This window comes from Dictyobacter formicarum, assembly GCF_016587435.1.
In genome coordinates, this window is the sequence record NZ_BNJJ01000037.1 from 1 (window position 1) to 57,671 (window position 57,671).

Consider the following 57,671-nt stretch of genomic DNA (forward strand, 5'->3'; position numbering starts at 1 on the left):
ATCGTGGAGTCCATCGTTGACTTTGGCTGCAAAGGTTTCCAGGCGTTCGAGAATGGCCTGCAGTTCTTCTTCCCCCGCGGCTTCTTCTTTGAGGCGTTGCAGTTGCTCTTCCAGATGGTGAAGTCGTTCACGCATACGTGTCACTCGCGGTTCAAATTCCTGCTTGTCAATAAATCCTTCCGCATAGCTGTCGATCAATCGGGCGATTCCTCGGCGGAGCTTGCCCATTTGTGCATCTAACCCTTCCGGTTCGTGCGACTGCTTTGGGGCTTGCAAGCGTCGGCGATATTCCTGCGCCAGTCGCTCTGGTTCTGCCAGCAGATGGCACACTTCTTGCCAGACCGCGGCATCGGTCTGGTCCATGCGTAGTTCTCTGTTCCAGCAGCGCCTTTTGCCCCCGAAACGAGTCAGGCTCATCGAGCCACTACAGCGATAGTAGGCATTGCGCTCGTTATTGGTGCAACCATGATAAGCATACCCACACTGGGCGCAAACCAGCAACCCCTGCAACAGATAGCGGCTGCCCTTCTGTGGGATGCGTGCCCGTCGCCGATTCTCCTCGAGCTGTTCTTGCACCGCATCGAAGAGAGCCGGATCAACCAGAGCCGGAACGGGAATGGTAATCCATTCTTCTTTCGGGGCGTCTTTGCCCCAGAACGGTCGGCGCGGTTGCGCGGGTTTGCCTCGCGGCACGCGCAGGCGTGGACCATTGGGTACCCAACGGGTTTTGCCCCAGGCGGCTTCGCCTTTGTAGGCCGGGTTCTTCAACATATCCCAGACAGTCTTGTGATCCCAATACTCTTTGCCTGTCCGTGTGCGAAGCCCAGCCTGATGCAGACGACGGCAGACCTCGTTGATGGAACAACGATCCTGGCCGACCCAGGTGTATACCTGCCGCACGACACGGGCTTCATCCCACACAATTTCATAGCGTGCTTCACCACCACCCTCCTGTTTGCTCACGTAGCGATACCCATAGGGAGAGTGGCAGAGAATCCCAACACGACCCTCTTGGGCTGCATGGCGTTTGCCTCGCCGACTGCGTTCGAGAAATTTCGCTCGCTCGTATTCGGCAATCACTCCCTGGACCTGCAACAGTAACTGATCCTCTGGGGTCCGCCCCAGGGGCCGGTTGAGAAAGATGACGTCGACCCCTTGGTGCGCGAGTTCCTCAACCAGTAAGACTTGATAGGCATAGTTGCGGGCGAAGCGATCAGGACACTGGACATAGAGCCTATCCATCCCTCCGGCTGCTGCGACATCACGTAACCGCTCCAATGCTGGTCGCACCAGCGTCGAGCCACTGTACCCATCATCAACGAACTCCAAAATGCTGGTGAGATCAATGCCATCTGCAGTGATTTGCTCGCGAATCTCATCCAGTTGACTCTCAATGGTTTTGGCTTCGGCTTGTTGTTCGGAAGAAACCCGAGCATACAAGGCCACGTGTTGTTCAGTCATCGCGCGCTCCTTTCTGCGTGCGCACCAGGCTTCGGTCTCTGTTCCTGGGAACAGAGACCTGCTGGGGAACGGTGGTCAGGTGTCTGCAGGGCATTGGAACCACCAGGGCATAGGCGGCCTGGAGGAACTGCTGGTGGAAGCGGTGCGGCTCATACATGGTCAGCACCTCCAGGGATCGGCTGGACCAATGACGTTGTTGGAACATGAGCAGCTCCTGGACCCTGAGGAATAGGGCCTTCGTGGGACAAGCTTGAGCTGTGAGGCAGGATGCGATGCTGGTCTCCAGCACGAGCGCGAAGGTCGCTCTGCAGGATCTCTCTCGTATACTCCCAGTCTAGCACCCTTTTTGTAACATTGGGGGAGGCGTGTATTGGCACCCGGTGTGGAATGTGCTGGAAGAAGGACGGACCACCATCCTGGTGAACCCACAGCATATGAAAGCAGTTCCTGGCAGGAAGACGGACATAAAGGACAGCGAATGGCTTGCTGATCTCCTTCGCCATGGACTGCTGCAAGCAAGTTTCATTCCACCTCAACCTATCCGAGAACTGCGCGAGCTTACCCGCTATCGCAAAGGGCTCGTGAAAGAGCGCACGCAAGAGGTCAACCGCCTGGAGAAGACGCTGGAAGGAGCCAACGTCAAACTCGCCTCGGTCGTCACCGATGTGCTTGGGGTCAGTGGACGAGCCATGCTGCAAGCGATGGCTGCCGGCTGCGAGGATGCTGCGGTTTTGGCAGAGTTGGCTCGGGCAGCTTGTGTAAGAAGAAAGCCGCTCTCAGTCGCGCTCTTGAAGGTTTTGTTCAACCGCATCATCGCTTTCTCATCAGCCAGATCCTGGTGCATATTGATTTTCTCGATGACGCTCTAGAGCAAGTACAGACCGAGATCGATCAACGCTTAGGAACATACGCAGAGGAAGTACAACTGTTGCAAAGTATTCCTTCGGTGAAAGCGAACGCCGCTGCCACCATCATTGCCGAGATCGGTACCGATATGTCGCGTTTTCCATCCGCCAAGCATCTCGCCTCCTGGGCAGGCGTTGCCCCGGGCAACAAACAGAGCGCTGGCAAGCGTTTGGGCAATAAGATCACCAAAGGCAATCCCTATCTGCGCGCGGTATTGGCCGAGGTGGTCTGGAGTATTACCCGCACCAAGACCTATCTGGCGGCACAATATCATCGGTTCGCCCGACGGAAAGGGAAACGACGAGCCGTGATGGCCGTCGCTCATAGCATTCTGACGATCATCTATCATGTATTGAAAGAGAAGAAGCCCTATGAGGAACTGGGTGAGGACTATTTTGATCGTTTGGATACTGAGCAAGTCCAACGCTATCATGTACGCCGTCTGGAGCAACTCGGCTACACCGTTTCTCTTGCCGCTGCAGGGTGATTTTCCGAGGAAAGCGCTGGGTGTCTTCTCGCGCAGCCAACTCTGACCTTTCCCTTCATTGCTGAGTATGCTGAGCAGTACCCGATCACGCTGCTCTGCAAGACGTTGGAGGTCTCAGAGAGTGGCTATTATGCCTGGAAAAACCGCGAGCCCAGTCAGCATTGCCGAGAAGATGCCTGTTTATCCGCGCTGATCCAGCAGATTTTCCTGGAGCATCGCCACCTCTATGGCAGTCCGCGGATTTATGCAGTGCTCAGGGAGCGGGGCATCGCCTGTTCCCGCAAACGCGTGGCACGGCTGATGCAGCAATTGGGCTTGTCGGCACAAACGAAGCCCTCGCGCAAGCCAACAACCACCAGCGATCCGCATGCACGCTTCGTGCCCAATCTCCTCAACCGGCAGTTTCACGCCGAGGAGCCCAATACCACCTGGATCACCGATACCAAGGCCGTCGCCACAGCAGAGGGTTGGCTCTATCTGGCTGTGATTCTCGATGTCTTCTCACGGATGGTGGTTGGCTAGGCCATGGCTGCCACCGAAGATAGCCATCTCACTGAACTGGCGCTGCGCATGGCGGTGGCAAGAAGGCATCCAGCAAGAGGCTTGTTGCATCATTCTGATCGTGGGTCTGAATTTACCGCCGAGCGCTATTAGGCGCTGCTGGCCGAGTTGGGATGCCAGGTCAGTATGAGTCGGGCCGCCAACTGTTGGGACAATGCGGCGATGGAGGCATTTTTTGCCACGCTCGCGAAGGAATGTACGAATCGGGTTCGTTTCCAAACGAGGCAGCAGGCCCGTTCCGCCATCTTCGAATACCTCGAATGCTTCTATAACCCGGTTCGTTTGCATTCTACCTTACAATATCAAAGTCCGCGTACTTTTGAGCAGGCAAAAGCGTCAGAGATCAGATAATTTTCAATCTTTCCGACTCCTTTTTTCTGGGACAATTCTAGGAACAGAGAGACAGCGAGTTGTTGATTTTGTCATCTATAATGAATCTTTGAAGGAAGAGGAGTGATGTTGATAATCCCTACATCTCTGCCGAGTTTGGAGGTGTGGTTGAGCACATGGAAGAAGATCCTACAGGTGCTTTTTTATGATACGTTGACCAGCCACTATGGCGCGTCCTGGCGCTATAGTGGTGATCCATGTGTGATCTTATACAAGAAATTTCATCATGTCGTGGGTCGGAATCTCTATATTATTGGGCAATATGTGTACTCAGGCCAATTTGAAATCATCGAGAGCAGACGGATAGCTGAACATGACCAGAACGGAGCAGCCATTCTGCGTCGTATGCGGACCGTGAGGCACCATCGGCTTGACATTGAGTTCCGTGCCCGCCGGATATGAGGTGCCTTCGTCTATGAAATCACCATCAAGGATATACAGCGTTTCCGTTACTCGCTCCTGTAGATGTCTTGGAATCTCGCTCCCCGGCTCCATTCTCAGTAAAGCCATTGCTGGACCTAAGGACTGATCACTGTTCAAAATCTTGAGCGTGATAGTCCCTTTGGTGTTGGGAAATGGTGCCGGTATAGCCTGGACCTTCGAGGTTTCAACCGTCTGGTTCCAACTCATGAATCTGCACCTTCTTTCTGTATCTTTTTTTCCTTTCTTTGTCTCAGCCAGGACAGGTGTGTTTGGCCTGCTTCTAGTGTAGGGCGAAATGCGCGAGAAGTCATCGACCAAAAGGACGATGTTGGAGAGCAACATACACGGCTGTGTTGCAAAAAAACGAAGGCAGAAACACATTTATGGTCGCATGTGTGCCATCTGCCGACAGGATTGGGCACAGCGCCGACACTGATCAGCGCAGGCTCTCAATTGGGCATCAGTGCCTTTTCCCACCTGATCACAGGACACGGCGCACCGATCGCACACATCAGCGCAAACCTCGCAAATGGCCGGAGAGAAAGGGGAACTACGCAGCATGAGATCTTCGCTGAGCTGGCAGATCTGAGCACAGTCCTCTAAGAGCCGCAGATGATCAGGCGCTACGTGGGGACCACCGTGCTGGATATCATGCTGGATCGTTTGGACGCAGATCGCATGACACTCTTTACAGTCATCAATAGCCTGTTGAACAGCTTGATTCGTTGCTTGCATACGTCATCCTCCTGTGTCGAGAGTAAACAGAGTAATCGAGATCGTTCAGGGAAAACACTTCACTGCTTGTCTCTCAGAGAACAAAGGACCACTTCTCGGCGGTCACCCTTGTTAGCATACCACCCTGTTCCAAACTGATGTATCCAACCGTCCGAGACAGGTGTCAAAGCAGGTTGATGATAAGAGCTTACCGCTGATCTGCTCCAACATCGCCGAAGACAGGGAAAGGACGGTCTCGATTGTCGGTTGGCAAGGAAATCGCAGCATGGGGCGCGGCGCGTGTGCGACCTTTACGGCTCTCCAAGATGGTTGTTTCCTCCTCTGTTGATACCAGATCATCGAGGAGAACCAGGATGCGAAACACGGTCAAATGATGCTTGTCTCTGGTAGGAAGGAAGGGTTGTGTTGCACGAAGTAAACGGATCTGCTAAGGTTGAGAGAAAAAAACAAAGAGGATCAAACATGACCGAGCAGAATCCGTTCAAATGGCGTCATTTCCAGGCCGACATCATTGTGCTCTGCGTGCGCTGGTATCTGCGGTATGCTTTGAGCTATCGCGACCTGGAGGAAATGATGCTCGAACGGGGTCTGCACGTCGATCATACCACGATCTACCGCTGGGTGCAGCAGTATGCCCCCGAACTGGAGAAGCGCTGCCGAGCACATCTCAAAGCCTGCAACGACTTCTGGAAAGTGGATGAGACGTACATCAAAATCAGGAACGTCTGGTTCTATCTCTACCGAGCCGTCGACTCCGAGGGGAACACACTCGAGTTTCTCTTGAGTCCGACGCGCGATGCCGCGGCGGCCGCATGTTTCTTCCTCAAAGCACTCCATTCCACCGCTGATGAACCTCCTCAATCTCATCTCGTCGAGGAACAGATGGCTCAGCCAGCGATTGCGGCCAACCCTGCCACATCAGCTCCTCGAGTGATCAGCGTCGATAAGAACGCGGCCTATCCCAAGGCCGTTGCTGATCTCAAAGCTGCAGGAGCCTTGCCTGAACATGTGGAATTGAGGCAGGTGAAATACCTCAACAATCTCATTGAACAGGACCATCGGTTCATCAAATGGTTGGCCAAACCTGGCATGGGCTTTTTCTCGTTCGAGACAGCGTGGCGAACCTTACAAGGCTTCGAGGTGATGAACATGATACGCAAAGGGCAACTGCAAAGCGTGGCAAAAGGGGATGTGAGAGGGCAGGTTGCGCTCGTCACCAAGCTCTTTGGAGTGGCAGCCTAAGAACGTTTGATCGGGCCACTCACGCTCCATTTCTTTTCCTCCTATTTTTTGCAACACAACCCGGGCACCGGTGGTATACCGCTGGCGCAGTTCCCTGGCTAGTACCCACCCTTCATACGAACCACTGCTATCGGTGGGCAGTTCGCCACAGAGCCAGAGACGCACCTGGTTCATATCGCCCAACTGCGGCACCGCCTCCAGCACTTCTTGTAACGAGGCCTGCGCCCCGAAGGGGAAGCTGTTCTCCAACAAAGAGAACATGAAGCTATGTAACAGCAGGCCGTCAAGCGCCTTCAGAAGCTCGGCTACAAAGTCTCGCTCGAAGAGGACGTGGCTTGATAGCCAGCGAGACGTTTCCCCTTTTCAGGAGAATGCGGCAGCGACAGCCATAAAGGCACAAAAATTCGGTTATGCAATAATCACCGCTGGGAAACAATCAAGCACTATTCCCACTCTCTGATATAATGCAATGTCACCTATCGTGAAACGTTTTTAGTTGAGGAGAATGTGATGTCCAACTACCTGGCATTGTATGATTACCGATCTCAAGTGGCTGCCTCTTATCGTGAGCGTAACAGGGCATTATGCGCCGGAGAAGATGCTGCTGTCGTTCTACGGCGTTTTCGGGAGAGCAAAGATCACCTTTTCTTGACGCATTCCCAATCCGCTCTTGACGAGGAACAGCGTCGTCATTTTCATGGCCTGCGCTACTTTCCCTATAATCCTGCCATGTGTTTTGCAGTGACTATTGATACTCATGTTGAGCCGAAGCAGCAACACATCGCGATGGATGCTCGTGAATCGATGACAATGACCACCATCGGATTGGTTCGCTTTACGGTTGGTGAGATACCTGTGGAGTTATCTGTATACTGGCTCAACATATATGGTGGTGGTATGTTTCTCCCTTTTCGTGATGCAACATATACATCGGAAACGTATGGCTCTGGGCGCTACCTCTTCGATACGATTAAAGGCAGTGATCCCGTTCCCTTCACGAATGCCCAGGATGAAAAACAGATCATTCTCGATTTCAATTATGCGTATAATCCTTCCTGTTCTTATAATGATCGCTGGGTCTGTCCTCTGGCCCCTGCCGAGAACCGCCTTGATGTACCTATTCCAGCGGGCGAGAAAAACTATAAGGAAGAAAGGTCATGATCGTATATTCGCTATAAACTGCGCTACAGGTGCAGCTAGAAGCAAACAGATTGTGATACTGAGCAATGAAATGCTCAGAAGTCGTGCCAGGACCGAGAGTGGTGCTGGCGCGAGTAGCGCAAGAAAATAGGTGCATTGTGCCAGTCTGGCAGCTTTGCCCCATAGGGTTGAGCCGAAGCGTACAGGATGCGCAAATGCCAGATAGCTTAACACGGCAGCCATCGGCGGAAGCAAGGAGCGTAGGGGCATGATCATCCCGACCCAGAGTGGTAACCTACCGTTCTGGATTAGGATGATCGTGAGTGGTAGGTAGAGGCAAAAATCTGTTTCGCCATCGGCAATCTGACCCGGTTCGCTTTGCGTCCCTGTGCGCCGGGCGATGCGCCCGTCGAGGATGCCACATAGGAAGATTGCCAGAGCCAACCAGCCTGCCCATGAGCTTACCAAATAGATATGATGCGCCTAATCCACGTAACCAGGTGAGGATGTAAAGTACCCAGTAAAAGGGCTCTTCCGTAAAAATAGTGCTCAACATATGCCAGTCCAGATGTCACATGGCATGGCATCTCACCGGAACTCGTTTGAACATATTGAAAGGCACCTTTGCGCTGCCACTACCGTTCATTGCTCTTGCGCCTTTGTCTCTCGCCCAACAAGTTGAACTGCTCAGCACTATTTGTGCGCAAGGCTGAAGCAACCGTGCACTCCGAGACACACATGGCGTTGGGCCTTCGTCCCACTACCTTCGCTGAGTTTGCGCGTCGCCATGCCATCCTCTCAGCAGCCCAAATGGCTAGAGATGCCTTTTATTGGCCTTTACTAAGGACGTAGGTTGGCGGGCTTCCCTTTTTTAAAATAAGAGTCACTGCTTGACTCTGACGTAACGTGAGACGGTATGATTTTCGGGAGTGTTGCAAAAAATTTTGAACTGAGAAAATGAAACAAGTAATTACGGCATAAGAATCATTTTCTCAGAGGAAAGGGTGAGTGCTCTATGTCTTTTCCTCGTGAACTCTGCTCATATATGCTCTCGATTTGCTGAGCTTTAATTTTTTGCAACACTACCCCAGAGGATGCGGAGAGCACGTGCAGAGACCTCATCTCCGCAGGTGTTCCAAGAAGGAGAGACGATATGAACCATGACATCAAACCATTAGGCTTTTTACGAACTGTATCGATAGACGCTTTGTAGAAGCCAGCCGCAGGAAATTTGAGGAGGCGACTGGCCTCTTGCCCGTCGCTTACTGGCATGAAGCCTACGCTGGTGGCTCGGCCAGAGATCCCTCTCTGGTTGCCAATGATGCCAAGATGGGGAACAACATCTATGCAGACCAGTATGCCGCCGAGCATGGTGCGACCATTTTCGGCTGGCAGGCCCATATCGACACGTGTGGGGGTCTGCCTGATGCCAACAAGGTATTGTCAACTTGACGGTGTGGCGAAACATGGTGCAAAAATAACCTCATGAAAACAAACGTCGTTGCCCCCACATAGAAAGGCTTTCGTTACCCTCCGGAAATTATCAACCACGCCATCTGGCTGTATTTTCGCTTTTCTCTCAGTTTTCGTGATGTCGAAGAACTGCTGGCACAGCGAGGGATCGTCGTGACCTCTGAAACCGTGCGGCAGTGGTGTTTGAAGTTTGGGCAGATCTATGCCAATGAGTTACGTCGCCGCCGCCCTCGTTGTGGCGACACATGGCACCTGGATGAGGTCTATCTGAAGATCAGCGGGAAAACGCACTCTCTCTGGAGGGCTGTAGATCAGGATGGCAACGTGCTGGACATCCTGGTGCAGAGCCAACGCAACAAGCAAGCGGCAAAACGCTTTTTTTCGCAAGCTCCTCAAAGGGCTTCAATACGCGCCACGGGTGATTATCACCGATAAACTGAAAAGTTACGAAGCGGCAAAACGTGAGATCTTACCAGGGGTGGAGCATCGGCCACACAAAGGGTTGAACAATCGTGCGGAAAATTCGCATCAACCCACGCGACTGCGCGAAAAGAAGATGCGGCGATTCAAGTCTGCCAAACACGCGCAGCGCTTTCTTTCCGCCTTCGGTCCCATCACTAGACATTTCCAACCATGGAGGCATCATTTGTGTGCCAGGGAGTACCGTGCCATTTTGCAGGACCGCTTCCAGCAATGGAATGAGGTAACTGGCGTCAAGCAAGTCGCATAACCACCCAGACCTCTCACTTCCCACAGCCTTTTCAAAGCTTTTCTCCTTATAACTCATCAGTATCTTTCATTTTTACAAATAAGTTGACAATATCTCCTCACACGAGTACTCTACCTCCGTAGAGTATTCCGACGCTCCAGCACAACAGAATGGATGGGTTCGTCATGATTCAGCATCCCTGCTTCACCTCGACGTTCTGGCGCAGACCGAGTCCATTTTTGCCCTTGCCAACGGCCATCTCGGGCTTCGAGGCAACCTCGATGCGGGGGAACCGTTCGGGCTACCCGGCACCTACCTGAACTCCTTTTATGAACAGCGCCCTCTCCCCTATGCAGAGACCGCCTATGGCTATCCCGAGTTGGGACAGACGGTGATCAATGTCACCAATGGCAAAATCATGCGCCTTCTCGTTGACGACGAGCCCTTTGACGTCCGCTATGGCCAGGTTCAGCGTCACGAGCGCGTGCTCGATCTCCGCAACGGCGTGCTGCGCCGCACCGTGTGCTGGACCTCGCCTGTGGGACGCACGGTGAACATCTCATCCGTGCGTCTGGTGTCTTTCACGCAGCGAGCCATCGCAGCGATCAGCTACGAGGTCGAGCCACTCGATGCTCCCGTGCGTGTCGTGGTGCAGTCGGAGCTGGTCGCGAACGAGACGATCCCGGTGATGGGCAAAGATCCGCGCGGAGGGACCGTGCTTCCTTCTTCGCTCGAATGCGAAGAGCACCAGGCACAGGGCACGTGTGGGCTCTTGATTCATCACACCCGATTCAGCGGTCTCCGGGTCGGTGCTGCGATGGACCATCAGATTGAGGGGCCACCCGAGACCTTTGTCGAGTCTCAGCACTCTCCCGATGTCGTCCGCATCGTCATCACAGCCCCTTTGCAGCCGGGCCAACGGCTTCGGGTTGTCAAGTTCCTGGCCTATGGCTGGTCGAGCCAACGCTCACGGCCCGCGATGCACGACCAGGTCAGTGCTGCCCTCTCGCTCGCCCGCTTCACTGGTTGGGAAGGGCTCCTGGCTGAACAGCGTGCCTATCTGGACACGTTCTGGGGGCATGGAGATGTCGAAATCGAGGGTGATCCGCACATCCAGCAGGCGGTGCGCTTCGCGCTCTTTCATGTTCTGCAGGCAGGGTGCCGAGGGGAGCAGCGCCCCATCCCGGCAAAAGGGCTGACGGGTCCTGGCTACGATGGCCACACTTTCTGGGATACCGAAACGTTTGTCCTCCCACTGGTGACCTTGACCTTTCCTCACGCCACCGCCGATGCGCTTCGCTGGCGCCACGCGATTCTCGATCAAGCCAGGGAGCGCGCGCGCCTGCTTGGACGGCGCGGTGCTGCCTTCCCGTGGAGAACGATCCACGGGAAAGAAAGCTCAGGGTACTGGCCCGCGAGTACTGCCGCCTTCCACCTGAACGCGGACATCGCCTACGCGGTTACACAGTATATCGAGGCCACCGAAGATCGAGCGTTCGAAGAGGAGGTGGGCCTGGAGCTCCTCGTCGAGACGGCACGGCTGTGGAATTCACTTGGCTACGAGAACGCTGATGGGCAATTCCGCATCGATGGCGTCACCGGGCCCGACGAATATAGCGCCCTCGTCGACAATAACGTCTACACCAACCTCATGGCACAGCACAACCTTTCCGCCGCTGCCGAAACAGCGAAACGCTATCCCGAAGTCGCATCCGCCCTGGGCGTAGATGCCGCTGAGAGAGACAGCTGGCAACACGCGGCCGAGAGGATGTTCATCCCCTACGACCAGCGTCTTGGCGTCACCCCACAGGATGACACCTTTACCCAGCATAAGGTGTGGAACTTCGCGACGACCACGCCTGAGCAGTACCCGCTGTTCCGGAATTTCCCCTACTATGATCTCTATTGCAAGCAGGTCATCAAGCAGGCGGATCTCATCCTTGCCATGCATCTGCGTGGGGATGCCTTCACCCCCGAGCAGAAGGCACGCAACTTTGCCTACTATGAACCGCTCACTGTGCGCGATTCCTCACTCTCAGCAGCCACGCAAGCAGTCATTGCCGCCGAGGTGGGTCAACTCCAACTTGCCTACGACTACCTCGGCGAGGCAGCGTTCATGGATCTCTCTGATCTGGAACACAATGTGCGCGACGGCATTCACATCGCCTCGCTCGCGGGAGCCTGGACCGCGCTGGTCATGGGATTCGGTGGCGTGCGTCTCCAGGGCGGCATGCTCTCCTTCGCCCCGCGGTTGCCAGAACAGATCACACGGCTCGCTTTCCAGTTGGTGTTCCGGAACCGGTGTCTGCGGGTCGATGTCTGCGCGAATGAAGTTAGCTATCGCCTGCTCAGCGGTGCGCCGCTCACCGTCCGCCACTACGGCGACGAACTATCCTTGACCAGGACTTCCGCAGTCACTCGGCCCATCCCACCCATCCAGGCAGGGCCGCGGCCCACCCAGCCTCCAGGACGCGCTCCAGTTGCGATGAGCTTTATTTGCACAGAAGCAGGGGGTCGCTACTTTGGACAAAATTTAGGTCCAAAGAAAGCGCGATAGATAGGCCATTTTTGTTGCCTAACAGGGCAAGCTGTGCTATATTTGTTGGGTTACAACTGTTAGGCAACAACGATATGCCCCTTCTTCATCTAGTAACAAGGAATGTCTATGCCCAGGTATGCCCACACTCAGTTACGCTGGTCGGAACATGATCAGAGCTACCTCCTTTTTATTGGTGACCAGGCCAGCGAGCAAGCGCTCACGAGTGAGTGGCTTGAGCAAAACACCTCCTTTGCCTTTCACAGTCGTTCAGGTAGCCGCTATACCGTTCGAAAGCAGCGGGTGCAGCGTGGGAGCATATACTGGTATGCGTATCAGCGCCAGCATCAGCGCGTCGTCAAGCGCTATCTCGGCAAAACGACGGACCTTACATATGCGCGTTTAGAGGAAATCGCTCGCTTGCTAGAAGGTACGCCGAATACGCATCAATATGCTTTAGAAGAGCCAGGTCAAGCGCCGCTCTCGCTCCAACTGGCTCCCGTTGAGGCATCTCCGCTCCTCTTATCCAAACTGTCTCCGCCGGGCCTGCATACCTCTCTTCTCGACCGTTCACGCTTATTGACACTGCTCGATGCTGGTTGTGAAGTCCCTTTCACTCTGCTCTCAGCGCCTGCCGGGTTTGGCAAGACAACCCTCGTCTCTCAATGGCTGGCGGCACGACGCGCTAGCTTGCCACCTACGGAGATTGGCTGGGTTGCTCTTGAGGCTTCTGACAATGATCTGCTACGCTTCTGGCGCTACCTGATCGCGGCCTGCCAGGCATTTCAGGTGGATCTGCAAGAGGTGCGTACGGCCCTGGCATCCCTGGCTCCACAGCCGCCTTTTCTCCCCTCGTCTCTGGAAGCTATGCTGACCACTTTGCTCAACGTGCTGGCTCAAGCGCCCACGCAAGGCATTCTGGTGCTGGAGGATTACCATGTCATTACCAATCCACTGATCCACGAGACGCTCGCCTTTTTCCTTGAGCATCTTCCAGCCACGCTCCATCTGATCATGATCACGCGTAGCGATCCTCCATTCTCTCTGGCGCGCCTTCGCGCCCGCAATGCATTGTATGAAATTCGCGCGGCGGACCTGCGTTTCTCGCAGGAAGAGAGCACGCTTCTGTTACAACAAGCGCTCTCGTTCCCGCTGGAGACCTCGACGCTTCAGCGCCTGCATGCACAACTGGAAGGCTGGGGGGCGGGACTCCACCTGGTAAAGCTCGCGCTCCAACGAACAAGCACACCCGCCGAGGGCGAGCAAGCGCTGGCTCGCTTTCCTCTTGGGAATGCCTCTCTCCAGGAGTACTTTGTCTCCGAAGTCCTTGCCTTGCAACCAGAACCGGTACAGCAGTTTCTACTCCAGACCACTATCCTCACACGCCTGACTGCCTCCTTGTGTGACGCGATAACCACGCAAGACAACAGCCAGAACATGCTCACACAACTGGAACGCCTGGACCTGTTTCTGGCACCGCTTCACAACGACGGACAATGGTATCGGTATCACGCGCTTTTCGCCGAGGCCGTGCGCCATGAGGCCCGGCGCCGCCTCGATGAAGAGCAATTGCGCAAGCTCGCTGCTCGTGCCTCCCACTGGTATGAGGCCCATGGCTATCCTGGCGAGGCCATAGATACGGCCCTGAATGCCCAGGATTACGTACGAGCCGCGAGCTTAATCGAGCGTTCCATCGAGGGGCAGATCTTCCCAGGCGAAATTCAGGAGCCTCATACTCTGTATAGCTGGTTGAAACAACTCCCGGACACGCTTCTGGGGCAGCAACCCGTTCTCTGCTTGAGTTATGCTACGACGCTATTGTTTCGGAGTCCATCATGGCTCCCCGATACTGCAACCCAGCGCTCGGTTGAGAAACTCTTACATAATGCAGAACATGGTTTCCGCATAGTGAACCAGCAAACGAAGCTTGGAGAACTGTATGCCTTTCGCGCCCTGCTTGCCTTGAGGCAGGGAGACATGCCAGCCGTAACACAATATGCGAAACAGGCCCTGGATTGGCTGCCTCAGATGCAAGGAAGACAACCCGGTATGCAGGGAACCCACGCTATCTGGCGTGGCCTGAGCCTGAGCATCGTGGCGGAAGAATGGATAGAGGCGGGGCACTTCCCAGAGGCCCGCGCGGCCTTGCTTGAATCCCAGGCTCTGTGTGCGGCCGTGGAGAATCACTATTTCCAGCGCGTCGCTATGATCAAACTTGCCCAGGTCTTCTTTGAGCAGGGGGAGAACCAGCAGGCCACCGCCCTGCATCGCCAGGTCCTCACTTCATCCAGGGAGGATGGACCCGTCTATGCGCTTTGCAGCGCCTTGTCTGGCCTAGCGGCCCTCTGCTACGAGAATAATGAACTGCAAAGCGCCTCTCAATATGCACAGGAGGCCATAACCGTCAGTCAGTCTCAGCACCTGGTGTATCATGAGGTACGGGCGGCGCTCATCCTCGCCCGTGCGCAACAGGCACAGGGCCAGACCCTTGTTGCCCAACAACAACTCGCGGCCCTCCTCGACAAGATACCTCTCTCCTTACCTCTCCTCTCACAGGAGATCCAGATGGCCCAGGCGCGTTTAGCGCTCTTCGTTGGCGATCAGATAACCATCCATCGTTGGGCGACTGGCCGCAAGCCTCAGCATAATTTCTCACAGGAAATAGAGGAAGAGTTGCTTGTTGCCCGCTGGCTGCGCAGCCAGGGCAAACTGGAAGAGGCATCTCGTCAGCTTGAGCGCTTGCTTCTTGCGACGCAGGAGGCAGAGTACACGCGCCGCATGCTTGAGATTCAGGTGGAGATGGTGTTGGTCGCTACCGCAAGCAAACGCAAGACAGAGGCCCTACACCTGCTACGCGAAGTCCTTACGCGGGCTTTTGCCGGGAACTCGCAGCGCCTATTCCTAGATGCCGGGGAGCAGATGGCGATCCTTTTGCGCTCCCTCCTGCCCCAGGTTCACGGGCAACCCTTGCTCACATATATGCGCGCCCTTCTGAGCGCCTTTCCTGCCCAGGAACAAAGCGATACTCAGACACTAGCATCATCCCTGATTGAGCCGCTCTCCCCGCAAGAAAGGCGCGTCTTGCGTCTCCTTGTCCAGCAGCGTTCAAACGCGGATATCGCCAATGAACTGGTTGTCTCGGTCAATACTGTTCGCACTCAGGTCCAGAGCATTTATTACAAACTGGGCGTCCATACACGCGCCGCCGCCAGTGAAGTCGCACGCGAGCTTCACCTGGTTTAGCAATCCCTCTGGCTCCCTCGTTTTGTGCTGTGCGAATCATGCATGCAATCATCCTCGCGCATGAAGCCAACTCATCCATCTGAAAGCTATGATGTGCACATCAAGCAAACAGGTGCTTTCAGAAAGGAAGAGAGAACAGCATGATAAGCGCAGCATTTCCCTATCAAAAAAAGCGGCAGCAGGTTTTAGGATTAGAGATGGCATACATAGAGGAGGGTCGGGGAGATCCCATTGTCTTCCTTCATGGCAACCCCACCTCTTCCTACGCCTGGCGTAATATTATTCCCCATGTGCAGGGGTTGGGGCGCGTTATCGCTCCAGACCTCATCGGCATGGGCGATTCGCAGAAGCTGCCCGAGAGCGGCCCCGCTTCCTATACCTTCGTCGAGCATCGCCGCTACCTCGATGCCCTGCTTGAAGCGCTGGATGTACGCGAACGCGTCACCCTGGTTGGACATGACTGGGGCGCGGCCCTGGCCTTTGACTGGGCGCGTCGCCACCCGGAGGCCGTGCGCGGCATCGCCTATATGGAAGCGGTTATCGGGACCTCCACATGGAGTCAGACGCCAGAGATCGTCCGCCCCCGCTTCCAGGCTTTACGAGGTTCAGCAGGCGAGCAGATGGTGCTGGAGCAGAACTCCTTCATCGAGTTCAACCTGCCTGCGACCGTCCTGCGCAAGCTGTCAGAGGAAGAGATGAACGAGTATCGCCGTCCCTTTGTGGAGCCGGGCGAGGCGCGCCGCCCCACGCTCACCTGGCCTCGCCAGCTTCCAATTGAGGGCGAGCCAGCCGATGTCGCCGAGATCGTCACCGCCTCTGGCGAGTGGCTCTCCCAAAGCCTCGTTCCCAAACTACTTATTCAGTCCGTTCCAGGCACGCAAGATCCGGACCAGGCCGCGTTCAACCGCACCTGGCCCGCTCAAAGCGAGGTGCGCGTGCGCGGGCACCACACTCCCCAGGAGGACTCGCCCGATGAGATCGGGCAGGCCATCGCCTCCTGGCTACAAAAGCTGAACTAAACTTACATATATGGAATATAGGAGATTTTTCATGAAAACCATTCTTTGGGCAACTTTGACCGCTAACGGAAACTATGCCCAGTCCAGTCCTGAGCATCCACCCAAAGAGGAGGCCCTGGGCGATTTTGCAACTCAGGCGAAGGCTGTGGGTAACTTCATCGTTGGACGCCGCACCTTCGAGGGTATGCAGGCAAGCGGGGGAAATCCTTTTGGTGAAGTTGACATTGTCGTCGTTTCTCAGAGCGTCAAAGACATTCCCGGCGTCAAGGTCGCAGGATCACCCCAGGAGGCCCTCAACTATCTGCAAGAGAAAGGCCATACCACAGCCCTGCTTTCAGGAGGAGCCGACCTGCACAATGCTTTTCTCGGTCAGGGACTTGTTGACGAAGTCATCTTCAACGTCGCCCCTGTAATGGAGGGGAAAGGTCTCAATCTCTTGCTAGACACAGGTGACTATCAGTACCAGGATGTGCAGTTGTTGGATTGCCCACGAGTTGCGCAATGAGCCTGTAGAAGAGTTTATCACTCGTAGATGAGATAAAAGCCGAGAGGAGATGACGCTTCCTGGCAGAAAAATGACCGAAAAGAAGTGTGAAAGCGGGGAAACCAGGAAAAAAGGCCACAGGAATTCCACACGGAATGCTTGGCCGTTCCGCCGAGAACGCACAGCATCGTGGTGACAGAGATCGAACGTTACATGCTCTCAAGACCGAGAAACGCAGCAAAGGCCTCGGGAATGCCGAAGAGCGTGATCCTCACCAGTGCCGCAGTTGGGGTCCGTTCATTGCGAGCCCGCCGTTCGTGAAAGGTCAGCCGCATATGCGCCCGTTGGGCGCGAGAAAGCACACCCGACGATGCGTCGCAGGGAGGCACAAGCGCAGGATGAACCGCCACATCCAGGCGTTGATAACGGACCAACTGGATGCAGGCTCGACGCGAGCGCCTGCGACTCCAATCCCGCCACAGCAGCGGCTCTTCGCCGATCGCCCGGGGATGCAACAGGAGACTCACCTGGCGCGGCTTCGCGGTGGCATGTCCCTCCCACTGACACTGCTCTCGCAACGGGCAGGGACGACAATTGCGAATACTGGCTCCATAGACCAGGCGCAGACTCCCATTGGCCTCCGGGCGCCGTTCTTGCAGCACCAGTGACGCTCCCGCAGGACAACGTAAGGTCCCATCGGGCTGGCGCGCAAAGTCCTTGCCTGAGAAACGACCCGCTTTCCAGGACGAGGCGGCGGTGGCGGGAGCATAGCCGGAAGCAGAACCAGGCGCCTGCTCCTGGTGGGCTGGCGCAAACTCCGTGGTGCGGACCGGCTCGGCAAGCAACTGCTGACCCAGTTCCAGACGCAGATTCCAGATCCATTGACTGATGATTTGCCAGGCTTCTTGCCCCCAGGGGGCATGGCTACACCAACGATCAGGGTCCTGCTCGAGATCTTCATCCCACAGGGCTGGCTCAAAGGAACCACGATGCAGATAGAGCGCCATGACATCTGCCGCCGTGAAAGCTGTCGGTGCCAGATTGGTGAAGAAGAGCTCGTAGACCACGCCATCACGGGTGATGCCAATCCGACTTTTCGTGGTGCCTGCCGGGTGGGTGGCCACAATGATCCGGTAGCGCTTCCCGCCGCCGTCCAGGGGCAGATTTGGGCAATCGTAGAGCGTGCGCACCATCCCGCTTTCTGGCAGCGTGAACGGCTGATCGGGGGGCAGGCAAAGGCGTGCCTGGATCTCGGCTTGATCCAGGAGGTGATAGTCTTTGCCACGTGTGACGTAGCGCATCTCTCCCAGATCAGTGAGGACCGCTCTGGTGCCATATTGACCGTCAAGGCGCACGAGCAGGCGTGAAGGAGGCAGATGGATCGCCTGAGCATAGGTCTCGATGGCCGTCAGCGCCCGACGCAACTCGAGACGGTACTGGCCATTGCCCGGGTTGCCAAAGCTGGCCAACCAGTGATGGGTATGGGCTTGCAGGATGGTCGTTCGGCTGCGGACCACTTCCCCCCGCTTGCGTCCCGTGTAGCCTGGTGCACAGAGCTGCTGGAGTCGTCGGACTGGGGCGGGCCGATCCGCCGTCTGCGGCAAGGCTCGTTGGCGAGCCGCCTCTCGGGTGCCATCCACATCAAAGACCAGCAGATGGTCCCCTTGCCGGTCCCACAACCCACCTGGCAGTTCTTCGCTGGTCAGAGGGCGAGCCAGCAGATCAGCGAGGAACTGGGTGCGCAAAGCTTCAACGGGAGCCTGGTCGAGGGAGGCGAGAAAGCGACTCAGGGTCGAACGAGCAGGCAGGCGATCGCGCCCGAAGAGCGCCATGAAGGGGCTGGCCCAGGGAGTCATCTGTTCGTAAAAGGCTTCGAGGGTGCGCTCACCGCTGATGGCGTAGCCAAAGAGCACGGCGACAAAATCAATCACGTCGTAGTGGCCGAAACGCCGACGCGCAAAGCGCACCTGCTCTTCAATGGCGGCAAGCACGCCGTGACGCTGCATGTGATGCACGATCACGGTGAGTTCGCCGAACCAACAGGGCTGCGCTGGAGCCGATTGAGCACAGGACTGGATGTTGATCGAAGAATACGCGATACTGGTCATGAGTCCTCCTTACGGAAAGGCGAGTTGTTTTTTCCATTTCCTTTCGTAGGGAGGCACATTTTTCGGGGTGAGCGCTACTTGGGCTTAGCTCGTTGCGCAACTCGTGGGATTGCAAGCCCCTCGGTGGTGGCGTCATCCAACTACGCTACGCATTATAAAGCCAGTTGATGTTAATGCAGTCCCCAAGGCTTCGCGAGATGCGACCTTGGGGACTGCCTATTGTGTTTGCGCAAGATTGGAGTAGTTTTATGGGCCTTTGGTAGGCTATGATGGTGGAGAGGCTCTATATTCCCACGAGTTGCGCAACGAGATTGTAGAAGAGCTATCCGTTGGGGAAGGGATGCCACTCGCTTGAAACTGGACCATATGCACACGAGAACCGGTCGTCACCGAGGAATATGGGTCAAAGAGAAACGCCACGAGAGACCAGCGAGAGCAAACAGGCAGCAAGAAGTGCTCGGAGCAACAGGTGTTCCGAGAAGCAAGCCAAACGATATGGCACGGAAGCGGGGTTACAGCGTCGCCAGACCCAACCAGGTCGCAAAGGATGCAGGAACGCCAAAGAGGGTGAGGGACACGCGACCAGAGGTCAAGGTCTTCTCATTGCGTGCGAGCCTGTCTTCCCACGAGAGCCGAGTATGGGCTCGCTCTGCCCGAGAAAGGATCGGGATCGGCTCCGACAAGGCCGAACCAGGTGATCGAGCCACTTCCACCAGCACCTCCACCCGTTGATGGCGCAGGAGGTCTCTGCACGCTCGCCGATGACGTCTGCGACTCCAATCACGCCAGAGGAGCGGGGCCGATCCAACGACCAGAGGATGCAGGAGCACGCTGACCTGGCGCGGCTTCGTGGTAGCTCTGCCCAACCATTGACACTGCTCTCGCAGAGGACAAGGGCGACAACTGCGAATGCTGGCGGCATAGACCACACGCAAGCTTCCATCGGCTTCGCGACGTCGCTCGTTTGCCAGCAACGTATGGTGAGCAGGGCAACGAAGTGTCCCATCGGGTTGGAGGAGAAAGTCTGCTCCCCAGAAATGGCCCGTTTTCCAAAACGAGCCCACTTGAGGGGGAGCAGACCCAGAGGAGGAAGGCATCTGTGGAAGAGCAGGTACCATGGCAGGAGCAAACTCAGTGGTGCGTAGCGGCTCAGGCTGAAGGTGATGGCCCAACTCCAGGCGCACGTTCCAGACCCATTGTGAAAGAATCTGCCAGCATTCCTGACCAGCAGCCGTATGACTCCACCAGCGATCAGGATCTTGCTCAGCATCTTCATCAGCCAGAGCATTCTCGAAGGCTCCGCGATGGAGGTAAAGTGCCACGACATCCGCACCGGTGAAGGCGGTTTGTGGCAAATTCGTCAGGAACCGTTCATAGACCACGCCCTGGCGTTCAACCCCGACTCCAGGCTCGCGCTGGCTTGCGGGATGGGTAGCCACCACGATCTGGCAGCCCTGTTGCGCTGGTCCCACTGCGACGTTGGGGCAGTCGTAGAGGGTACGCACCAGGTGGCTTTCGGGGCGAGAAAACGGCTGATCGGGGGGCAAATGCAGGCGGATCTGAACGTCGTCTCGATCCAGTAAGTGATAGTCTTGGCCTCGCATCACGTAGGAGAAGCCACCCAGATCAGCGAGCACTGCCCCCGTACCATATTGGCCATCAAGTCGCAGAAACATGTGTTCCTCGGTAAGATCATGGGCACGGCAGAAGCATTCAATGCTCGCCACAGCTCGGCGCAGTTCGCCTCGATACTCTCCATTGCCTGGGTTTCCAAACGTCGCGAGCCATTGATGGGTGTGGGCTTGCAGCACGGTGGTACGGCTGCGTGCGACTTCTCCTCGTTTGCGTCCCGTGTATCCTGGAGCACACAGTGGACGCAATCGGCGATGAGCGAGAGGCGAGTTCTGAGTCCTGGGTAAGGCTCGTTGACGGGCCGCTTCCCGCGTGCCAGCAATATCGAAGACGATCCAGCGGGTTGCTTGCCGATCCCATAAGCCGGCCAGATGCTCCTGTGTATCCAGCGGACGAGCCAATTGATCCGAGAGGAAGAGTGTGCGCAGAGCGTCGACAGGCTCAGGGGAGAGTGCAGCCAAAAAGTGCGAGAGCGTTAAACGTGCAGAGAGCCGTTCACGCCCGAAGAGCGCCATGAAAGGACCAGCCCAGGGTGAAAGCCGTGCGTAAAAGGTTTCAAGGGTGCGCTCCCCACTTATCGCATCCCCCCCAAGCACGGCGAGAAAGTCGATCACGTCGTAGCGGCCGAAGCAGCGACGGGCAAAGTGCACCTGCTCAGCTATGGCTGAGCCATCAGGCTGGTTGAGCCGTTTTTAGCGCTTGCGGCCTTTTTTCTTGTGTTGCACTGGCGTGTTGAGGACCGGGGGAACATAGTTCTCCATCAGCGTGATCTGTCCATTCTCCAGTTGCAGTCGCACATCTGCAACGCCAGCAACACTGGAGTCGTGTGTCACAACGATCACCGTTCTTCCTTGCTCAGCCAACTGCTTCAATAACCGGATGATCATCCTGCCGGTGTGTGCGTCGACGTTGCCGGTTGGTTCGTCGGCCAGGATGACACGGGGATCGTTCGCAATGGCACGCGCAATCGCGACGCGTTGCTGCTGTCCACCAGAAAGCCTGCCTGGCTTATGGTGATGCCGATTCTCGTTCAGCCCTACCTGCTTGAGAAGATCACTGGCTCGTTCGTGGCGAGCACTGCTCGTCATGCCTCCTTTCAACTCCATAGGAAGCATGACATTTTCGAGCGCGGTCAGCCTGGGGATCAGGTGGAACGCTTGAAACACAAAGCCCAGCTTTTGCCTTCTAAAGCGGTGTTCCTGGTTGCCTCCAAGCCGTGTCACATCCACCCCGTCCATGTTCAACGCTCCCGAGCTCGGCTTATCCAGGCCTCCCAATAGATAGAGCAGCGTAGATTTCCCGCTCCCGCTGGGGCCCAGAATGGCCACAAACTGACCTTCGGTAAAAGCAAAGCTGACATGATCAACTGCGCGGATGACCTCGCCGCCCAGGAGGAAGGTTTTACTCAGGTTCAACGCTTCCACTGTCACCGCTGGGCGAACTGGGTTGGTCTGTTCTCCTGCCATTTCGGGTGACAACAGGGAGCCCGCCCGCTCTGGTGCTTGCTCCAGAGGAAAAAGTTCTGCATCCATATCAGAGATCAACTACCTTTCTTTCAAAACTGTTTGTTGCGCCTGGTCTACCCTTTTCTCAAGACAATCGCCGGTTTGATATGGGAGACCGACCAGGTTGGAATCAGGCTTGTGAGCAGCGCTAGTCCCATGCCCACTCCGATAATGACTGACAAGGACTGAGCATTGAGGGTCGCCGCCTCCAGGTGGACGCTGCTGAGCGGATTGGCTGCCGTTGTCACGCCCGGACCGCCAACCGTCTGCATAAAAATTGCCCCGGCCGGTTGCGTACTACTCGCCGCCAGTGAAGAGGCGTCAATATCGAACAGGTGTGTGACAAAAGGCCCAAGCAGCAGCAGGAGCAGCACGGCCAGGAACGCCGCCAGCGTACTCATGACCAGAATCTCTATCCAGAACTGCCTGACCACTTGCCAGTGTGAAGCGCCAATCGTTTTCAGGACGGCGATTTCTGCCGTGCGTTCACGCACCAGCATCAGCACCGCGAAAACGATCACAGCTGCAGCAATAATGAATGAAGCGATCAGCGTTACACGAATACTCTGCTGAGCCAGACGAAGCGCATCAAAAACAGTGCGGTATTGCGCGGTTTCGGTGACTATCGTGAAGGACTGACCCAGTGTGCTACGTAACCGTGCTGCTACATCATCGGCCTGCTCATAGCTCGCAGCGGTCGCTGTGAGCGAGTCAACGCCGCCGACATGGAAGACCCGCTGCATTGTTTCCAGTGGAAGCACCATCGAGCTATCCGCCAGTTCATTCGACGTCGTATATAAACCGATCAGCGTCAGCGTGGTTCCGTTGAGGGTGAACGTGGACCCAATATGAAGCTGGTTGGTCTGGGCCAGCGCCTGACTCATCATGGCTACTGCGCCACCGGCATCGCTGTTCCGAAAATGACGCCCCCCAACCAGCGTCGGGGTAATGCCTTGCATGATGGTGAAGGTGGTGGCGTCGCTCGCGATACCTGTCACCGAGACGGGGGCGTTGATCCGTTGTCCATTTGGAGCCGTGATAAGAGTGCCTTGGACGTTCGCGTCTGTGTCAGAACGTACCAGGCTCTGCTGCACATCCACAACTCCCTGTGTGTGTTTGACTGTTGTAACAATCGTGTTCGGAATCGGTTTGGGAGGGTTGCCAAAGGAGCCTGGCCCATTTGGGCCCGTATTGCTTTGCTGAGCGGAACCGGCATCAGGTGTGGCATAGCTAATGGTGATCTTTGTGCCAACCTGTTTATGCACCAGGGCAAGTTCCTGCTGCGAATTGTTGCTTAAACTCAACATAGCCGCGACAAACATCAGGCTCATTCCCAGCAGCGTCACGAGCAGAATGAACCTACCCGAACTCGGTAAGATATTTTTCATACTCGGGGGAACAATATGCATATGTACTCCTTTTACCTTTTATAAATTTTGGATTAAAAATCGTTTATTACTTCTTGCATCCCTCATTCCTGGCTGAGCAGGCCTACAAACTCCTGCCAGTCCCTTTCGAGATGCTGGCGTAGCTGTTCCAGTCCTTTACGAGCAGCCTCACCTTCGAGGAGGACAACCAGCCTCCAGCCTGCACCATAAGTCGGGATGGGAGGATTGGTCGGTTCGCGCGCAATTCCTGTTTTAGAGGGTCGCTGCGTTGGATAGAACGTCGAGAAAAACTTCTGCTCGTGCGTTCCTGTCTCTTCCTTTTGCCTCGTAAATTCCTTCCTGCTCTTGGAAGAGGGCCGCAAGTTCTCCAGCGTCTCTGCTCCTTTCCAGGCAGCAACTGCTCCGGTTGGATTGAACAGGGCCGCGGCTCGCACTTCAGGAACTGCGGCGAGCTGGGTAAGCATAGTAGTTGCTCCCAGATCGGAGCCACAAGGGTTATGGATTGGCTCTGCTACTTTGATAATTTTTAAGATAGTTCGTTGATTTTTCTTTTAATAAATCCTGACGATCCAGAGGTGTTCCCATCGTCAACATATGCCTGCGGTTCAATTCATTAAAATAGCTATTATCTTTATATAACTCAGGCGATGGCTGAGTTATAGTAAAAGATGCGACAGGCCCGAGATATAAATAACCATCTATATCCGCCTCCTTCTTTCTACCAGAGAGTGGATTTGCAGACTTGCCACCTGTTCCAAACATGGCACTGCTCAACGAGTCATAACTACTATCCAACTCACCTATCCAGGTTCCCTTTATAGACATAATTGAGGGCACTGTCCATGATTTGAGTTTCGGTTCCAGTTCGTTATTCTTGCTGCCAAATCCAGTATGAACTAATACGACATACGTGGTGCCCGAGTGCTTCTCCTCGACGATTTGTAGCATCGTTTTCATATTGGCCTGTATCGGTTGCGGTGTTTTGGGGTCTGAATTGCTCGGGGTCGTACCAACAGGCCCTTCCTGCTTACCGGGCATCGGTGCTCTGACATTGTTAATTGGAGCTTCTTTCATAGCCGAACTCACTCCGGTACTGCGTCGCAAATGCTCACTACCAGCAATTATCAGGCCTTTGACTCCCTTTGCATAAATCTGCTTTTCGACAACACCGGCAAAATAACTATCTCTTTGCGATAACAATTTATCTATATCTGCTTTTGTCCGCACATCATTCCAATCAACCGGGGGATCACCAAGATAGATATGGAGTCTTTTTGCCGGTACTAGTTTCTGGTTCACTAACCGTACGGTTTCAAACAATTCTTCATCTGACATGGTATCCGTGGGCCCCATGCCTGAAACCGTCAGGTCACGCCAGACCTTACTTAGCTCTTCCTTATTGGCGTCTTTGCCATTAATATAGTCATCAACCAGGGCTTGATATTTTGCGTTCCCAGTCTCAATAACAATGGTCTGCACAATATCAGTAAATTGAGGATTTTTTATGAGCGAGATAATAAATGCTCGTTCCTGGTCAAGTCCATGAACATCACCAAGAGCAACAAGCTGATGCTTGTCAAAAGCTTTCAATATCGCTTCCGTCGCAGTTATAGGCCGTGCCCCGTCCTGCCCGATAACCCTGTTAGGCTCAACAGACATATTACTGTTGACGATGAATACAGTGACTATTACGGTAATTATGGCAAAACTAATTACGCATAATAAAATTTTTCTGCCTTTTTTTGCATATGGCATCTCTTTTGCTTTTTGTAGGATATACATGTATGTTTTCTCCCGATTTCATTTACACTGGTTTTGAACCATCTAGTTCGATCATAGAATAGCAGAGCAATCTAACCTGTATCTGACCAGAGGAAAATAAAAAATAAGAAAGACCAGTGTGAGATATTCTTTTTTGGTCTTTCTTGTCCAGCGAAGTAAGATTAATTTTTCGCAAGAGGTAAATGGAGCCAGAACAACACACCGGCATCAGTATTTTCTAGTGAAAATGGAATCCCCATGCGATCTAACGTTTTTTTTACAATGGTTAGTCCCAACCCACTGCGCCCTTGATTTTTGCTGCGAGCGCGATCCATACGATAAAAAGGTTCAAATAACTTTGATATAAGCTCTCCGTCAATATGCGCATCCGTATTTAAAATGCAAAGTCGGGTAGTATTTTCATCCTGTACCTCACTCCATATATGGATCTCGCCATGTTTGGGAGTGTTCTGGACAGCGTTCATAAATATATTTGAAAGGATACGGTTTAGTACATGAATATCGACGCGGCACAATAATCCATTGGGGATAGTAACAATAATGTTCTGTTCATCCGCTTCAATCAGTGCCTGAAAACTGGTTAATACAGATGCAACAACGCTATTGAGTCGGACATCCTCATAATGTACCTGTATTTTGCCGTCAGTTAAGCGAACTATCTCCAATATCTCTGATATAAGCTTATTGTGCATAGCCATCATTTTCAGGCATTGACGGAGATAGTGCGGATATTCATGATAATCGACAACATTCTCTAACATTCCCTCTAACATGGCTGTGACGGCGGCCATAGGCGTTTTTAATTCATGGGAAGCGGCTGAAAAGAAATAGCGTTGATTTTCTTCCATCTCCTTTTCATGTTCTATTTCGATTTCTAGCTTGGAGATCGTTGTCTTTAGCGCTTCATACATTTTATAAATGTTGCCTGACAATTCCCCGATTTCATCACTGCGGGTAAAAGGCACAGATGTAAATTTGGCATTGAATTCTAAATTGGACATCTTTCTGGCATCTAAGGCCAATCGCTTAATTGGATTTACTATTCGGCTGGCAAATATAGCGGTTGCAATTATACTCACAATCAGCAATATAAAAAGGGCGATTGCGGCTTTTGTAAAAAGCCCTGTATACAGGGCGAAACTTGAAGATGGATTAGCCATGTAAAGAATCATATTATGAGGTAAAGGCACAACAAAATTAAAAAATTTATCAGATGTACCATTGACCATTGAGGCTGACGAAAAGGCCGAAGTTTCGTATATTATTTCTCCTTTATTTGTTTGTACAGAAAATTCAAAAGAAGCATTCTTCTCATGAAAGTCCCTGGCAATCTCTTTGATCTCATATGTGGATTTACCCTCGATTTCATGTGTCAGAGGCAGATAACTATCTATCAATTGTTGTTTTTGATCCGTTTCATATGCCGTCATAAATTGACCGGCAAAAAAAACGGCAGTAATAGTAGTAGAGATAGTAAGAAAAAGCAATGTATAGAGGAAAACCTTTCCAAATATTCCAAGACCTCTCTTTTTCAAATCTCATTCTCCTCCAGACAATAACCCACGCCTTTAATTGTCTTGATGATATTAACAGGGAGCTTATTGCGTAGCTTTTTTATGTTGGCATGGACGATGCCCTCATTGCCGGCAAAATCATAGCCCCAGATTTTTGTAAGCAAGACTTCATGAGAAATGACTCTCCCCTTGTTTTGTGCTAAAAGCAATAAGACATCCAACTCTTTAGGGGCCAGTTGTATGCTCTCACCATCGTAATCAACTTTATAAGCATCTGGATACAGCGTGAGTTTCCCTGCACGAATTTCTTTTTTTAACACTCCACTGCGACGGAGTAACGCTTCTACACGTTTCATCAAGATCGGCATGGAAAAGGGTTTTGTAACATAGTCGTCGGTTTCATTGGAAAATGCCAGAAGCTGGTTAGCGTCGTCATCTAAAGCTGTCATCATCAAGACTGGAGTATCATGAATTTTACGAAGTTCTTTCAATATCTCCTGACCACTTATCCCTGGTAACATAATGTCCAGGATGATAAGATGATAATGCTTATCATATATCTGTTCCAGAGCCTTATTTCCATCGGAACAGGTATCAACCAGATAGTTTTTCCTTAATAAAAACTTCTTCACCATATTGCAGATATTTTCGTCATCTTCAACCACCAAAAATTGTATATCCATAGCATCACCACAGGGTCCATAAATATGATAGATTGCTGCTCTATCTTTTTTGATAACATCAAGCGATCAGATCTATATCAGACAATATTAACATGTCAATCTAACCTATTTCTAACCTCGCTCCCATTGCGTATGCTTCCATCAAGCAGTATTGTCTCTCATACAGAGCTTTGGTATTGTCAACTTGGTACACAAATGAACAGTGTGCGACCGTTAAACGGATCTGGCGCACCCATAGTGAGGGGCTCACCCGTTTCTCTCGATTGCCGTCAGCCGCCTGGAGCTGGTCGTGAGCAAACGTCAGGGCAAGATCACCCTGACGGTGCGGGGACCTGAGACCAAAACCACCCCGGTTGGAGACTGTCCCGCCGAGGGGAGTGGCGTGGCATCTTGTTAAAGCCAAGCGTGTTCCTGCCTCATCTGCCTCTACACTCGCTGGCAGATACACGGTGAACCTGGAAGCCGCTTCCACTACCACCTTCTGGCTGGATGGTTTGACCTGGCAATTTCCGACCTATGAGAATGTTGAGACCTTTGTTGACCAGCTGGTGCATACCGGAAAGTCCGCATACACGAGAAGATGCTCGCCTTACCACTCATATTCAACAGGTATTTGTCTCATTCCGTGGTGTCTATGGGAGTCCACGGATTCATGCCGAACTGCAAGATCAGGGATGTGTCAACACCACAAACGCTTGTCTCTTTTCCAGAAATCAAATATACTGCTTGTTAGGTAACAAGCACGTTAGGTAACATCATTAAGTAGGGTAAGGAGATGCCGAAAACAGCCCCATATATTCTGGCTTGGTCCGCCGTGTATCAGACATATACATTGTCTGATCGTCAGGCAAAGTTAGACCTCATGCTTGACCTGGATTCACCAACATGGTACACATGGCTGGAGCAAACGGACTCGTTTGCCTTTCATGGCCAGAATGGTGCCTATACTGCACGAAGAGAGCAGGTCAAGCAAGGCGACTGGTACTGGTATGCTTATCAGCGCACGCAAAAGCATGTGCGAAAGAGGTATCTGGGTAAAAGCGAAGCTCTGACGCTGCAGAGGCTCGAGGAGATAGCGAAGCAATTTAATGGTGGACAAACGATCAAAAAAAAGGCTGCCACCAGCCCCCAGCCAGGGCTGACTCGCAGTGTGGCAGAGGAGCAGATACTGGCAGCAAAATTGCGTATGCCGTTTGTGCCGCCGTATCTCATTGAGCGCACTTGCCTGTTTGCACAGTTGCAAAAGGCAATTGAGAGGTCGGTTACGTTGATCTGTGCCTCAGCTGGATCTGGCAAAAGTACGCTCGTGAGTAGCTGGCTACGACAGAACTCCCTATCCTCAGCTTGGCTCTCGCTCGACCAGACTGATAACGACCTCACTCGCTTCTGGTCATATCTCTTTACCACTCTAGATACCCTGTATCCCGGCATTGGCGAGCACGCACAGCTCGCTCTTCGCTCACTCCAAACGCCCGATATCAAGCCAGTGCTGACATTGCTGATTAATCTACTTGGCGCTAGCGAACCTGTAAGACAGGAAGAAACAGGGCAGGCAGTGCTGGTACTCGATGATTATCATGTGATCTCCTCAAAAGACATCCATAAAGGCATGACTTTCCTATTGGAACATTTGCCGCCGCATCTACATCTGATCATCTCCACGCGCAACGATCCACCATTGCCGCTTGCACGTCTACGCGTCCAAGATCGCTTGCTAGAGTTACGAACCATTGATCTGCGTTTTCGCAATGAGGAGATAGTCGCTTTCTTCGCCCGTCATGAAGGTATTTCGCTTTCATCCGACGAGGTTGCCCTTTTAGAAGAACGCACTGCGGGTTGGGCTGCGGGGCTGCAACTGGTGGCGCTTGTGCTGCGTGACCAGCGCGAGCACCCCGACGTTTTGCGCAGTATTAATGGTAGTCGAGGCTATATCGCAGAGTATCTTGGACAGGAGGTGCTCGCACAGTTGCCGGAGGAGGTGCAGCAATTTCTCGTGCGTACCTCCATTCTGGAACAACTGGAAGGAAAACTCTGCGAAGCCGTCAGTGGTCAACCAGACAGTGAGGGAATCCTGGACCGGCTCCATCAGGCAAACCTCTTTCTCGTGCCCCTCGACGAGTCTCACCGCTGGTATCGATATCACCAGATCTTCGCCGATGTGCTGCGCCAACGCTTACAGCAGAGCGACGCCACGCTGGTGCCAGTACTGCATCGGCGCGCCTCCCTCTGGTATCGAGAGCAAGGAATGCTGGTCGAGGCGGTCACTCATGCTCGCTCCGCTGGCGATTGGGAGTGTATCGCCAGTATCGCAGAAGAGGCTGGAGTGGAGCTTATCAGTCGCGGAAACGTTCAGATGGTAATGAATTGGGTGGCAATGCTACCTCGCCCCATAGTTTTTTCACGCCTGCGCCTCTTTCTCTATGAGTGCTGGAGGCACTGGTACGCTGGTCATGCCGCTGTCGTCGCTGAGATGATGCGCGAGTATATCCAGCAGCATGCATTACCCGACCTGGAGATAGGGGATGCCGCCATCTTGGAGCAGGCAATCAGCGCACATGTTGATGTGCTCTATCCTTGCTCGCGTTGGGGCGAGGAACAGCGAGCCAACTGGATCGCCGAGATGCTGGCTCTCTATGGAGTGTTGAATATGGAGCGCCCCGATGGAGCGGCTTTTAGCCAAGCGGCGTGCCGTCGTGCGGTCGTTCGTGTGGCTGGCCTAGCACATCGCGCACGCATCGCACAACACCTGAGCACGGTTTCTATTCTGCGCGGCGACCTGGTCGAAGCTACTGCTACCCTGGAAGATGCGCTGGCCTCTGCCATCGCTGATGGCAGCGTTACCTGGATCACCAGCACCGGGTATCGCCTCGTGATGCTCTATGAGATGATGGGCCAGTTGCAAGATGTGGCGCGCATTTCCCAGGATATTCTTGAATTAGCGAAAGGGAAGGCATTCCTCTCCCAGAGTGCTGCTTACATCTTCCTCGGCAATAACGAGTATGAACGTAACAACCTGGAAACGGCGGAGCACTATTTCAGGCTGGCCATCGCATCGTGCGAAGAGATTGATCTCCTCACAGAGTCTGATCCCGATGTCCATTTCCTACTTGGACAATTGGGGCTAGCGCGCATCCAATTCATCAGGAGAGATAGAGCAGGCGTACGTCTGTGCCTTGAAGAGATTGCAGGCTTTCTCTCACAAAATTGGGTGGGGAATGAGGTGCTCCCAACCGTGAAGGGCGAATATGCTCTATTGGTGCATAATTTAGGTGATGATGCCATAGGCTATTCCTGGTTGCAAGAATATGCTCTCGCCGAACAGAGCGATCAATTAGTGCTACGCCAGTTCATCTCATTGAAGCACAACCATTACCGGATCTACGTAAAGTTGTTGCTTACCTACCAACGCTGGCAGGAAGCGAAACAGGTACTGCAAAGCCAGCAGATGCTAGCAGAGCAGCAAGGGAGAACGGGTAACCTGATCCAGTGGCTTACCCTGCGCGCCTTGCTCGAGGAGTCCCAGGGCGAGGCGGGGCAGGCGCTCTCTGCCATCACTCGCGCTCTGAGCCTGGCGGGACCTAGAGGCTACCTTCGCATTTTTCTAGACGAAGGTGCGCCCTTGCTAATCCTTCTTTATCGCTTACGTGACGAACTGCGCAAGCAACGCACCACAGAAAATCCCGCTCCTGCATCTAGCTATCTCGATAGATTGATTCTCCTCTGCAAACAGGAGCAGCAAATTGGCATGCCAACAAGTGAGCAATCTGCCCTGGTTGAGCCACTGAGCGAGCGTGAGTGTGAAGTACTGCGGCACATCAGCGAGGGGCGCTCAAATCGAGAGATCGCCCGGCAACTCGTCATAGCATTGAGCACAGTGAAGTCCCACATCAGGGCCATCTATGCCAAACTGGGGGTTAAGAGCCGCACGCAGGCGTTGGTTCAGGCCCGCAGACGCAATCTGCTCTAGTTTTCGCCTCTCCCTGGGCACCCGCTCATGCCTCTCCGCGAGCCAAAGACCCTCCCGCAATTCACCTCTCGCCCCTCCTTTTGGTGGATGGTTGCTGCCCATGATGAGAGTATACTGGCATCCGTGGTTTTGTGGGCTATCACAAATCACGTAGAATTTGCCTCTGAATTCTGAATAAGGAATAGGATGCTCGTAAGAAAGTATTTTAGAACTTGGAATATCTTTGGGATATCTTAAGGAGGAAGTATCATGGGAACTACGGCGTCATTACAAGCACAGCCAGAAACGACACAAAAAGCAAGCCGAACAGCGACCATAGGGAGCCTAGTAAGCAGCCTTCTGATCAACGGAGCACTCCCTTTCATCATTTACGTGCTTCTGAAAAACTATACCAATACCTCGGACCTCCTGGCTCTCGTGGTTTCGGGCGTACCATCTCTGCTTGAGAGCATCATGGGACTTCTCCGTAGGAAACGCATTGATTTGCTTGCCGGTATCACCCTGATAGGGATTGCCGCTTCGCTCATCGTCGTTCTCCTGGGAGGTAGCCCCAAAGTCTACCTGATACGAGAGTCTTTTTTTACCGTCGCATTCGGGCTGGTATTCTTGCTATCCTTACTTTTCCCCAGGCCTCTCATGTTCTATTTCTCCCGTCACTTCGCAACAGGCAATCATCCAAAAAATATGCCTTGGTTTGATTCACTTTGGCAGTATCGGGGCTTCCGCACCTCTATGCGCGTGATGACAACAGTCTGGGGCATTGGGTTTCTGCTTGAGGCCGCGATACGTAGCTATCTAGTCCTCGCCCTGAGCACCGAACAATTCCTGCTCGTTTCCCCATTCGTCATCTACGGCATTATAGGAGTACTCGCGGCCTGGACGTTTTTTTATAGCCGTCAAGGCCGTAAAAAAAGCGAGGCGATACGACAGAGTCTGATCGTACACCAGAATGATCCCACTTCACAAAACGCGTAACAGAGTGAGGTACAAGAGGTCATCGGACAAAGGAGGCGATCTCTCTTCAACAGGTATGGTCAACTTATTCAAAAAATGGAGGATATTGGTGAGATTATAGGGGAAAAGTTTAGAGAGACGATAGAGTAATCAGGCCGTGTCCTGAAGCTCAGCTTGAAGTACCAATAACGTGCCAGCACATGGAGGTTATGAACAACGGCACAGCGGCGAAGTTCAAAGAGACTCTTGCGCATACCCCGATAGAGGGCGTGCGGCCTTGCCATCGCTCGATAGAGGCGAGAGTGTGTTCTACTGCAATCCATTCACAGTGCCGGGCGCGGCTTTACGGAGTCTGCTGACGCTCTTGCAACTCGATGAGTATCATCAGGATAAAAGCCGCCGCTGCGTCCGTGTAGGTTGGTGGTGCATCAGCTCTCATGGAAAACTGGTCATAAGTGTCTTTAGGAAATGGACAATTCCACCGGGCTCAAAGGACACTTTTTGCTCTGCTGGACACCGAATGATCTGCCTGACTAGTGCACAAGGACAAACCCCAGTTTGTGAAAGCGTTTGTCCTCGCGCACTAGCCAGGCTTTGCAATACACCTCTAACTCTAGCCACGCTCGCGCACCAGATGACTGCTCAAATACGCCCTGTCGATTTGCAGTTCTTTCAGAGCTGCGTGTTGCCGATTCACATCCGCACTGATGTCTCTCAATGAAGAGTTCTGGATAAGCGCCATATGCCCTCCCTAGTGCTCTGTTCCTCAAGTCGTGATAGAATCAGAAAGGGGGCGATCAAGGAAAGGAACAAAGAGATGGCAAAAATCTTGCGAGCGCGAGCGGCTCATGATGAGAAGGAAGAGCGATGGGTCCGCAAAATGGCCGCGAGTCGGCATGGTCCAGCCGACTGGATTTTTCATGCGAAGATCGTGGCCCGCAGTTGGGATAGTGCGCGGGTAGAGACAATCGCCAAGGAGTTGGACTGTAGCCCACAGACCGTTCGCCGGAGACTGCACCGCTTCGATGCAGAAGGAATTGAAGGGTTGGGGGATCGCCCCAAAGCTGGCCGCCCCCGCCGCTTGACGACGGAAGACGACAGTCGGATCCTTGCCCTGGCTCGGTCTACCCCACCTGGTAAATTGGAGCGACTTTCTGATGGCGGCCTAGACGTGCGCGATGAGCAGGGGGCGGCTCAGTGGAGTCTGGATGCCCTGGCGCAAGCAGCCAAAGAGGCAGGAATCCAGGTCAAACGCAGCCAGATCCGCCGTATTTGCCGGCGTGAAGGGGTACGCTGGCGCCGTACCCATAGTTGGGGGAGCAGTGATGACAAAAACTTTGTCCCAAAAGGATAGCAGTCGTCAGCCACTACATGGCGCCCCCGACGGCTCGACGACCATCTGTACCGATGAATTAGGGCCCGTTCTGCCCCGGAGCTTTCCCCCAGCGCCAGGATGGTCAGCGGATGGGCACCGGATAAAAGCACCTCTGGAGTACAGTCGAGGGCTTGAGAAGACCTGGATCTATGGAGCCTTACGCGTGCGCGATGGCAAGGAACTGACCCGGTGTGCCGCTTCGCGCAATTCCAAAGGCTACATTGCTCTGCTGAACGATATCGAGGTTGACAATCCGAAAGGAGATCTGTTCGTGATCACGGATAACCTGACCAGTCACCTGAGCGCCGAAACCAATGCTTGGCTCGCAGAACATCCCCGCATCCACCAGATCTTCATTCCCAAAAGAGCTTGCTGGCTCAATCTGCAAGAGGGCTGGTGGAGGCTCTTTCGCCGTGATGCGCTGGCTGGACAGAGTTTTGCCAATCCGACCGAGATCGACCAGGCCAGGAGCGTGGCTACGGCACAACTGAATGCTCGTGCCAAGCCCTGGGTCTGGGGGCGGCCACCCAAGTCGCCTCGACATCGTCGCTGTCTCTTTTGTTACAGGATTTAAGGAACACAGCACTAGCGCAACTTTGTTGACAGTGGATCAGGGGGAGTATCATAGGGGAAGAGGGGGAAAGTGAGATGACCAAAAGACGAGCTATTCCGACTGCTCCTGAGCCACTGGAAGCCTATGCCAGGTGTTTCGATGACTTGTTTGGGAAAAGCAATCAACGTGACGAATTTCGCCGCTATCTGGAAGGACTGCTGTTACCCACGGAACGGAACAAGACCTTGACCGGCCTGGCGAACACCGAACCGTATGTGGGCGCTCAGCATCCGCGTGCGCAAGGGATGCAATGGTTTCTCTCAGAATCGAACTGGCAGGAACGACAGGTCCAAGAACGCCGCCTACGTGTGTTGCTGGAGGAGACCAGTACGGCGCCCAACAATCAAGGAGTGCTGGTGATCGACGAGCATGGGGATCGCAAGCGTGGCCACAAGACAGCCCATATTGGCAAACAATACCTGGCTAATTTGGGCAAGCTCGATACCGGCGTCGTCTCCGTGACAAGCTTGTGGGCTGATGAGGGTGTGTACTACCCGGTGGACTTTGAGCCATACACTCCCGCCGACTATTTTGAGCAGGGGAAGCACGATCCCGCCTTCCGCACGAAACTCAAGATCGGCGTGGAGCTCGTCAGTCGAGCAGTCCACATCCCGCTCCCTTTTCGTGCGGTGGTGGCCGATTCTTTTTATGGAGAAGATCGTGGCTTTCGGCGAGGCTTGCGTGAGTTGTATGTCGGCTACGTGTTGGCACTCAAGCTATCACATGCGTGGTATCACCCCAAAGCGGAAATCGGCTCGTTCCAGGAAGCGGCCCAAGAAGCGGGATGGGAAGGAGCCACCCATCCTGGCACTGGGTCAAGGTCACGCGAACCTTTCGCGATGGCTCCTCACAGGATTGGTCGGCGCTGGAACTCGATATTCGTCCTTTTGGGCTCGACAAGCCAGAGCGAGTGGTGGTTGCCACCACTGATCCAGCCACGCTGCCCGATCTCAGCACCTTCTATCTGATTACCAATCTCCCGGCTCCAGGATCACCTCGCGCACAAGACAGCGAATTCGCGGTAGCGAGCGTGGAAGAAGTGGTTCGCCTCTACGGGCTGCGCATGTGGGTCGCGCGAGAGTTACAGGCAAGTCAAGCACGCTCTGGGCTGGTCGGAGTATCAAGTCCGAAGCGATCAGGCCATGCGGCGGCATTGGCAACTGGTGTGCTGCGCCTTTTCCTTTTGTTGGTATCATCAAGCCCGTGCCTCCGCGGCAGAGCCATTGCCCGTTCCATCCCAGCCTTCTTCCCAGTCCCTTGAAAAGCCAGGAGTCGAGGAAAAAAAACGAGCCCGAGACAGGCGAACGGCTACAGGTGTCCTGGCCCAAAGCCCTGCGGGCGGTTCGCGGATGGCTCGAACCGTGGGTCTTGCTCCAACGGTTTTGGCTTGCGTGGTCGCTACAACCCCCACCTCTCCCGCTCCAGCAACTTTTTGAGCATCTCTGGCGTGGTTCCCCTCTCTACCTGTATGCGACCTATTGACCTGAGTCAACAAAGTTGCGGTAATGCTGCGTTCCTCAAAGGCGATAACAAAAGAGGCGATGGAGGCGGCGACGCGTTCTGGGAGGCCGTCCCCAAATCCAGGGCTTAGCTCGGTGGTTGAGCTGCTTGGTCGCCACCTCCATCGCGCGTTTAATCTCACTGGCATTGGCAAAGCTCTGGCCCGCGAAGGCATCGCGTCGGAAGAGCAGCCACCAGCCCTCTTGCAAATTCAACCAGCAGGCGCCTTTCGGGATAAAGATATGCTGGATACGCGGATGGTCTACGAGCCAAGTGCGCGTTTCCAGGCTATTGTGACTGCTCAGATTGTCAGTGATGATGAAAATATCCCCCGTTGGATTGTCCGCGTCGATTTCCTTGAGGAGCTCAATGTAATGCTTAGAATTACGTGCAGAGGCACATCTGGTGAGTTCTTTGCCATCACAGACTCGCAGCGCTCCGTAGATCCAGACCTTGTCATCTCCGCGACTGTACTCCAGCGGAGCCTTGATCCGCTGGCCATCCACTGACCAGGCGGGAGCAGGGACAAAGGTGCGCGGAATCACCGGTCCAAGTTCGTCGGTGCAGAAGGTCGTCGATCCCGCTGGCGGCTGGGTGTAGTGGGTGACGACCGCCGTTCTTTTGGGGCAAAGTCTTTGTCATCGCTGGTTCCCCAACTGTGGGTATGACGCCAGCGCTTGCCTTCATGCAGGTAGATGCGCCGGATCTGACTGCGTGCCACCTGGATCCCCGCAGCAGGGGCTGCCTCCGTCAGGGCATCCAGGCTCCACTGCGCCGAACCGGTTTCATCTCGAGCCTCGAGTGTTTCCACATACCGCTGCAATTTCCCAGGAGGCGGCTGCTTCACCAGGGCCAGAATCCGGCTCCGCTCCAGCTCAGTCAGGCGCGGCTTACGTCCCGCCCCTTCCCACATCCCCAGACCGTTGATCCCCTGCACATTGAAGCGGTTCAGGTGGATGCGCACGGTTCTCGGATGACAGGAGAGCGTGGCAGCAATCTCTTGCGGCGTCTTGCCAGCCCAACTCTCCACCACCATCTGAGCATGAAATTTCCAATCAGCGGGAGCATGGTAGCTCCCGGCCAGTTTGCGTACCTGGCGCTCTTCTCGTTCATCTTCCGCGGCTCGCGCTTGCAGGTGTTTCGGCATTGCTCTGCTCCTCTCGTGGTGACTTGCCTTCTCTCTTTTTAGCGTAGCACCAATGAGGAATAGAGCAGTAAGAGCTCTCGCGCGCGAAAGGATGACACAATGCTTCTGCGAGAGGTCCTGGCAGTCCATTACTATGAACTAAGGCACGACGATGACGTCCTGCGCTTCGGTATCGGGATCAGCCTTCTTGCTGCGTGTGCTCAGGCGCATGCTGAACAGGAAGATCACGAGAGCCAGCAGGCACCCGGCGGCACCAATCCAGCCAAGGTGCGTGACCGGGACTGCTCGCAATGCAAGACCACCGATGGCGGCACCACCGGCAATCCCCAGGTAGAGAGCCGAGTTGTTGAGTGCGAGGATGACGTTGGCGTGCTCGGGCGCGATGCTCAGCAGGCGATGCTGCTGCGGGATAAAGATAAGCCCGACCAGGGCACCCCACAGAAAGAGGATCAGGAAGCTCCCGATGAATGTGGTAGTGATCAGCGCCAGCACTGCCTCGATGATGATCAGTGCAATCAGGCTGATCAGCAGCGGGCGTTGCGCACCGAAGTGGTCGGCCAGTTGACCACCCGACCAGCTACCGGCGACGACGCCGAGGCCGTAGGCAACGAACAGGCTACTGGTATCGCTAATGTGCAGGTTGTGCTGCAAGATCACGGCCACATAGGTATAGATGACATAGGTTCCTATGTTCCAGAACAGCGCTGCCAAGAGAGCCATCACGATGACAGGCTGACCTATGGGAGCCAGGCGTACACGCAGCGAGAGCTGTGCGGGAGCCGCTATCTGCGGCAGCTTAAAGACGAGCAGAGCAAGTAATGCTATCCCCGACAGTAGCACGATCAGCCCGAAGGAGAAGCGCCAGCCCAGATGGTCCCCGACCCACGTTCCCAGCGGGACGCCGACCGCCGTAGCTACCGTTATCCCCATGACGACCAGCGCCAACGCCTGCCCACGCTTCTCAGGCGGTGCCAGGGCTATACCCACCGTATAGGCAAGCGGGGCATAGATCGCAGCGAAGCAGCCTGTCAGGATACGCGTGACCAGGAGCAGGGCAAAGTTCGGGGCAATGGCTGAGCCCAGATTCGACAGGCAGAAGAGGCCGAGCGCGACGATCAGCACGCGTGTCGGCGACCAGCGTGCGGTCAGCACAGCCAGCAGCGGTGCTCCCAGGCCATAGACCAGCGAGAAGGCCGTGACCAATTGCCCGGCCAGCGCCTCCTGCACTCCAGTCTCGTGTGCGATGACGGGAAGCACGCCTGCGATGACAAAGGCATCGGTCCCCAACGCAAACATCCCCAGCGCCAGCAGAAAGATACGCGGATTGATCCCAGCTGCAGGCGTCCCCGCAGAGGATTTGGCATGTATCGACATAGTGAGAAAGAGTTCCTTTCATGAAGAGCGTAGATAACTCGTCCTGAATTTCGCTATCGTTGCAAGGCTCTTGTTAGCAGAACTGTTTGTCCTGCAAGGCTTCACACAAAAAACCGTCGTGAGGTGCCAGAGGGGCCGTTGAATCAGGCAGAAGATCCCTTGACCCCAAAACGGGGGCCTTGCGAACTTTCACGAAAGTTCGATCCCGTTGCAAACCTTGCAACGCTTCATCCTTCCTGTGTAAGGTGGAGATGTGGCCGCAGGTGCGGCCACATCTCCACCTTACACAAAAATCATGTGTGAGGCACCGCAGGGGCCGTTGCGTGCGGACCGTTGGTTTGCCAATGGTATCGGAGCCCAGGATGACATATGATGAGGATGGCTACATTTCTAGTCATGCTATCGTTTTCCTTTCGTTTAGGAGCTGACTGGCGCTCCGCCCTGTGAGAGGGAGACTCATAGGGGTCTCCCGATCATTTTTTATAAGTATCAGGGACGTGCTCTCGATCAGTTGAGCACCGGTGCTCAACTGATCGAGAGCACGTCCCTGATACTCGTGAATTACGAGATGTTTTGGATGGTGCGACTGACGGAGGGTGGGACGCCGTAGGTGCGCTGCCAGAGGCGGCGGAAGTGGCGTGCGTCCTCGAAGCCGCATTTGCGTGCGACCTCTTCGATGCTCAGGCCGGGGTCGTGCAGAAACGTGGAGGCCAGTTCGATCTGCAGGCGCTGGTGATACTGCACAGGGGTCAGGCCGGTGGCCTCTTTGAAGCAGCGTGTGAGGCTGCGTACACTGAGATGGACAGTGTCAGCGAGCGTCTGGAGCAGGACCGGTCCGGCGATGTGGTTGATCAGGTAGTCCTGGGCTTGATGCACGGCGGGGTCCAGATGTGTGCGGTACTGCAGATAGATGCTGTCCTGCGACTGCGAGCCGTTGCGCCGCAGATAGACGACGAGGTAGCGCGCGACCTGGGCGGTGAAGAGGGGGCCGTGCCGCTGCTCCAAGAGTGAGAGCGCCATGTCGATGCCCGAGGCGATGCCAGCGCTGGTGGTGACGCGGTTATCGTGCACGAAGAGGGCGCTCTCCAGGACACGTGCGCGCGGATAGCGCTCTTGCAAGGCGGCGAGAGCGACCCAATGCGTGGTGCTGCGGCGACCGTCGAGCAGGCCAGCCTCACCAAGCGCGAAGGCACCGGTGCAGACGGAGGCGATGGTGCTGCCGCCATCATAGGCCTGGCGTAGCCAGCGGATGATCGCCGGCTCCCAGAGCCCTCTCCTGGCCTCCTCGCTGTCGAGCTGCAGACCGGGCACGATCACCAGATCGCCTGGCTGGACGGGTTCGAGCGGCTGGAGATGGGCAAAGACCAGTCCTTGCGCGCTGCACACCTCCGGTCGATGGGCGCAGAAGATCAGCCTGTAGGGCATGCCCAGCCGCGCCGCGGCGTCAAAAACCTGTGCTGGTCCCGCCAGGTCCAGCAGGTTGACCTGCGGCAGCACCAGGAAGAGCACGCGCTGCTCCCGCGTCTCCAACACGCCCGCTTGCTGGATAGTCGTCAGAAACGAGTCGAAGACCGTCATGGCTCTCTTTCTCCTTTGCACTTGTGTATCTCTTTCCATGTTTGGATGGTTGGACCAGGACCAATCGGCCGCCTGTTGATACTATAGTCCACTGCGAAGGGAGCGCCAATGGTCGATTATGCCAGGAAGCGGACGGATCTGGCCATTTTGTGCGAGCGTCTGCAGGAGTGAGCTGTGATATCGCGCGTGTGAGGTGGTCGTATAAATCTGAAGAGCTTTTCTAAAATTTTCTGTGAGAAACATGGGTCCTTTGGGTATTGTCAATTTGACTGGAAGCCTGCTTGAAAGCTGGGCAATATGATACAATACACCTTATGAAAAAGAACAGCTCAGCTTCTCCTTACAAGGGATACCGCTTTCCACCCACTGTTATCAGTCATTGCGTATGGTTATATTTCCGTTTTTCGCTCAGTTTCCGTGATGTTGAAGAGCTCATGGCAGAGCGTGGGGTTGTGCTCACCTACGAAACCATTCGTCAGTGGTGTCTCACATTCGGCCAAACGTACGCCAATGAGTTGGAATTGTCCCAGAAAAATGGAAACGTAAAAGGTGAAAGTTAGGTCATCACTGAGAGAGTGACCTGTTCAAACGTACACGGACTGACATACTGTAACGTGGAATGCAAGCGAACCGGATTGTAGAAACATTCCAGGTATTCGAAGATGGCTGAACGAGCTTGCTGTCGACTGTGGAACCGTGTTCGCCCCGTGCACTCTTTCGCGCGTGTGGCAAAAAAGGCTTCCATGACCGCGTTATCCCAACAATTTCCGGTTCGACTCATACTCACCTCAATACCACACTCACTAAGCGCGTGCTGATAGCGATGCGACGTGAACTCTGAGCCTCGATCCGAGTGGTGTAAGAGCCCAACGGCTGGATGGCGTCTCGCCACCGCCATGCGCAAAGCCAGTTCGACCAATGCTGCATCTTCTGTGGTTCCCATCGCCCACCCGACTACCATGCGTGAGAAGAGGTCAAGAATGACCGCGAGAAAGAGCCAGCCCTCAGCAGTCACGACGGCCTTGGTATCAGTCACCCACTTGGTGTTGGGCTGCTCAGCCGTAAAATCACGACGGAGGCGATTGGGCGCTCCGTGAGTCTGTGGATCACTCATCGTGGTTGGCTTACGGGAACGTTTCACCTGGGCGGACAAGCCGAGCTGCTGCATCAAGCGAAACACTCGCTTGCGTGAGCAGGCCATACCTCGTGCGCGCAGGATCGCATGAATACGAGGACTGCCATACACCTGGCGGTGATCTAGAAAGATGTGTTGAATTTCGGCTGCCAGCGTGGCATCTTCTCGACAATGCTGACTCATCGGACGGCTTTTCCAGGCGTAATAGCCGCTCGCAGAAACGTCCAGAGCCTGGCAGAGCAGCGCCACGGAATATTCGTGGCTGTGCTCTGCGATGAACTGAAACTTTACCGCTGGCCGTGCGAAAAGATGCCGATAGCTTTTCCTCTGAACAAGGGTCTCAAGTATGCCCTTGTTCATTCGCTGTGGTGCTCCGCAGGAGCATGGCGCTTTTTAGAATATCCCGCTCCTGTCGCAACACATCGTTTTCTCGTTGTAAGTGACGGATTTCCTCTTCTTGGGGTGTCTGGTGTCCACTGCCAGGAAAGGCCTGTTCGCCGTGTTCGGTGAGTTGCTTGCACCAGTGATGCAGCGTACTATCGGCAATGCCCAGGTCGCGTGCAATTTGGATCATGGGCTTGCTGCTGGTCTGCACGAGATGCACGGCTTCCAACTTGAATTCTTTGGTATATGTTCTGGTTGTTTTGTCCATGCTCTTTTCCCTTTCAATGGAGGCTCTGTCTTCGAGTTTACATCCTCCATTTCTCCGGGACAAGACCACCACAAGACCGCGAGCAGGACAATGTCTGTCAGGAATTCAAGGTAATTGAAAGGAGTACCAGTTCGCTCGTTGAACGTGCGTTGACAGTGAGGGCAAAAGAACGTGGCGTAACCCAGTTTCGTTTTCTTCGCTCGTTTCGTGGTGGTTGTCATAACACAATGTGGGCAGTTCATCAGTCAACATTCCCCATTCTCTCCTGTTTTTACAAGATCAGCATACCAAAAGTCTGACTTTTTTGCCAAGGGGTTGCCTGAGTTCTGACAGAACCCCTTACGCAGTTGAGCGCGAGGTCGAGGACATCGACGCCGTAATCGCCGAGGCTGGCGGATCGGCGTGCGTCTTTGGTGGGTCCTCCGGCGCAGTGCCGGCCCTGGAGGCTGCGCGCCTGCTCGGAGGCAAGATCGAGAAGCTGACGCTGTACCCACGAGTTGCGCAACGAGCTAAGCCCAAGTAGCGCTCACCCCGAAAAATGTGCCTCCCTACGAAAGGAAATGGAAAAAACAACTCGCCTTTCCGTAAGGAGGACTCATGACCAGTATCGCGTATTCTTCGATCAACATCCAGTCCTGTGCTCAATCGGCTCCAGCGCAGCCCTGTTGGTTCGGCGAACTCACCGTGATCGTGCATCACATGCAGCGTCACGGCGTGCTTGCCGCCATTGAAGAGCAGGTGCGCTTTGCGCGTCGGCGTTTCGGCCACTACGACGTGATTGATTTTGTCGCCGTGCTCTTTGGCTACGCCATCAGCGGTGAGCGCACCCTCGAAGCCTTTTACGAACAGATGACTCCCTGGGCCAGCCCCTTCATGGCGCTCTTCGGGCGCGATCGCCTGCCTGCTCGTTCGACCCTGAGTCGCTTTCTCGCCTCCCTCGACCAGGCTCCCGTTGAAGCTTTGCGCACCCAGTTCCTCGCTGATCTGCTGGCTCGCCCTCTGACCAGCGAAGAACTGCCAGGTGGGTTGTGGGACCGGCAAGGGGACCATCTGCTGGTCTTTGATGTGGATGGCACCCGAGAGGCGGCTCGCCAACGAGCCTTGCCGCAGACGGCGGATCGGCCCGCCCCAGTCCGACGACTCCAGCAGCTCTGTGCACCAGGCTACACGGGACGCAAGCGGGGGGAAGTGGTCCGCAGCCGAACGACCATCCTGCAAGCCCATACCCATCACTGGTTGGCCAGCTTTGGCAACCCGGGCAATGGCCAGTACCGTCTCGAGTTGCGTCGGGCGCTGACGGCCATCGAGACCTATGCTCAGGCGATCCATCTGCCTCCTTCACGCCTGCTCGTGCGCCTTGACGGTCAATATGGCACCAGAGCGGTCCTCACTGATCTGGGAGAGATGCGCTACGTCACACGTGGCAAAGACTATCACCTCCTGGATCAAGCCGAGATCCAGGCACGCCTTTGCCTGCCCCCCGATCAGCCGTTCACGCTGCCAGAAAGCGGGATGGTGCGCACGCTCTACGATTGCCCAAATCTGCCCCTGGACGGCGGCGGGAAGCGCTACCGGATCATTGTGGCCACCCACCCGGCAGGCACCACGAAAAGTCGGATTGGCATCACCCGTGATGGCGTGGTCTACGAGCTCTTCTTCACCAATCTGGCACCGACAGCTTTCACGGCGGCAGATGTCATGGCGCTCTATCTGCATCGTGGTTCCTTTGAGCCAGCCCTGTGGGATGAAGATCTCGAGCAGGACCCTGATCGTTGGTGTAGCCATGCCCCCTGGGGGCAAGAAGCCTGGCAAATCATCAGTCAATGGATCTGGAATCTGCGTCTGGAACTGGGTCAGCAGTTGCTTGCCGAGCCGGTCCGCACCACGGAGTTTGCGCCAGCCCACCAGGAGCAGGCGCCTGGTTCTGCTTCCGGCTATGCTCCCGCCACCGCCGCCTCGTCCTGGAAAGCGGGTCGTTTCTCAGGCAAGGACTTTGCGCGCCAGCCCGATGGGACCTTACGTTGTCCTGCGGGAGCGTCACTGGTGCTGCAAGAACGGCGCCCGGAGGCCAATGGGAGTCTGCGCCTGGTCTATGGAGCCAGTATTCGCAATTGTCGTCCCTGCCCGTTGCGAGAGCAGTGTCAGTGGGAGGGACATGCCACCGCGAAGCCGCGCCAGGTGAGTCTCCTGTTGCATCCCCGGGCGATCGGCGAAGAGCCGCTGCTGTGGCGGGATTGGAGTCGCAGGCGCTCGCGTCGAGCCTGCATCCAGTTGGTCCGTTATCAACGCCTGGATGTGGCGGTTCATCCTGCGCTTGTGCCTCCCTGCGACGCATCGTCGGGTGTGCTTTCTCGCGCCCAACGGGCGCATATGCGGCTGACCTTTCACGAACGGCGGGCTCGCAATGAACGGACCCCAACTGCGGCACTGGTGAGGATCACGCTCTTCGGCATTCCCGAGGCCTTTGCTGCGTTTCTCGGTCTTGAGAGCATGTAACGTTCGATCTCTGTCACCACGATGCTGTGCGTTCTCGGCGGAACGGCCAAGCATTCCGTGTGGAATTCCTGTGGCCTTTTTTCCTGGTTTCCCCGCTTTCACACTTCTTTTCGGTCATTTTTCTGCCAGGAAGCGTCATCTCCTCTCGGCTTTTATCTCATCTACGAGTGATAAACTCTTCTACAGGCTCATTGCGCAACTCGTGGGCTGTACGAACCACCGTTCATTGTCGGCGAGAGCCGTCCCCCGATCCCGCAGGATTACGTCGAGCATCTCAACGCCCTGCTCGCGGTAGATCGTCGGGGCGAGGCGATTGAGTACTTCCTGATCGATGCGATGCGCGTTCCTGCTGAACTCGTTGCCCAGATGCGAAATGGGCCAACGCGGCCACAGTTAGAGGCGGTAGCGCATACGCTCTCCTACGATGGCACGATCATGGGCGAGACCATGAGCGGCAAACCCGCGACCCTCAGGAAGTGGGCCTCTGTTACCGTGCCCACACTGGTCATGGTCGGAGGAGCGAGCCCGGCGTTTTTCCACCACGGAACGCAAACGCTCGTGGGCATCCTACCCAATGCTCAGCACCGTCTCCTGGCAGGTCAGGACCACAGCCCGGCTGACGACGTCCTTGCTCCTGCGTTGAAAGCGTTCTTCCTGAGTTGAGCAGCTCCAATGGAGCCCGGCGCCAGTCGTTGCTCACTCATCCATCAAAACCCTAGGCTTGCATGCTTTCCTGTGATGCTGAGGCCAGGCGAAAGAAGGTGGCAAACCCCTCTGGAACGCCGAACAGTGTGATGGTGATCTGGCCAGTGGCTCGGCTGCGCGCATTGCGAGCCAGACGCGCTTTCCAGCAGAGACGAGTGTGTGCTCGCTCGGCACGAGAAAGGGCCACTTCCGCAGTGGGAGGCGAAGCGACCGGAACTTGCGGGGGGATGGACATCTCGATGTGTTGGTGACACACGAGCTGCAGGCAGGCACGCCGATGCTCTCTGCGGCTCCAATCCCGCCAGAGCAGCGGTGCGGGGCCAACGGCCAGCGGATGAAGCAGCAGGCTGACCTGGCGCAGCTTCTTCGTGGCATGCCCCTGCCATTGACACTGCTCGCGCAACGGACAGGACCGGCAACTGCGAATGCTGGCCCCATACACGATGCGCAGGCTGCTATCGGCTTCTTGGCGCTGTTCCTGGATACGAAGCTCCTGGTTGGCTGGACAGCGAAGTGTCCCATCTGTGTGGAGCGTGAAATCGCGGCCCGAGAAGCGACCGGCCTTCCATGCAGAGCCCACCTCTGGAGGAGCATAGCCGGAGGAAGGGGGCATGTGTGCTGAGGGAGGCGGGAGAGCAGGCGCAAACTCGGTCGTACGAACCGGATCGGGATGAAGGTGATGACCTAGTTCGAGTCGGAGGTTCCAGACCCATTGAGCCACACACTGCCAGGCTTCTTGTCCCCAGGCCGAATGGCTGCACCATCGGTCGGGATCCTGCTCTCTGTCTTCGTCTGCTAAGATGGGCTCAAAGGCGCCGCGATGCAGGTACAGTTCGACGACATTGCAGGCGGTGAAGCCCTGCTGCGGCAGGTTCGTGAGGAACAGTTCGTAGACCATCCCTGCCCGTGTGACGCCAACCGGACTCTTCTTTTTCCCGGCGGGATGGGTGGCCACGACTACCCGGCAGGGCACGCCACCAGGTCCCACCGGCACCTCTGGGCAATCGTAGAGACTGCGAACCATCTGGCTTTCTGGGCGCTGTTGCTCCTGATCAGGGGGCAGGTGCAAACGCGCCGAGACGCTCGGATGATCGAGCAGGCTGTATTCTTTGCCCCGCGTCACAAACGCGAACCCAGCCACATCGGAGAGCACGGCCCCGTTGCCATATTGCCCATCAAGTCGCAGCAGCGTACGTTCTGGTGGAAGCTGGTAGGCTGCGAGATACCAACGAATAGCCACGAGACCCTTGCGCAATTCTTCCCGATATCGCCCGTTGCCTCGGTTCCCGAAACTACCGAGCCACTGATAACTGTGCGCCTGAGCCACCGTTGTGCGTGTGCGAACAACTTCCCCGCGTTTGCGGCCTCGGTAGCCAGGGGCGCACACGTCATCTAGCCGACGAAAGGGCGGGGGAAGTTCATCGGTCTGGGGTAAGGCGCGTTGGTGGGCGGCCTCTCGCGTCCCATCAATGTCGAAGACCACCCAGGTGTGGCCCTTTCGATCCACCAACCCTCCGGTTTGCTTGTCAGGGGTGAGTGGCCGTGCGAGCAGATCAGCGAGAAAAAGCGCACGCAGTGCTTCGACGGGTTCCTCCGTCAACGCCGCTAAAAAACGCGAGAGCGCCGAACGAGAAGGCAACCGATCACGCTCAAACAGCGCCATGAAAGGGATCGCAAAGGGCTGCAGGCTTTCGTAAAACTCCTCCAGGGTGCGTTCGCCGCAGATCGCGTAGCCGAAGAGGACCGCGAGAAAATCGATCACCTCATAGCGGCCAAAACGCTTCCGCGTAAAGCGCACCTGCTCGTTAATCTTGCTCAGCATGTCGTGCTTGCGAAGATGCGCCGTTATCACCACGACTTCTCCGAACCATGAGGGCGTTGCAGGATTGGATTCGGAGGGGGCCTGGATACGCACTGATTCATCGGCGATACTGGTCATAATGTGCAAGAAATAAAGCAAAAAACCTCGGAACTGTAAACTAAATGCGCTGTTTACGGCTTAGCGGAAAAGTCAGAAACACCTCACTGCTTGCTCACCCTTAGTGGAATCTATCGGGGAATTTATGTCGGGAACCCATGAAATGGGTTCTTTGACTTTTGAGAAACCCTGACTCTGCGATGGTATTACCTCGCCAAACCACGAAAAGCATGGCATAATACCCTTATACCCAATCCAGAAAGAAATGAGACAACCCAACCATGCACCCTACCACCCAAACCGCACTCATCACCGGTGCCAGCCGTGGCATCGGTCGCGCCATCGCACTCGAACTTGCCCAGCAAGGCATCCAGGTCGCCCTCGTTGCCCGCTCACTTCCAGACCTACAGAAAACGGCCGATCTGATCATTCAACACGGTGGCACAGCCCTCCCCATTACCGCCGACGTCACCGATCAGCAGGCCGTATTCAGCCTGCTCCAGACCATCTCAACCCAATTCGGCCCCGTCTCCATCCTGATCAACAATGCCGGGAGCCACCGCGCCATCGGCCCCATCTGGGAGATTGATCCCGACCTCTGGTGGAGCGATATCGAAACCAACCTCCGCAGCACCTTCCTCTGCTCACGCGCCGTCCTACCTACTATGCTCGCTCAAAAGCATGGCTATATCATTAACATCTCAAGCAACGCTGGCAACGAACCACGTCCCTACTCCTCCGCCTACAGCAGTTCCAAAGCTGCCGTAACCCGCTTCACCGAAAGCCTAATGCTCTCTCTGCAGGACACCGGCATCTACACCTTCGCTATCCATCCCGGTTCTGTACGCACCGAGATGGCTGATCACCTCATCAACTCACCTGTCGGCCAACGCTGGGTCCCTGAATTTCGCACTATCTACGCCGAAACCCAAGTCCCCTCCTCACAAGCTGCTCACCTGATTACACGCCTCATCAGCGGCGAAGCCAACTCTCTCTCAGGTACCCTCATCTCCGTCTACGATAACCTAGAAACCCTCATTGAACAAGCCCACCACATCAACAATAACAAGCTCTATCGCCTACGCCTACACAAATCATAAAATATCTTACAGTCTCACAAATGACTTCTAATCATTATTTTGGCAACGGACGTCGTGAACTTCGTCCGCTGCCCCTGATACGTAGGAGTGGAACTGAGATACTTTGTGCCAGCCACGTGCTTTTTGACTTTTGAGAAACCCTGAACGAACCAATGCAGGGCTTTCCGCAGCTAGGGCGCGAGGACGCATTGGTGGCAGACCAAGAAAATCCACTGATGGGAAAGTCACTTTGGCTCGACACCTCTACGGCCTATTAGGCTCGCCGACGAAATTTACAACGCTAAGCCCCAATGTGCTCCTGACACTTGGACGTTTTTTCAGATCGGCTTGGCAGCGCGAAGTTGACGAAAAAGGGTAACATATCATATTCAATTTTTACATCCAGCCGAGTTCTCTCGCTTTCAGTGCTGCCTGAGTGCGGTCACGCACCCCCAGTTTGCCCAGGATGTTGCTGAGGTGGTTCTTCACCGTGCCACCTGTAATGTAGAGTGCCTCGCTGATCTCACGATTGGAAGCACCGCGTGCGAGCAGAGCCAGGATCTCACGTTCGCGCTCGGTCAACTGCGCCAGATCGCTTCTGCCGATGGACGGGGGCGTGGCAGGGGTTACTGCTGTCTCGGTGGGAACAGATGAGAAGGAGGCGATGACTTTGCTCGCGATATCTGGATGAAGGAGGACCTGGCCCTGCGCCGCTGCACGAATGGTCGTGGCGAGCTGCTCGGCGGTGATATCTTTGAGCACATACCCGAGCGCTCCCGCTTGCAGACCAGCGTGGATTAGCTCTCTATCGTCGAAGGTGGTCAAGATGACAATGCGGCTCTCGGGCCAGCGCTCTTTGAAGGCTCTGGTGGCAGCGATGCCATCCATACGTGGCATGCGTACATCCATGAGTACCACATCGGGCGCAGCCCGCTCAGCATAGAGGCGTTCGGCGACGGCCAGCGCCTCCTCACCGTCACCGGCCATGCCCACGGCCTCCAAATCCGGCTCCATCTCCATCAGCTTACGAAAGCCCTCGCGCAGCAGGCGCTGGTCGTCAACAATCAACACATGGATACATTTTGCCATTGCTATGCACCATCCCTCGTTTCTCCTGATCTTTTGGCGGCAACCTCTGCTGGTCCCCGTTTCTCTCGTGGGATCACCACTTCAACACGCCAGCCTGCTCCGGGCTCGGGGCCGGCCTTAAGCGTACCGTCTAGGAGCGCGACTCGCTCGCGCATACCGAGCAGGCCGAAGCCCGGCGCGTCGGTGTCGTCCTGAGATGTGGAGCCCTGGCCGTTGTCAAGCACGGTCAGTTCCACCTGCTCATCGCTCGTCGAGAGGCGCAGCAGCACCTTTGTCGCGCGCGCATGCTTGCGAATATTCGTGAGCGCCTCCTGTGCGCAGCGGTACAGCGCCATACGCAGCTCCGGACTCAGGGCATGCGTCGCCTCTTCCAGATCAAGCGTCACGGGAGTCTGGGGGCAGGTCATTTCAGCTTCAGCGACCAGCCGCCGGAGCGCCTCCTCGAACGGACCCGCAGTCGCTGCGTCGGGCCGGAGCGCTTCAACCGAATGGCGCACTTCCGCCAGGCATGCTTTCGCCACGTGACGCGCTTCCAGGAGTTCTTCGTGCAGACCAACGCCGCCGCGCTCCTCCAGCTGCGCCACCGTTTCAAGCTGCACGGCAAGGAGTGTGAGCGAGTGACCGAGCGTGTCGTGGATCTCACGTGCGATACGATTGCGCTCGCGCACTGCCGAGAGTTCCTCGACCTGGGGTATATATTCTAGGAGTCGTGTGTGGGCTGCCTCTAACTCGGTGTTCGAGCTTTCTAGCTCTCTGATAAGCTGCTGCATACGCGCGTGGGCCAGTGCCAGTTCGCGTATCGTCGAGGCGAAACCGAAGGCGAAGATGAACGTGAGCAAAAGCGTTACCTGGCTGCTCACATCTCCATGCTGTGCGATGAGCGTGGACACGAGGCTTGAACTCAGCCAGAGGACAAACGCGGCACTCAGACCAAGGACCCTTGGTCTGAGTGCCGCCATGAAGGTAGTGGTGAGAACTGGCAGCAACCAGAGCCAGTCAGATCTGAGGCCCAGCAAGGAAAGAAGCGGAGAGGCACAAGCCAGGCAGAAGAGCACAAGCAACCAGGAGCGGCGCGGATTCCCAGCAGACAGTTTCCCTAGATGGAAGATCACCAGCCAGGCTCCGTACGTCACGGTGAGCAGAAGAAAGCTGGCGAGCGTCATATGCACTATTCCGAAAAGACTGAAGAGGTAGCCCACGCAAGCGAAGAGGTAGAGAGCGAAATGAAGGAACCGTGTGGGTGTTTGCCTTGTTTGCGTTCCTCTCTGCTCTTGCTTGAATTTCATGCTACTGTCCTCTCGTGTCGTTAGATGCGCGTGTTTTTGCTGCATTATACCTCCTTGCCTGCCTTCTTGCCAGTGACCAGAGTCATGGTTACCGCTGGCGTTCGCCTATGACTCTAGTCATCCCGTGGACGCTCCAACATAGCTCTTTCTTCGTGACCGGCTGCACATGTGGGATCCTCTTTGTATCGACTATCATGCGGGAAAGCAGGCAGCAAGATGTTTCTGCCGACGAAAAAGAAAAAAAACAACAAAGGAAGAACTGCTATGTCTGAAATGATACAAACCGCCAGTGACGTCGCGCAAGCGTCAGCCTCAGCTTCTGGCGTTATGCTCGAAGCCCGCGGGCTGGTGAAACGCTATCGCCAGCGCACCGCCGTCAATGGAATTTCCTTCCAGGTGCCGCACGGCGAGATCTTTGGTCTTCTTGGTCCCAATGGTGCAGGCAAAACGACTACCCTGGAAATGATCGAAGGCATTCGTAAACCCGACTCTGGTACCGCCATTCTCGCGGGCCTTGACATTCGCCATCGCAAGAGCGCTGTCCAGCGCCTCATCGGCGTCCAGTTGCAAGCCACGACGCTTTTCCCAGAACTCACGCTGCTGGAAACGCTCACCTTCTTCCGCTCACTCTACCCTACTGGTTGCGACCCGCGCCAGCTTTTGAGCGAAGTCCATTTGGAGGAAAAAGCCAAAGCCCGCCCGCAAGATCTCTCCGGCGGTCAGCGCCAGCGTCTGGCTCTTGCTCTGGCTCTTGTTAATGATCCTCAGATTCTTTTCTTGGACGAACCAACTGCCGCTCTGGACCCGCAGAGTCGCCGCATGCTCTGGGATATCGTGCTGGCTCTCAAAGAGCAGGGCAAAACCATCATGCTTACCACCCATTTTATGGATGAAGCCCAGATCCTCTGCGATCGTATTGCGATTATGGACAATGGAGAGATCATTGCCCTGGACACCGCGGCTCATCTCATTGATCGCCTTGGCGCTCAGGCCACGATCGATTGCAAACTCGACAACTACACGCTCGCGGCTGACCTGGAAATGCTGCCCGCTGTCGCCAAAATTCGCCAGAGTGCTGAGCGCTTTGTCATCTTTACTACCGAAATGCAACCAACACTGGAGGCGCTGCTCCAGTACGCCAATCAGCGCGGCATCACCCTGACTGAACTCCAGGTCAGTACTCCTACGCTCGAAGATGTCTTCCTCGAACTCACTGGCCGTCAATTACGCCCGGAGTAAAAGGACAAATACGCTGCCTATGCCGGCACGAGAAAGCGAAAAGACGATGAATATGCTTATCACCCTTATCCGTACCAACTTGCGCATGCTCATGCGCCAGAGGACCCTGATCATCACCAGCCTCGGCCTCGCCGTTCTCTCTGTTCTCATCTTTGGTGCGCTCTTCGGCAGCGATCAGAGCACGACCACGACTATTGGCGTCGTTGATGAAGACCACTCGGCCATTTCCCAGCAGATCACCAGCCAGCTCCAGAAATCCGCCGCGCTCAGCATTACTACTGGCGATTTCAACGACGAGCACCGGGCTCTTCTCAACGGCCATCGCGATGCCATCATCGTCATGCCTACAGGCTTCGGTTCCCAGGTGATCAAGGGCCTCGCCCACATGCAGGTTTACTACGACCAGAGCAATCCCATCACTGCTGCTACGACACGCCTGACCGTGCAGGCTATCACCGATAGCATCAATCGGACTGCCACTGATAAGCCAGTCCCTGTTATCCTGGACGAGCAGAGCGTGGCGGCCCACGACCCGCGCCCCATCGACATTCTCACCCCCGGTATCCTCGGTATGCTAATGATGTGGGCCAACCTCTCCGTTGGCTCCGAGCTGGTGCGCTGGCGTGACTTCGGTATTACCCGCCGTCTTGCGGCCACGCCCCTCAATCCGTTAACCATGATCAGCGGCCAGGTAACGGCCCGCCTGCTGCTCTCCGTCGTGCAGGGGATCATCCTCATGGCTCTGGCAGCGTGGATCTTCAATGTCCACATCTATGGTAACCTGGGCTTACTACTGCTTGTCGTCACGCTCGGTGCGCTCACTATGTTGGCCCTCGGTTTTGCTCTCGCCAGCTTTCTCCGTCGGCCCGAAGCTGCTCAAACGACCACACTGCTCATTAGCTTCCCGATGATGTTCCTCGGAGGCTCCTACTTTGACGTTAGCAATTCCCCGTCTTTTCTACAGCCGTTGATCCACGTCTTGCCGCTCTACTACCTCAATGATGCTCTGCGCCAAATCATCAACAATGGTGCTGGCTGGGCTGCTATTCAGAACAGCGTGCTCATCCTCCTTGCCTGGATCGTTGTTTCCCTCATCGTTGTCTGGCGCGGCTTCAAATGGCTGTAAAAGGACACCAAACCGAACTTGAAGAAGAAAATCGCCGCCTCAAACGCGAACTCGAAAGGGTCCAGCAGGAGCGTGATTGAGAGTGACCTGGCTTACCATAGCCAGTATCGCGATCATTGGCAGCCTGCTAATTTTCTGGATTGAGCCGCATTTACCCAGACAAGCGCTATGGGCTAGAGAGGAGCCTATCAGGCCAGAGAAGAAACGATAGCCCCTTAAGACTATAGGAAGTAATCAGCCTCCCATCGCTGCCGCGTCCTTCGTGGATGAGCTTTCGCGCTTTCGGGGCTCAAAAAAATGACACCTCTGTTGTTGTAAAAAATGCGCTGTGCGCATTTTTTACAACAACAGAGAAAAACAGTTCGGGCGCATCAACGCACGTACGCAAGGGCGCGCCACGATTCTCATGGTCATGGGAATCAAACACACTATACAAGCATGTCTTAACCAGAATTTCCCGCACCGAATTTTGAGATTCACATTTAGATTGGGTATTGGCCTATGGTAACTGGATCCACAAAACCAACGTGTATCTCTTGGGCCGTGAAGGAAGTACCTTCCCATCCGTTGGTGCAGGTGAAAAAGTCTGCCTGAGAGACCCCCAACGTCTCAAACAGCTCCTGTGTTATATCCTCAGAAGGATAATTCGCTGGATTGATAGGGGTGGACGATCGCCTTGTTATGCCAGGGTAACCATGCCAGTCGGTACCCCCGTAGGGATCACCGGGTGTATGGATGATGTAGAGATTATAACTGCCAAAACCATATTGTTTCTGCACATCCGGCGCGACCCAGTAGGCCTGTGGAGGTGTACCAGAAAAAGGGTGGGCGTCTAGTGGATAAATGATCGGTTTGTCTGTCACATGATTCATCCATTCACTCACCACATATTGGGTGGGGATCAACTTCTGGTAAAAGCTGAGCCTGTATTTATCCTTGACTAAATCCGGGAGTTTGCCAAAATCGGTGGCTTGCCAACTCCAAACCGTCTGAGCCAGGCGCCCTACAATCGGGAGCAGTAGTCCATCCATGAGTATCCGGTTGATTCGTTGGCCGTTCAGTGTGAGCAGCGTTTGATAGGCAGCGTTTAGCTGGTCCTTGATCTGCTGGGAAAGGGAGGGATCTAACGACGAGATCGTGGACTGATTGTTAGTCACTGATGGCAATAATCCAACTATGTCCGACCCGGCGAGCAAGGCCATCTGCCCCACCCTTGCCTCTGGTACGACACTTAGTATGGCCAGTGCATCACCCAGGATTATGCTGAGCCAAGTGCCAGACGAATCACTCGCCGCCGGTGCAGCGGTAAGGGCAGCGTTTAGCTTGTCAGCTACTGCTTTCAGCACATCTCCCTGGATCTTTAACAACTGATTGAGGAGATCATTCGTATGATTATACAGTTGCCAGACCTTATGCACGTTGTCTAGTTCTGCGGCTAAGGTATTGCGCACAACCGTCCAATCCTCTGATTTCCAGTCTTCCAGGGTTACCCCTATCAGAGGGTTGTCCACTTGGAGCAGCCGACCGCTCCACGTGGGAAAGTCCCCAAAATTATTCAGGTTGACATAGGTGCGGCGAACGTCGTTACCGGGAACAGGGCCGTTGTCAGAGATCTGCGAGCCAATGATCGTATACGCCATTTGTTGCGCTGGGGTTGTGAAAACCAGGAGAGGTGTTTGTGGAAGCATCATCAGTGGAGCCAGGCTTTGTGGTTCGAACCACGGTGACGTAGTAGCTCCCATCACAGTAGCGATCTTAAGATCTTGTCCAATGGCACCGGCTGTATCAGATGGTTTTGCCGGGTCAGGGGGCAGCGGTGAACGTCCATCGTCCAACGGCCAGTAGACCGCCAGGTCCGGATCGTCCTGGGATGGAGAGGAGAGCATGTCGTTCATGACTTGTTGGGCTGTGCGAGCTGTCTTCCAAAGCGCGATACGGCGGAGGGAACCACTGAAGAACCGTTCACCTCCCCCGCCGCGAGCACCTATCGCCCACGAAGCCTGTACCTGAACGGCTCCAGTTGTATCCTTGCTGACCTTAACGACCTGGCCATTGCGATACAGCGTCCACTGCGTCCCGTCATAGACGCCACACAGGTACACCCAACGTCCAAGATCGGAAAGGGGCATGGGATACACTGCCACATGATCCTCGCCATTCCAGGAGCCAACCTGATACTGCCCGTTTGCGATCCGCAGATACACTTCACCTTCAGGAGCAGAACTATAACCATGGACGATGATGTTGCGCAAGCCATCATAGGCAGTGGGCTTAATCCAGGCTTGCAGCGTAATCTGGTTGGTGATTTGCAAATTGTCCGGGTTCCCAATGTCGGCGTACACGCTGCTCCCGTTGCATTCGAGGGCTACCTCGTTGTTTAAGATCGTGGTGATAACTGGCCAATTATTGGGAACCTTTGACCAGATGAACGTGAGACGGCTCTGGTTCGCCAGCGTCGCCAGTTCTCCTGGCAGGAGGATGGGGATGACCAGATCAGGGAGGCCGCTGTTCTGGCGATTGAGGTACGCGATGGCGAAGCGTCCGGGTAATGCTGACAGTGGAAAGGGGGCGGGAACCCCATAGGTGCGAACGTAAGCAGTACATGAACAATTGAATCAACGAAAGAGACCTCATAAGGATGAGAGATACAGCGTCTGGGCCAGTTGCGTGACCGTCTCTGATTCCTGATGTACGCGGTTTTGTGGATGATACATCAGCACAGGGTGCAACTGTGACAGTGACGCTCGAATCTGCGACCACGTCCAAGTGCCCACGATCATTGTGCGTAGGCTTTGAGCGAGCAGAGCACATATCGCCCAGGTACTCACTGGTCCGGCTGCGTGCTTTGTCGGCTTGCTTGGCAATGCACGACGCACTTGGCTGACTTGCTGTTCCAGTAAGATCCAGCCTACCATCATGGCAGCCAAGACCGCTTGATTGCTTTGGAAGTGTTCACTGCGCAATCGGTGCAAACGCACCAGTTGCTTGATGCGCTTGAAGAGCAGTTCTATCTGCCAGCGCGTGCGATACAGCATCAGCACCTGCTCTGCTGACCAATGATCTGCGGGCAGAGACGTGAGCACCACCAACCAATCAGCGATCTGGATCGTCAATGCCTGGTTGGTGCTCCCATTCTTGCGTGCCTTGGCCTTGCGCTTGCTGTGCGCTCGTTTGGCCGCCTCAGGGCTCAGATGAACCGCCAGCAGGCGCATAGGCTGCTGACGCTTCCGCACCTGGAACACGACGCTGGCTTCTCCCTTGCCGGTTGGCTCCAATTGGCTCAGCCAGCCAGAGAGATCAAATGGCGTCTGGCCGTCGGCCTCAAGCAACGGCATAGTGGACCAATGCAAACGGGTCACGACATCGACCCCTTCATCCAGTTGATCGAGGATCGCTTGGCGACGACAATAGGCACTGTCACCGACAAAGATGTCTCCACGATGTCCATGGAAGTGTTTGAGCCCTTCGCCTACATGGTGATCCGTCAACAGAACCTGGTCTAACCGTTTGCCAAGCAGATCATAACTGCAGTGCAAACGGCGACTTTCTCCCGAGCGTTTCCAGGTGCGGAGATGGGTGGCATCTACCAGACGGATTCGTCCGGTGAAGTCCTTGGGCAGATCCAGTACCTCCTCTGGCTGAGTGGACACCAACAGCGTTTGCACGATCGCAAGCAACCAACTGGAGGATTGACGTGTCCGTTTGGCCCACGAACGGGCTCCATTGGTACTGAGTCCCGTGCTCACTGACCAGGTTCCGACCTCACGGAAAGAACCCAGGCAAAACACATAGGCAAAAATGCCACGCAGCAAATCGGTTGGGCACCGCAATCCATTGGCGCGTGTAAAAGCGTGATGGATGAAGGCTTGCTCATTGACGTCCGGCGGTAAAAGGGCAATGATCTCTTGCCATTGGGCATCATCCATCTGGCCCAGGGATTGCTCTGTCAGACATTTTTGCGTATGATGGGGTCGGCTTGACATGGTTTTTCTCCTTCGTCACGTTTTGGTTTTTGTAACGATACCAGAGAAAGACCGTGTTTGGCCTCTTTTTTTCGTTGTTCAAGTACTATTGTGCTTACGTTCGCACCTATGGGGCGGGAACCCCGGCATTGGCAGAGCTGGCCTGCAGAGGACTCCCTACCTGGTAACCCTGGCTATTGACGAGCCTGCAGGTGAATATAGTGGAATCGCCCGCGGGCATCTGCACGACCTGCTGCACTGAGAAGATGCCGTTGGGAAGCGCAGGGTCCGGGTCAAAACGGTAGGAGACTTCATAGCCGTCTGAGGTTTTGTTGTTGGAGGCCTGGAACAGCACGGGGAGGTCTACTGACGCCGTGTTGTAGTGCCAACTGATGAGGCCGGAGTCGCTGCGAGCGAGCAACTCAGACTGTCCATCGCCATCGATATCGGCGGCCTGGATGGTGGAATAATACGGGGCGTTGTCCCAGTGGTGTGTATCAGTCAGCCCGAGAGGTCCCGCGTCCAGGCCGGTCCATTTCTGGCTGCTTGTGTCAAAGGCGAAGGTATGCAGGCCATCCCCACCGCGTACCAGCAGTTCGGCTCGCCCATCCCTGTTAATGTCGGTCAATTGCAGGGTGCTGTAGTATTGGGGCTGGTTCCAGCCGCCAGCATCGGTGAAGCCGAGGTCCCCGGCGTTGAGGTCGTACCACTTGTATTCGCGATCAAAGGTATAGGTGAAGAGGCCATAGGGGCCACGAAAGATAAGTTCCGCCTGTCCATCACCGTTGATGTCTGCTACCCGCAACGTCTCGTAGTATTGGGGCTGGTCCCATCTATTGGCGTCATCCATTCCCAGAATGGGGGCATTGATGTCCTGCCACTGGTTAATTGCACGATTGAAAACGAAGGTGTGCAGGCCATCCGCGCTGCGCACAAGCAGTTCGGCCTGCCCATCGCCATCGATATCGGCCAGGCGCAGGGTGCTATAATATTGGGGCCGGTTCCAGCCGCCAGCATCGGTGAGCCCGAGGGTCCCGGCGTTGAGATTTTGCCAC

General features: G+C 55.1%; 46 protein-coding genes and 8 pseudogenes (1 of these 54 running past the window's edge). 28 read left to right on the plus strand and 26 right to left on the minus strand.

Going from position 1 to position 57,671, the window contains the following annotated elements; all coding sequences use genetic code 11:
* Positions 1-1,461, minus strand: a 1,461-nt coding sequence (locus tag JMI88_RS36425; protein WP_201366960.1) for a recombinase family protein, incomplete at its 3' end; no start/stop codon positions are given.
* A complete protein-coding gene (locus tag JMI88_RS36430; protein WP_201364923.1) occupies positions 1,454-1,666 on the minus strand; it encodes a hypothetical protein in 213 nt (70 codons plus the stop codon). The genes JMI88_RS36430 and JMI88_RS36425, both read right to left, overlap by 8 nt.
* A 160-nt stretch (positions 1,667-1,826) precedes the next feature.
* On the opposite strand from JMI88_RS36430, the gene JMI88_RS36435 reads away from it, so the two are divergent.
* From JMI88_RS36435 to JMI88_RS41020, 5 genes are all read left to right on the plus strand, one after another.
* Positions 1,827-2,330 carry an IS110 family transposase gene (locus JMI88_RS36435; protein WP_201366961.1) on the plus strand — a complete coding sequence of 168 codons (504 nt, stop codon included), beginning with the start codon at positions 1,827-1,829 and terminating at the stop codon, positions 2,328-2,330.
* Positions 2,300-2,854 (plus strand): transposase, encoded by a 555-nt coding sequence (locus JMI88_RS36440; RefSeq protein WP_201366963.1) that lies wholly within the window; start codon positions 2,300-2,302, stop codon positions 2,852-2,854. The genes JMI88_RS36435 and JMI88_RS36440 overlap by 31 nt, the downstream gene beginning before the upstream one ends.
* A gap of 90 nt (positions 2,855-2,944) precedes the next feature.
* Positions 2,945-3,376 (plus strand): IS3 family transposase, encoded by a 432-nt coding sequence (locus tag JMI88_RS36445; protein WP_236023224.1) that lies wholly within the window; start codon positions 2,945-2,947, stop codon positions 3,374-3,376.
* Positions 3,377-3,379: 3 nt separating this feature from the next.
* A complete protein-coding gene (locus JMI88_RS41015) occupies positions 3,380-3,508 on the plus strand; it encodes a hypothetical protein (RefSeq protein WP_373323999.1) in 129 nt (42 codons plus the stop codon).
* Positions 3,509-3,577: 69 nt separating this feature from the next.
* Complete coding sequence (locus JMI88_RS41020) at positions 3,578-3,766, plus strand: IS3 family transposase (RefSeq protein WP_373324000.1); 189 nt, start codon at positions 3,578-3,580, stop codon at positions 3,764-3,766.
* Between the two features lie 309 nt (positions 3,767-4,075).
* Here JMI88_RS41020 and JMI88_RS36455 read toward each other — a convergent pair whose 3' ends face one another.
* Together JMI88_RS36455 and JMI88_RS36460 are read right to left on the minus strand one after the other, a co-directional pair.
* Positions 4,076-4,435: a cupin domain-containing protein gene (locus JMI88_RS36455; RefSeq protein WP_201366967.1), complete on the minus strand. Its 360-nt coding sequence runs from the start codon at positions 4,433-4,435 to the stop codon at positions 4,076-4,078.
* A gap of 174 nt (positions 4,436-4,609) precedes the next feature.
* A complete protein-coding gene (locus JMI88_RS36460; protein WP_201366970.1) occupies positions 4,610-4,963 on the minus strand; it encodes a four-helix bundle copper-binding protein in 354 nt (117 codons plus the stop codon).
* A 462-nt stretch (positions 4,964-5,425) separates the two neighbouring features.
* On the opposite strand from JMI88_RS36460, the gene JMI88_RS36465 reads away from it, so the two are divergent.
* Both JMI88_RS36465 and JMI88_RS36470 read left to right on the plus strand, forming a co-directional pair.
* Positions 5,426-6,205 (plus strand): IS6 family transposase, encoded by a 780-nt coding sequence (locus tag JMI88_RS36465; RefSeq protein ID WP_201366972.1) that lies wholly within the window; start codon positions 5,426-5,428, stop codon positions 6,203-6,205.
* A gap of 510 nt (positions 6,206-6,715) precedes the next feature.
* Entirely contained in the window at positions 6,716-7,366 is a 651-nt protein-coding gene (locus tag JMI88_RS36470; RefSeq protein WP_201366974.1) for a DUF1684 domain-containing protein, read from the plus strand.
* On the opposite strand, the gene JMI88_RS36475 is transcribed toward JMI88_RS36470, so the two are convergent.
* Positions 7,361-7,813 (minus strand): CDP-alcohol phosphatidyltransferase family protein, encoded by a 453-nt coding sequence (locus JMI88_RS36475; RefSeq protein ID WP_201366976.1) that lies wholly within the window; start codon positions 7,811-7,813, stop codon positions 7,361-7,363. The two genes, JMI88_RS36470 and JMI88_RS36475, sit on opposite strands and share 6 nt — an antisense overlap.
* A gap of 783 nt (positions 7,814-8,596) precedes the next feature.
* On the opposite strand from JMI88_RS36475, the gene JMI88_RS36480 reads away from it, so the two are divergent.
* The 6 genes and pseudogenes from JMI88_RS36480 (at position 8,597) to JMI88_RS36505 (ending at position 16,830) form a co-directional block, all read left to right on the plus strand.
* Positions 8,597-8,797, plus strand: coding sequence for a hypothetical protein (locus JMI88_RS36480; protein ID WP_201366979.1), 201 nt, complete (start codon positions 8,597-8,599; stop codon positions 8,795-8,797).
* 87 nt (positions 8,798-8,884) lie between these two features.
* A pseudogene (locus JMI88_RS36485) lies at positions 8,885-9,548 on the plus strand (IS6 family transposase).
* Positions 9,549-9,726: 178 nt separating this feature from the next.
* Positions 9,727-12,084: a glycoside hydrolase family 65 protein gene (locus tag JMI88_RS36490; RefSeq protein WP_201367033.1), complete on the plus strand. Its 2,358-nt coding sequence runs from the start codon at positions 9,727-9,729 to the stop codon at positions 12,082-12,084.
* Between the two features lie 108 nt (positions 12,085-12,192).
* Positions 12,193-15,306, plus strand: coding sequence for a winged helix-turn-helix domain-containing protein (locus JMI88_RS36495; RefSeq protein WP_201366980.1), 3,114 nt, complete (start codon positions 12,193-12,195; stop codon positions 15,304-15,306).
* A 140-nt stretch (positions 15,307-15,446) separates the two neighbouring features.
* Complete coding sequence (locus tag JMI88_RS36500) at positions 15,447-16,325, plus strand: haloalkane dehalogenase (RefSeq protein WP_201366982.1); 879 nt, start codon at positions 15,447-15,449, stop codon at positions 16,323-16,325.
* Positions 16,326-16,356: 31 nt separating this feature from the next.
* Positions 16,357-16,830 carry a dihydrofolate reductase family protein gene (locus JMI88_RS36505; RefSeq protein WP_201366984.1) on the plus strand — a complete coding sequence of 158 codons (474 nt, stop codon included), beginning with the start codon at positions 16,357-16,359 and terminating at the stop codon, positions 16,828-16,830.
* A gap of 188 nt (positions 16,831-17,018) precedes the next feature.
* Here JMI88_RS36505 and JMI88_RS36510 read toward each other — a convergent pair whose 3' ends face one another.
* The 8 genes from JMI88_RS36510 to JMI88_RS36545 all read right to left on the minus strand — a co-directional run bounded on the left by JMI88_RS36510 (position 17,019) and on the right by JMI88_RS36545 (position 27,421).
* A complete protein-coding gene (locus JMI88_RS36510; protein WP_201360255.1) occupies positions 17,019-18,917 on the minus strand; it encodes a hypothetical protein in 1,899 nt (632 codons plus the stop codon).
* A 512-nt stretch (positions 18,918-19,429) separates the two neighbouring features.
* On the minus strand, positions 19,430-21,199 hold the full coding sequence (locus tag JMI88_RS39885) for a hypothetical protein (protein WP_236023218.1): 1,770 nt from the start codon (positions 21,197-21,199) through the stop codon (positions 19,430-19,432).
* A 42-nt stretch (positions 21,200-21,241) separates the two neighbouring features.
* Positions 21,242-22,081: an ABC transporter ATP-binding protein gene (locus JMI88_RS36520; protein WP_236023219.1), complete on the minus strand. Its 840-nt coding sequence runs from the start codon at positions 22,079-22,081 to the stop codon at positions 21,242-21,244.
* A 47-nt stretch (positions 22,082-22,128) separates the two neighbouring features.
* The gene (locus JMI88_RS36525; protein WP_201366986.1) at positions 22,129-23,463 is read right to left on the minus strand and encodes an ABC transporter permease; all 1,335 of its coding nucleotides are present in this window, start codon (positions 23,461-23,463) and stop codon (positions 22,129-22,131) included.
* 62 nt (positions 23,464-23,525) lie between these two features.
* Positions 23,526-23,906, minus strand: a complete 381-nt coding sequence (locus tag JMI88_RS36530; RefSeq protein WP_201366987.1) for a hypothetical protein — start codon at positions 23,904-23,906, stop codon at positions 23,526-23,528.
* 31 nt (positions 23,907-23,937) lie between these two features.
* Positions 23,938-25,224: a hypothetical protein gene (locus tag JMI88_RS36535; RefSeq protein WP_201366989.1), complete on the minus strand. Its 1,287-nt coding sequence runs from the start codon at positions 25,222-25,224 to the stop codon at positions 23,938-23,940.
* 161 nt (positions 25,225-25,385) lie between these two features.
* Positions 25,386-26,759: a sensor histidine kinase gene (locus tag JMI88_RS36540; RefSeq protein ID WP_201366991.1), complete on the minus strand. Its 1,374-nt coding sequence runs from the start codon at positions 26,757-26,759 to the stop codon at positions 25,386-25,388.
* A complete protein-coding gene (locus JMI88_RS36545) occupies positions 26,756-27,421 on the minus strand; it encodes a response regulator transcription factor (RefSeq protein WP_201366993.1) in 666 nt (221 codons plus the stop codon). The genes JMI88_RS36540 and JMI88_RS36545 overlap by 4 nt, the downstream gene beginning before the upstream one ends.
* 522 nt (positions 27,422-27,943) lie before the next feature.
* Between JMI88_RS36545 and JMI88_RS41025 the strand changes: the two genes are divergently transcribed.
* The 3 genes from JMI88_RS41025 (at position 27,944) to JMI88_RS36560 (ending at position 32,363) form a co-directional block, all read left to right on the plus strand.
* Positions 27,944-28,174, plus strand: a complete 231-nt coding sequence (locus tag JMI88_RS41025) for an IS3 family transposase (protein ID WP_373324001.1) — start codon at positions 27,944-27,946, stop codon at positions 28,172-28,174.
* 22 nt (positions 28,175-28,196) lie between these two features.
* Positions 28,197-31,388: a winged helix-turn-helix domain-containing protein gene (locus JMI88_RS36555; RefSeq protein ID WP_201366996.1), complete on the plus strand. Its 3,192-nt coding sequence runs from the start codon at positions 28,197-28,199 to the stop codon at positions 31,386-31,388.
* A 249-nt stretch (positions 31,389-31,637) separates the two neighbouring features.
* Positions 31,638-32,363, plus strand: a complete 726-nt coding sequence (locus JMI88_RS36560; protein ID WP_201366998.1) for a VC0807 family protein — start codon at positions 31,638-31,640, stop codon at positions 32,361-32,363.
* Between the two features lie 592 nt (positions 32,364-32,955).
* Here the strand turns inward: JMI88_RS36560 and JMI88_RS40330 are convergent.
* A complete protein-coding gene (locus tag JMI88_RS40330) occupies positions 32,956-33,084 on the minus strand; it encodes a hypothetical protein (RefSeq protein ID WP_268906056.1) in 129 nt (42 codons plus the stop codon).
* A 75-nt stretch (positions 33,085-33,159) separates the two neighbouring features.
* Here JMI88_RS40330 and JMI88_RS36565 point away from each other — a divergent pair, with 75 nt between their 5' ends.
* From JMI88_RS36565 to JMI88_RS36575, 3 genes and pseudogenes are all read left to right on the plus strand, one after another.
* The gene (locus JMI88_RS36565; RefSeq protein ID WP_236023220.1) at positions 33,160-33,696 is read left to right on the plus strand and encodes a helix-turn-helix domain-containing protein; all 537 of its coding nucleotides are present in this window, start codon (positions 33,160-33,162) and stop codon (positions 33,694-33,696) included.
* A complete protein-coding gene (locus tag JMI88_RS36570; RefSeq protein ID WP_236023221.1) occupies positions 33,668-34,291 on the plus strand; it encodes a transposase in 624 nt (207 codons plus the stop codon). Before JMI88_RS36565 ends, JMI88_RS36570 begins: the two co-directional genes overlap by 29 nt.
* Before the next feature lie 74 nt (positions 34,292-34,365).
* Positions 34,366-35,766: pseudogene (locus JMI88_RS36575) on the plus strand (IS701 family transposase).
* 81 nt (positions 35,767-35,847) lie between these two features.
* Here JMI88_RS36575 and JMI88_RS39890 read toward each other — a convergent pair.
* The 4 genes and pseudogenes from JMI88_RS39890 to JMI88_RS36595 form a co-directional block, all read right to left on the minus strand.
* Positions 35,848-36,384 (minus strand): annotated as a pseudogene (locus tag JMI88_RS39890) (IS630 family transposase); the annotation flags it as partial.
* Positions 36,372-36,977 carry a helix-turn-helix domain-containing protein gene (locus tag JMI88_RS39895; RefSeq protein WP_236023222.1) on the minus strand — a complete coding sequence of 202 codons (606 nt, stop codon included), beginning with the start codon at positions 36,975-36,977 and terminating at the stop codon, positions 36,372-36,374. The gene JMI88_RS39895 and the pseudogene JMI88_RS39890, both read right to left, overlap by 13 nt.
* Before the next feature lie 138 nt (positions 36,978-37,115).
* Positions 37,116-38,351 carry an MFS transporter gene (locus tag JMI88_RS36590; RefSeq protein WP_201367004.1) on the minus strand — a complete coding sequence of 412 codons (1,236 nt, stop codon included), beginning with the start codon at positions 38,349-38,351 and terminating at the stop codon, positions 37,116-37,118.
* A gap of 561 nt (positions 38,352-38,912) precedes the next feature.
* On the minus strand, positions 38,913-39,929 hold the full coding sequence (locus tag JMI88_RS36595) for a GlxA family transcriptional regulator (protein ID WP_201367006.1): 1,017 nt from the start codon (positions 39,927-39,929) through the stop codon (positions 38,913-38,915).
* A gap of 314 nt (positions 39,930-40,243) precedes the next feature.
* Here JMI88_RS36595 and JMI88_RS39900 point away from each other — a divergent pair.
* Positions 40,244-40,447: pseudogene (locus tag JMI88_RS39900) on the plus strand (IS6 family transposase); the annotation flags it as partial.
* A gap of 38 nt (positions 40,448-40,485) precedes the next feature.
* On the opposite strand, the pseudogene JMI88_RS36600 reads toward JMI88_RS39900, so the two are convergent.
* Together JMI88_RS36600 and JMI88_RS39905 are read right to left on the minus strand one after the other, a co-directional pair.
* Positions 40,486-41,734 (minus strand): annotated as a pseudogene (locus JMI88_RS36600) (IS3 family transposase).
* Positions 41,735-41,784: 50 nt separating this feature from the next.
* Positions 41,785-41,958: pseudogene (locus JMI88_RS39905) on the minus strand (IS6 family transposase); the annotation flags it as partial.
* Positions 41,959-42,038: 80 nt separating this feature from the next.
* Here JMI88_RS39905 and JMI88_RS41030 point away from each other — a divergent pair.
* The 3 genes and pseudogenes from JMI88_RS41030 to JMI88_RS36610 all read left to right on the plus strand — a co-directional run.
* A pseudogene (locus tag JMI88_RS41030) lies at positions 42,039-42,206 on the plus strand (alpha/beta fold hydrolase); the annotation flags it as partial.
* 107 nt (positions 42,207-42,313) lie between these two features.
* Positions 42,314-44,212: a hypothetical protein gene (locus JMI88_RS36605; RefSeq protein WP_201360255.1), complete on the plus strand. Its 1,899-nt coding sequence runs from the start codon at positions 42,314-42,316 to the stop codon at positions 44,210-44,212.
* Positions 44,213-44,548: 336 nt separating this feature from the next.
* Complete coding sequence (locus tag JMI88_RS36610; protein ID WP_201367007.1) at positions 44,549-44,875, plus strand: alpha/beta fold hydrolase; 327 nt, start codon at positions 44,549-44,551, stop codon at positions 44,873-44,875.
* Positions 44,876-44,927: 52 nt separating this feature from the next.
* Here the strand turns inward: JMI88_RS36610 and JMI88_RS36615 are convergent, their stop codons facing one another.
* On the minus strand, positions 44,928-46,856 hold the full coding sequence (locus JMI88_RS36615) for a hypothetical protein (RefSeq protein WP_201367037.1): 1,929 nt from the start codon (positions 46,854-46,856) through the stop codon (positions 44,928-44,930).
* A gap of 260 nt (positions 46,857-47,116) precedes the next feature.
* Here JMI88_RS36615 and JMI88_RS36620 point away from each other — a divergent pair, with 260 nt between their 5' ends.
* Both JMI88_RS36620 and JMI88_RS41035 read left to right on the plus strand, forming a co-directional pair.
* Positions 47,117-47,935, plus strand: a complete 819-nt coding sequence (locus JMI88_RS36620) for an SDR family oxidoreductase (RefSeq protein WP_201367008.1) — start codon at positions 47,117-47,119, stop codon at positions 47,933-47,935.
* Between the two features lie 142 nt (positions 47,936-48,077).
* Positions 48,078-48,182 (plus strand): annotated as a pseudogene (locus tag JMI88_RS41035) (recombinase family protein); the annotation flags it as partial.
* Between the two features lie 128 nt (positions 48,183-48,310).
* Here the strand turns inward: JMI88_RS41035 and JMI88_RS36625 are convergent.
* Complete coding sequence (locus JMI88_RS36625; protein WP_201367010.1) at positions 48,311-49,003, minus strand: response regulator; 693 nt, start codon at positions 49,001-49,003, stop codon at positions 48,311-48,313.
* Between the two features lie 2 nt (positions 49,004-49,005).
* Entirely contained in the window at positions 49,006-50,334 is a 1,329-nt protein-coding gene (locus JMI88_RS36630) for a sensor histidine kinase (RefSeq protein ID WP_201367012.1), read from the minus strand.
* 219 nt (positions 50,335-50,553) lie between these two features.
* Here JMI88_RS36630 and JMI88_RS36635 point away from each other — a divergent pair, with 219 nt between their 5' ends.
* From JMI88_RS36635 to JMI88_RS40335, 3 genes are read left to right on the plus strand one after another with little or no spacing between them, the layout of a single operon-like run.
* Positions 50,554-51,528, plus strand: coding sequence for an ABC transporter ATP-binding protein (locus JMI88_RS36635; RefSeq protein ID WP_201367014.1), 975 nt, complete (start codon positions 50,554-50,556; stop codon positions 51,526-51,528).
* A 19-nt stretch (positions 51,529-51,547) separates the two neighbouring features.
* Entirely contained in the window at positions 51,548-52,654 is a 1,107-nt protein-coding gene (locus JMI88_RS36640) for an ABC transporter permease (RefSeq protein WP_201367015.1), read from the plus strand.
* A gap of 18 nt (positions 52,655-52,672) precedes the next feature.
* Positions 52,673-52,798 (plus strand): hypothetical protein, encoded by a 126-nt coding sequence (locus tag JMI88_RS40335; protein ID WP_268906057.1) that lies wholly within the window; start codon positions 52,673-52,675, stop codon positions 52,796-52,798.
* Positions 52,799-53,136: 338 nt separating this feature from the next.
* Here JMI88_RS40335 and JMI88_RS36645 read toward each other — a convergent pair whose 3' ends face one another.
* The 3 genes from JMI88_RS36645 to JMI88_RS36655 form a co-directional block, all read right to left on the minus strand.
* Positions 53,137-54,996 (minus strand): LamG domain-containing protein, encoded by a 1,860-nt coding sequence (locus JMI88_RS36645; RefSeq protein WP_201367017.1) that lies wholly within the window; start codon positions 54,994-54,996, stop codon positions 53,137-53,139.
* A 288-nt stretch (positions 54,997-55,284) separates the two neighbouring features.
* A complete protein-coding gene (locus JMI88_RS36650) occupies positions 55,285-56,637 on the minus strand; it encodes a transposase (protein WP_201361374.1) in 1,353 nt (450 codons plus the stop codon).
* Positions 56,638-56,743: 106 nt separating this feature from the next.
* Positions 56,744-57,671, minus strand: partial view of an FG-GAP repeat domain-containing protein gene (locus JMI88_RS36655; RefSeq protein ID WP_201367019.1) — the 3' portion only. 38 nt of this gene lie beyond the right edge of the window; only the last 928 of its 966 coding nucleotides appear in the window; its start codon lies beyond the right edge, outside the window — the gene reads right to left on this strand; its stop codon occupies positions 56,744-56,746.

Bases quoted from the DNA above. Each gene is read 5' to 3' on its own strand.
- JMI88_RS36455 (WP_201366967.1), bottom strand. From the start codon at position 4,435: ATGAGTTGGAACCAGACGGTTGAAACCTCGAAGGTCCAGGCTATACCG.
- JMI88_RS41015 (WP_373323999.1), top strand. From the start codon at position 3,380: ATGGCTGCCACCGAAGATAGCCATCTCACTGAACTGGCGCTGCGCATG.
- JMI88_RS36640 (WP_201367015.1), top strand. From the start codon at position 51,548: ATGCCGGCACGAGAAAGCGAAAAGACGATGAATATGCTTATCACCCTT.
- JMI88_RS40330 (WP_268906056.1), bottom strand. From the start codon at position 33,084: ATGGCGCTTATCCAGAACTCTTCATTGAGAGACATCAGTGCGGATGTG.
- JMI88_RS36460 (WP_201366970.1), bottom strand. From the start codon at position 4,963: ATGCAAGCAACGAATCAAGCTGTTCAACAGGCTATTGATGACTGTAAA.
- JMI88_RS36590 (WP_201367004.1), bottom strand. From the start codon at position 38,351: ATGTCGATACATGCCAAATCCTCTGCGGGGACGCCTGCAGCTGGGATC.
- JMI88_RS36530 (WP_201366987.1), bottom strand. From the start codon at position 23,906: ATGCTTACCCAGCTCGCCGCAGTTCCTGAAGTGCGAGCCGCGGCCCTG.
- JMI88_RS36630 (WP_201367012.1), bottom strand. From the start codon at position 50,334: ATGCAGCAAAAACACGCGCATCTAACGACACGAGAGGACAGTAGCATG.
- JMI88_RS39895 (WP_236023222.1), bottom strand. From the start codon at position 36,977: ATGCCGAAACACCTGCAAGCGCGAGCCGCGGAAGATGAACGAGAAGAG.
- JMI88_RS36605 (WP_201360255.1), top strand. From the start codon at position 42,314: ATGACCAGTATCGCGTATTCTTCGATCAACATCCAGTCCTGTGCTCAA.
- JMI88_RS36555 (WP_201366996.1), top strand. From the start codon at position 28,197: ATGCCGAAAACAGCCCCATATATTCTGGCTTGGTCCGCCGTGTATCAG.
- JMI88_RS36525 (WP_201366986.1), bottom strand. From the start codon at position 23,463: ATGCATATTGTTCCCCCGAGTATGAAAAATATCTTACCGAGTTCGGGT.
- JMI88_RS41020 (WP_373324000.1), top strand. From the start codon at position 3,578: ATGGAGGCATTTTTTGCCACGCTCGCGAAGGAATGTACGAATCGGGTT.
- JMI88_RS36615 (WP_201367037.1), bottom strand. From the start codon at position 46,856: ATGACCAGTATCGCCGATGAATCAGTGCGTATCCAGGCCCCCTCCGAA.
- JMI88_RS36430 (WP_201364923.1), bottom strand. From the start codon at position 1,666: ATGTTCCAACAACGTCATTGGTCCAGCCGATCCCTGGAGGTGCTGACC.
- JMI88_RS36560 (WP_201366998.1), top strand. From the start codon at position 31,638: ATGGGAACTACGGCGTCATTACAAGCACAGCCAGAAACGACACAAAAA.
- JMI88_RS36595 (WP_201367006.1), bottom strand. From the start codon at position 39,929: ATGACGGTCTTCGACTCGTTTCTGACGACTATCCAGCAAGCGGGCGTG.
- JMI88_RS36470 (WP_201366974.1), top strand. From the start codon at position 6,716: ATGTCCAACTACCTGGCATTGTATGATTACCGATCTCAAGTGGCTGCC.
- JMI88_RS36650 (WP_201361374.1), bottom strand. From the start codon at position 56,637: ATGTCAAGCCGACCCCATCATACGCAAAAATGTCTGACAGAGCAATCC.
- JMI88_RS36520 (WP_236023219.1), bottom strand. From the start codon at position 22,081: ATGGATGCAGAACTTTTTCCTCTGGAGCAAGCACCAGAGCGGGCGGGC.
- JMI88_RS36505 (WP_201366984.1), top strand. From the start codon at position 16,357: ATGAAAACCATTCTTTGGGCAACTTTGACCGCTAACGGAAACTATGCC.
- JMI88_RS36510 (WP_201360255.1), bottom strand. From the start codon at position 18,917: ATGACCAGTATCGCGTATTCTTCGATCAACATCCAGTCCTGTGCTCAA.
- JMI88_RS36545 (WP_201366993.1), bottom strand. From the start codon at position 27,421: ATGGATATACAATTTTTGGTGGTTGAAGATGACGAAAATATCTGCAAT.
- JMI88_RS36535 (WP_201366989.1), bottom strand. From the start codon at position 25,224: ATGTATATCCTACAAAAAGCAAAAGAGATGCCATATGCAAAAAAAGGC.
- JMI88_RS36625 (WP_201367010.1), bottom strand. From the start codon at position 49,003: ATGGCAAAATGTATCCATGTGTTGATTGTTGACGACCAGCGCCTGCTG.
- JMI88_RS36620 (WP_201367008.1), top strand. From the start codon at position 47,117: ATGCACCCTACCACCCAAACCGCACTCATCACCGGTGCCAGCCGTGGC.
- JMI88_RS41025 (WP_373324001.1), top strand. From the start codon at position 27,944: ATGTTGAGACCTTTGTTGACCAGCTGGTGCATACCGGAAAGTCCGCAT.
- JMI88_RS36500 (WP_201366982.1), top strand. From the start codon at position 15,447: ATGATAAGCGCAGCATTTCCCTATCAAAAAAAGCGGCAGCAGGTTTTA.
- JMI88_RS36465 (WP_201366972.1), top strand. From the start codon at position 5,426: ATGACCGAGCAGAATCCGTTCAAATGGCGTCATTTCCAGGCCGACATC.
- JMI88_RS36565 (WP_236023220.1), top strand. From the start codon at position 33,160: ATGGCAAAAATCTTGCGAGCGCGAGCGGCTCATGATGAGAAGGAAGAG.
- JMI88_RS36610 (WP_201367007.1), top strand. From the start codon at position 44,549: ATGCGCGTTCCTGCTGAACTCGTTGCCCAGATGCGAAATGGGCCAACG.
- JMI88_RS36570 (WP_236023221.1), top strand. From the start codon at position 33,668: ATGACAAAAACTTTGTCCCAAAAGGATAGCAGTCGTCAGCCACTACAT.
- JMI88_RS36635 (WP_201367014.1), top strand. From the start codon at position 50,554: ATGTCTGAAATGATACAAACCGCCAGTGACGTCGCGCAAGCGTCAGCC.
- JMI88_RS36495 (WP_201366980.1), top strand. From the start codon at position 12,193: ATGCCCAGGTATGCCCACACTCAGTTACGCTGGTCGGAACATGATCAG.